A 54,507-nucleotide genomic window follows, 5' to 3' on the forward strand; every position below is an offset into this window, starting at 1 on the left:
TAACGAAAGCGGCGACATTCTGGTCGGTGCCAGCGAACGTCATCTGGGCGACTACTGGCCGGGCAATGATGGCAATCTCGGTAATATCCGTATCCCCGGCAATTCAAATAATTACGAAGAGTGGGCCAATAACTTAAAGCATCAAAAAGTGACCAGCGCAGCTTATACCATGCGCTCGCGACTGGCGAAAATCGGCTGGAATCTGCCAGCTAATCAGCGCTTCCAGCTCAGCTATATGCAAACGCAAACCTCTTCTGAAAATGTCGGGACGTTGTCCAACCTTTCCAATACCGAACTGGGTTGGAAGGCCAGCGGGCACAGCGAGATTATGGCGCGCAGTACCGCGCTGGATTACAGCCTGAAACCGGACAACCAGCGCTGGCTGGATTTTAAGGCCAAGATTTATTACGCCGATACCCATAACGACACCGATAACTATGCTGCTTCCAATACCAGCGCGTATCACGAGAGCACGCGGCTGCGTACCTACGGGGCGCAGGCGCAGAATACCTCAACGCTGTGGCAGCAGGGCGCGCACGATCTGAAAGCTGATTATGGAATGGATTTCTATTACGACAAGATCACCACGGACAGCACCAATAGCACAGCCAGTAACGCAACCCCGGAAGGGAATCGTGCAATGGCCAGCCTGTTCGCGAATCTGAATTACGCGTACGACGAATGGGTAACGCTGCAAGGCGGCCTGCGGTACGATCGCTACCGGTTACGCGGCACCACCAGCATCAGCTATCGGGAAATTCCCTATACTGTAGCCAATCCTTGTCGGGAAAACTCTATCTTACGCTGCCCTGCCGTCACTACCACACAAAACTGGAATGTTGATGACGAACACGGCAAGCTGTCCCCCACCCTGTTTGCGGGCGTCCGTCCCGGCGTTGAATGGCTACAGCTGTACACCAGCTATGGCCTATCCTGGCGGCCGCCGTCAGTCAGCGAAACCTTTGCCAACGGCACCTACAGCGCGGGCAACTACTATCTGTATCCGAATCCCAACCTTAAGCCGGAGCGCTCCCGCGCCTGGGAAGTCGGGTTCAATATTCAGCAGCCCGACCTACTCGTCGATGGCGACAGGCTGGTCAGCAAGGTGTCCTATTTCGACACGCGGATAAACAACTACATCAGCCTGAACGGCGCGCGCAATAAGCCGGGCTATAACGGCTATTCCCTCAGCAATTCCGTGTTCCAAAACAATCTGGCGAAGAGCCGCTTCCGCGGTATGGAATACCAGCTTAATTACGACGCGGGCTTTCTGTATGTCGATGCCACCTACACCCACATGATCGGTAATAACGATTTCTGTGCACCGGTGGCCTGGATGGGCGGCGTCACGACTGTCGGCGGTTCCCGAGGCAACTACTACTCCACGCCTGTCGATACCACGGCCAGCGATGCCTCTTGCCAGAAAACGCTGTTATTCAGTAACGCCGCCTATCTGCCGGGCGACCGTGGTTCCGTCACACTGGGAACACGCGTCTTCGACCGCAAGCTGGATATGGGCGTCACGATGCGTTTTGCTCCCGGCTATCAGGACGCTGCCGCACCGGCCAACTCTGCCTATTTAGCCGACTGGCCCAAGTATGAAGTTTACGATCTGTATGCCAGCTATCGCCTGACCGACAGCCTGACAGTGCGTGGCTCCGTCGAGAATATCGCTAACCGTACTTACATCGTGAGCTATGGCGAATCACTGGGTTACACGCCAAGCCGGGGAAGAACGGTGCAGGCTGGCGTGGAGTATCGATTCTAATTTCTCTGTTTCCCCATGCGGGAAACAGGAAAACAAAGGGGATGGGATGGCTCATCCTCTTTCATGACAGACACGGATGACCGTGCCTGTAGATCGTTAGTTAATGAGGAATCTATTATGAGTTTTGCAATTACCTACGATGCCTACTATGCCAATTACAGCATTGCCAGCTACCTGACTGAATGGTCGGCAGCGTTTGGTGACGTTAACCATACCGCGGGTAATACACAAGTCGGTGGCAATAATACCGGGGGCTTTTACGGCGGCGACACCTTTATAGACGGTACTCAATATGCGATCACGAGTACGCAGAACGATTTCTCCGCGCTCATTGCCGGCGGCGATCTGACCTATAGCCTCTTCACCCCGCCTGCTCACACGCTGTACGGCGATCTGGACACCCTGTCCTTCGGGAACGTCCTGCAAGGCGGCACCACCGCAGGCACCACGTATTCGCTTGCTGAACCAGAAGTCACCTTCAGCGGACTGGGTCTCTCCACGGATATTGCCAACCAGAATGTTGACGATCGCGGCGTGGTACATGACGTGATTTATGGCCTGATGAGCGGACAGGTTCAGCCGCTGCTGACTGCGCTGAGCAATGCGGGTATCGATATTAACGCGAGCCTGGATAGCCTGAGCTTCGCCACCGCGGCCTCTGATGCCGCGCTTTCTGCCGATACCGTGGTTGACGTCGTTGGCGTCGCCGAAACGGCCGATCTGCTGGCGGCATAAGAAAACGGCTAAAAGATGACGCTTTTAGCCGTTTGAGTGAACACCGTCGCGGTACGGAGAGAGTATATACCCTAAATAATTCGAGTTGCATGCAGGCGGCGACCGCACGAATCCCCAGGAGCTTACATCAGTAAGTGACTGGGGTAAGTAAGGGAAGCCAACACACATGCGGCTTGAAGTATGACGGGTAAAGAACCGCGGCGGTCTAGTGAGTGTAATAACCGTTGGCAAACCGCGTCAATAGCGGTACGGCTAACCGCTTTCCCTCTTCCACCTTGTGGGGATACCACGATGGAACGATGGCGACTTTATAGAAGAAGGAACATCCCATGCCCGCATCCCATCCGGCTTCATCAGGCCGGGAGATTATTGACGCGCTGGCCGTCTACCGTCAGGGGTTCTGGGGAATTGGCCTGTTCAGCGCCGTCATCAACCTGCTGATGCTGGCACCGGCGATTTATATGCTCCAGGTTTATGACCGCGTACTGCCTTCCAGCAGCATCATGACGCTGGCGATGCTGACGATCATTATGCTGGGGCTGTTTTTACTGATGGGATTACTGGAATGGATACGCAGTGCCGTGGTGATCCGCCTCGGTACGCAGATGGATATGCGACTGAATCAACGTATCTACAATGCGGCGTTTGAAAGCAATCTCAAGAACGGCACGGCGAGCGCCAGCCAGGCCTTAAACGATCTGACTGCCCTGCGCCAGTTCGCCACCGGAAATGCGCTGTTCGCCTTCTTTGATGCGCCGTGGTTTCCGGTTTATCTGCTGGTGATTTTCTTACTTCATCCCTGGCTGGGCGTAATGGCGCTGGCGGGGGCGATCATACTGATTGTGCTGGCCTGGCTGAATCAAAAACTCACGCGCGAACCTCTGGCCTTAGCCGCACAAAACACCGTTCAGGCAACGCAGCAGGCCAACGCCAATCTGCGCAATGCCGATGCCATCGAAGCGATGGGAATGCTGCCCGCCATGCGTGAACGCTGGCTGACGCAGCATAACGCGTTTCTCTATTATCAGAACGTTGCCAGCGAAAAAAGCGCCAACATTACCTCGCTGACGAAAAGCACCCGACTGGCGCTCCAGTCGTTGATGCTGGGGCTCGGCGCGCTGCTGGCCGTCAATGGCGATATCACGCCCGGTATGATGATTGCCGGTTCCATTCTGGTGAGCCGCGTACTCAGTCCGATCGATCAGATCATTGGCGTCTGGAAACAGTGGATGCAGGCTCGCCTCGCCTGGCAGCGTGTCAATATCTTGCTCGACAACCATCCGGCGCGCCCTGCTGGCATGGCGCTGCCCGCCCCGGAAGGTAAACTTCAGGTGGAACAGCTCAGCGCTAACGCGCCCAACACGCGCACGCCCATACTCGCGAATATCACGTTTGAACTGGCTCCCGGCGATGTGCTTGGCGTCTTAGGCCCGTCGGGTTCTGGTAAATCCACCCTCGCCCGCCTGCTGGTTGCCGCCATGCCCGCCCTCGGCGGCAAAGTCAGGCTGGATGGCGCGGACATGCACCAGTGGGATAAAAGTTATTTAGGTCGCTTCATTGGCTATCTGCCGCAGGACGTCCAGCTTTTCAGCGGGACGATTGCCGAAAACATCGCTCGTTTCACTCAGCCAGATGCAGAAAAAATCGTCGCTGCTGCCGTCACGGCAGGCGTTCACGAGATGATTCTGCGGCTGCCGCAGGGCTACGATACACAACTGGGCGAAGGCGGAGCCGGATTATCCGGCGGTCAGAAACAGCGCGTCGCCCTTGCCAGAGCCATTTACAACCAGCCGCGCCTGATTGTGATGGATGAACCCAATGCCAGTCTGGATGACGATGGCGAGAAAGCCTTATTGGCCGCGATTGCCGCTCAGCAGGAAGCCCAAAGCACGCAGGTGCTGATCACGCATAAGCCTGCTCTGCTGTCCTGTGCCAATAAGCTGTTAGTCCTACGCGCCGGACAGATCCAGTATTTCGGCACAACCGAGCAGGTGCTGAAAGAGTTACAGCGCGCCAAGCCTGCCAATCCTTCTATTGCCAAACCGATGACGAAACCCGCCAGCGCCAAACCAGCACCGGTTAAAACAGCCGACGCCGCCAATGCTTTTACCCCAAAAGAGCCCGGTTCCTCCGGGTTGAGCATGGTGTACAGCGCGCCGACGCCGCGCCGAGCCGCACCGGATAAATGAGGCTCAGCGCATTGATAACGCACACCTGCCATCAGAACAGCATCATGGAAAGAAGAGGATAACCATGTCCGCGTTACGCGAAGTCACATCACAGCCGACAACTCCCGTCCATCCGATGGAGGATAACGTCGCGGCGATGCCGTTACACACCGACGCCGGACGCTATTTGAAGTACGGTCTCTGGCTGGTGCTTATCGGCTTTGGTGGTTTGCTGCTGTGGGCTGGCGTGGCACCATTGGATAAAGGGGTCGCCGTATCCGGTCGGGTCATCGTCGCAGATAACCGCAAAGCCGTGCAGCCTGTCAGTAGCGGACGCATCGCCTCGCTCACCGTGCGGGACGGCGACCATGTGCAGGCTGGGCAAGTCCTTGCTACGTTGGATCAAACGCCCGCTCAGGCGCAACGCGACAATCTCGTCACCCAGCTTCAGGAAGCGTTCGCGGGCGAAGCGCGCCTGCTGGCGGAACGCGACGATCTGAACACGATCGCCTTCCCTGCCCCCACGGAGCAACACAGCACCGTCACGCAACAAATTCAGATTGCCCAGCAACAGCTCTTCATCAGCCGTCGTGCAGCCCTGCAACAGGAACGCGCCGCGATACAGGCCGCGATCATCGGGGCCAAAGCGCAGTCACAAGGTTCACAGGCGCTGCTTGCCAGCAGCCAAACGCAATTCCAGATTATCAGCGAGCAGCTGCGCGGGCTGCGTCCGCTGGCGCAGGAAGGCTACATCGCCCGTAATCGCCTGCTGGACGTCGAGCGGCAGGCAGCCCAACTGGCGGGCGCGATTGCGCAGGAACGGAATAATCAGATACAGCTCCAGCAGCAGGTCGTCGAGCTGGAGCAAAAGATCCAACAGCGCCAGAACGAATACCAGAAAGAGGTGCGCGCCCAGCTCGCCGATACCCAGCGTTCCATTCAGGATCTCACCCAGCGGCTGAAAACGGCGGAGTACGAACTTCAGCACACGCACATTCGCGCTCCCGCCAGCGGCACGGTGGTCGGACTGGCGCTGCACACCGAAGGCGGCGTGGTGAATAGCGGGCAGATGCTGATGGAGATTGTTCCCGAGGGGCAGCCGTTATTGATTGACGCGCAACTGCCTATCGAACTGGTGGACAGAGTCAGCAACGGGCTACCGGTCGAGCTGCTGTTTTCTGCCTTCAACCAAAGCACGACCCCACGTATTTCCGGCGTTGTCGCGCTGATCGGTGCCGACCAACTCGTCGAGCAACAGACCGGAAAACCCTATTACGCACTGCGCATTCACGTCGATGAACGAGGTAAACAGCAGCTCGCCGGGCTGGACGTTCGCCCTGGCATGCCAGTGCAAGCCTTTATTCGTACCGGTGAGCGCTCCCTGCTCAACTACCTGTTTAAACCGCTTTCCGACCGCCTGCATCTGGCGCTGACCGAGGAGTAATCATGCTGCGCCTTTCATCCGTTTATCGCGCGGCGATCCGCTCCAGTTATGCCATCCCGCTTGTTCTCTCACTGATCTACAGCGCACCGAGTCAGGCTCTGGGATTAATGGAAGCCTGGCAGCAGGCGCTGACGCACGATCCAGCCTTTCAGGCCGCCGTGCACGCACGCAATGCCGACAGCGAAGAGAAGAACATCGGCCGCGCCGGGCTGCTGCCCAAAGTCACCTATGACTACAGCCAGTCCCGTAACGATTCCACGGTGACGGCGGGTGGGCAACAGTCGGAGCGGGATTACACCAGTCGCGCTTCCAGCTTTTCTCTGCAACAGCCGCTGATCGACTACGCGGCGTGGTCGCGTTATCAGCAGGGTGAAGCCAGCGCCGTGCTGGCAGATGAGCAGCTGCGCGATGCCAGCCAGCAACTACTGGTACGTCTGTTTCAGGCTTACACCAACGTGCTGTTTAGCCGCGAGCAGATTGCGCTGGTTCAGGCACAGCAGCGCGCTTATCGCGAGCAATATCAGTTGAATCAACGCCTCTTCCAGCAGGGAGAAGGCACCCGTACCGATATGCTGGAAACCGAAGCGCGCGTCAACCTGACCGAGGCGCAGCTCATCGAAGCGCAGGACAATCTGGATATCAGCCTGCGTGAACTGGAAACGCTGCTGGGGATGCCCGTTGGTGTGGATCAGCTTGCGGCGCTCACGCCGCACTTCACGCCGCGGCCGCTTCAACCTGCGGGCTATCAGCACTGGCAATCGCTGGCGCTACGCCACAACGCACAACTATTAGCGCTAAATCAATCGCTGGCCGTGGCGAAATACGGTATTGAACGGAATCGGGCGGGTCACCTGCCGCAGGTCACGCTGGTTGCCAGCACGCGTAATACGCAATCGGATACCGAAAACAGCTACAACCAGAAATACGATACGCGCTCGATTGGTATCCGCGTCAGCGTACCGATTTTTGCGGGCGGCGGCGTCTCTGCCGCGACGCGTCAGGCAAAGGAGCGCTATCAGCAAACCGCGCGGGAAAAGGACGAACAGACGGCGACCATCCAGACGGAACTGCGTCGCCAGTTTAATCTGGTCACCAGCAGTCAGGCGAAAATCCGCGCCTATGAGCTGACAGAAAAGTCGGCGCTGGCGCTGGTCACCGCCACACAGAAGAGCGTTCAGGGCGGAGAGCGCGTGAATCTTGACGTGCTGAATGCCGAACAGCAGCTTTATGGCGCACGGCGCGATCTAACCGAAGCACGTTATACCTGGCTGACGGCCTGGCTACAGTTGCGCTACTACGCCGGTACGCTGGACGAACAGACGCTGCGGCAGTTAGCGACCTATTTCGTACACCTCTAACAATGTGAATTCAGAACACAAACGCTGATGTGCGGCCATACCCTATTTAGAAAGGAAAATAAGCCGCATCCAGATATTCTAAAATATTTATAAAAATTTTATATTAATAACCAATCACACTATAAAAGTGTCTTTCTTCGCATCCGATGTGAAAATAGCAGAAAATCCGTCAGCTATATTCCTGATGTGAATAGCGGTTTCGCGACAGCCGTTTTTATTTTTCGGCTATTCTCAAGTGGCCTGACGTTGACTTCATTATCAAAAAGGGATTCATTTTATCATTTTTAAAGTAATCATTTAAAAACAACACAATATGCAAAAATACCTCATTGGAGGTATCCAAAGTAACATTAAGGTTGGATTTTTTACGGCAATCATTAACGAAAATAAAAAATAGAAGAACACTGAACACAACAAAATAAGAACGAGAATTTAATCACTTTTCAAAAGCCCCACCAAATCATTAACAACCTCACCAACTGACGCTCCGCCTTGCCATTAATAAATTAAAATTACAGTTAAATAACTAAAGAAATCAGAAATACGCCATTATTGCGACCGGGATCTTTTATTTTCCGGAAATAGCGCAAAGGTAAAAATTAATAGATTTAGATCAAGAAAATAAATAACCACCCGTCCATATAGTACCCACAGTAAAAACTCACTTATTTTAATTCTAACTAATCAGTTCATCTTATAAAGCAATGCAATGGGGCTACTATGGACTTCATCATTCAATTAGTCATTGTCCTGATCTGCCTTTTTTATGGGGCAAGAAAAGGCGGGATCGCGCTGGGTTTATTAGGCGGGATTGGACTTGTTATTCTGGTCTTTATTTTTAAACTACAACCGGGTAAACCGCCCGTTGACGTCATGCTGGTCATCATTGCCGTGGTAGCTGCGTCGGCAACGCTTCAGGCATCGGGCGGGCTGGATGTGATGCTGCAAATCGCGGAGCGTATGCTGCGGCGTAACCCGAAATACGTTTCGATTATCGCGCCGTTCGTCACCTGTATTCTGACTATCCTGTGCGGTACCGGCCACGTGGTGTATACCATTCTGCCGATTATTTATGATGTCGCTATCAAGAATAATATCCGTCCTGAAAGACCGATGGCCGCCAGTTCGATCGGTGCTCAGATGGGGATTATCGCCAGTCCGGTCTCTGTTGCGGTGGTGTCGCTGGTTGCCATGCTGGCTAATTTCACCTTCCAGGGCAAACACCTGGGATTCCTCGACCTACTGTCTATTACCATCCCTTCTACCCTGCTGGGTATTCTGGCAATTGGGATTTTCAGCTGGTTCCGCGGCAAGGATCTGGACAAGGATGAAGACTTTCAGGCATTCATCGCCGATCCAGAAAACAAACAATATGTGTATGGCGATACCGCCACGCTGCTCGACAGAAAACTGCCGCGCAGTAACTGGATCGCTATGTGGATCTTTCTGGCGACTATCGCGGCAGTAGCGATTCTGGGTGCCGTTGAAGAGCTGCGTCCGGTCTTTGCCGGTAAGCCGCTGTCGATGGTGCTGGTCATTCAGATGTTTATGCTGCTGTCTGGTGCCATCATCATTATTGCGACCAAAACTAATCCGTCTTCGATCTCGAAGAATGAGGTGTTCCGTTCAGGGATGATCGCCATCGTCGCGGTATACGGTATCGCCTGGATGGCGGAAACCATGTTCGGCGCGCATCTGGAAGAGATCAAAGGCACGCTCGGTTCACTGGTGAAAGTCTACCCTTGGGCTTACGCGATTATCCTGCTGATTGTGTCCAAGTTCGTTAACTCGCAGGCGGCGGCGCTGGCGGCGATTGTCCCCGTTGCGCTGGCAATCGGGGTGGATCCGGCGTATATCGTGGCCTCTGCGCCAGCCTGTTATGGTTACTACATTCTGCCGACCTACCCAAGCGATCTGGCGGCTATCCAGTTTGACCGTTCCGGTACCACCAAAATCGGCCGTTTCGTTATCAACCACAGCTTTATTCTGCCGGGCCTGATCGGCGTGAGCACATCCTGCGTCTTTGGATGGGTGTTTGCCGCGATGTACGGCTTCCTGTAATTCGGTTCGCTATCTCTAAACGCCGCCCAGCAATGGGCGGCGAAGTGACTGACAACCCCGAGCCAACCAGCCCCTCTCCGCTTTTTTCCAAATAAGCCTGCCAGACCGTATTTCGCTGCCATTCTGGTTATGCGAAATCTGCTCATTCATAGCCAGAATTGTTCTTTTGCGGCGTTCTGCATCGCTGCTACAACTGATTTATCTTTTCCCACAGAGATGAGAGATCGCGACCATGATTGCAATACAAGCGCCACAAACCTATCTGAATCGTGATGGCGTCATCCGTTCTGTCGGCGAATATGCAGCGCCCTACGCCAGCACAATATTGATTATTACCAGCCCGCAGGCATGGAAAAGCACATCAGAGGCCGTTGAACGCAGCCTTAATGAATTCGGTTTACGCTATCAGGTCGAATTTTTGCCGGGCGATTGCACCAAACCTGCGATAGAAGCGCTGACCGCACAGGCGCGCGCATTCGGCGCAGAACTGATTTTAGGGATTGGCGGCGGACGCGTGCTGGATGTCGCTAAAGTCGTCGGTGACATTCTGGGACAGATTCCTGTCATCACTGTACCGACGATTGCCGCCACCTGCGCCGCCTGGTCATCCTTCAGCGTGATTTATAGCGATAGCGGTGTGCACAACGGCGCATTTGCGCTAACACGTTTACCGGTGTGGGTGCTGGTAGACAGCGAGATCATCGCCCGCAGCCCTTCACGTTATCTCAAAGCCGGTATCGTGGATGCACTGGCGAAGTGGTATGAATTCCAACCGTATCTGCGTCACGGCGATGACGGACTGGCGTTAGCGCTTAAAGCGCAGGCGGCACGGCTGGCTGTGGAAACATTGAATACCTATGGCGAGCAGGCCATTGCGGATAATGAGCAAGGTCTCGTCACGCCAGCCCTACGCGGCGCGATCGACGCCGTTATCGCACTGGCGGGTCTGGCGAACAGCATGAAAGATGAAGTGCAACGCATCGGCGTCGCCCATGCTATTCACAACAGCATGACGCACCTGCCGGAGCTGCATGACTGGCTGCACGGCGAAAAAGTGGGCTTTGGGCTGGCCGTACAGGCGTTTCTGGAACACGATAGCGACGACAATCGCGAAGAGCTGTTCACCCAGCTGCGCCGCTACGGAAGCCCAATCACGCTGAGTGCCCTCGGCCTGAATGAACGTCCACAGCGGGTTGAAAGCATCGCGCAGCACGTGAAAATCGCACCGAAAATTGCCGCGCGCCTTCCTTTTGCAACGGATGCCGAGCGTATTGAACGGGCACTGTGGCGCACACAAACGCTAGAAACTAGAGTGATAAATAGCCACGCGGCATAGTCAGTATTAGAGTAAGAAAAGAAACGGGCGCCTCGATCACTCGACGCGCCCGTTGTATAGGCTATTTGAAATAGTCCGGGATTATCCCTGCTGGGCAGGCTGCGTGCTTATCCCTTTAAGCTCACGCTCATAGGCCCGCGCTTTCTTCTCATCGAACTGGTTTTCCCACTTGGCAATGACCAGTACCGCCAGTGCATTTCCTACTACGTTCAGCGCCGTACGTGCCATGTCGAGGATACGGTCAACGCCCGCAATAAATGCCAGACCTTCCAACGGAATCCCGACGCTGCCCAGCGTAGCCAGCAGTACGACAAACGACACGCCCGGTACGCCGGCAATGCCTTTAGACGTCAACATCAGCGTCAGCACCAGCACGATTTCCTGCCCAATCGACAGTTCGATGCCGTACAACTGCGCGATGAAGATCGCTGCAATACTCTGGTACAGCGTAGAACCATCGAGGTTAAAGGAGTAACCGGTCGGCACCACAAAGCTGGTAATCGACTTCGGCGCACCATAGGCTTCCATTTTTTCGATGATGCGCGGCAGCACGGTTTCGGAACTGGCGGTGGAATACGCGAGGATCAGCTCATCTTTGAGGATACGAATCAAGATGGTGATACGCAGCTTACACAGCCGTGCGACAATACCGAGCACCACCAGCGCGAAGAAGAAAATCGCGGCATAAACCAGCATAACCAGCTTGGCTAACGGCCACAGCGACGCAAAACCGAAGTTGGCAACCGTGACGGAAATCAGCGCAAACACCCCGACAGGCGCATAACGCATGATCATGTGCGTCACTTTAAACATGGTTTCCGACACGCCGCGGAAGACATTCAGCAGCGGTTCACGGTGATCTTTCGGCAATGAGGATAGCCCCAGACCGAACAGTACCGAGAAGAAGATAATCGGCAGCATGTCACCGTGTGCCATCGCGGCGAAGATATTCGGCGGAATCAGCGACAGCACCGTCCCCACCAGACTGTGCGAACCGCTCTGCACCTGCTCGGTGGTCTTTTGGTACTGCGAGATATCAACGGCGGTCAGCGTCGACATATCGATGCCGTGACCCGGCTGGAAGACATTCGCCAGCGTGATGCCCAGAATAATCGCCACCGTCGTGATGATTTCAAAATAGAGAATGGTTTTGAAGCCGATGCGCCCGAGCTTCTTGGCATCCCCTACGCCCGCAATCCCGACAATCAACGTGGCGATGACAATCGGGACAACGATCATTTTAATCAGGCGGATAAAGATGTCGCCCGCTGGGCTAAGAATATTGCTGATGAGCCACTGACGGCTTTCTTGCTGTTCATGCAGCACGGCACCGAGTGCAATACCCAGAACCAACGCGATAAGGATTTGCCAGGCAAGGCTGATTTTTTGTGTTTTCATCGTCATTTTCCGTTTTAAACTCCCCGCCATCACAAACATGGCGCTAGCGCGACTCCGGCGCAATGCGAACCGAAAAAATCAACGTGGAGGTGACTGACTAGTGAGAAGGATGTCTGATGGATTAACCCATCATACGTCAAGCTGCATACGCACGGTGCAAAACGCACACGTTTTGTCCTGCAACTCGAATTATTTAGGGTAAATGTTCTATTGCGATACCAAAATCGTTAACATAATTATTCAATAAAAACGCACAAGTATTTGTATCGCTTAACAAAAATTCAGACATAAGTTATTGTTATGGCGGGAATGCTACTATTGCAGCACGATCAGATCAAGCAGATTATCGGCACGCTAAACCATATTTATGCTAAATCGAGCCCAGAAAACGGCGGGTATCGCGATACAAAAAATCGCGATGAAATCGACAGGAAAAACCCTGCCCAGTCAGAAAAAACGCTGGCTGGGCATCGGGTTAGGAAATCGCGCTATCAATCAGATTTGGTAATCAATCAGATTTGGTAATCAATCACCGCGTCATCGTTATCCGAGAACACCTTATCTTTAATGTCATCCAGCGACAGTTCTGTATTACACAGCTGAATAAATTTCCAGGCATAGTTACGTTGTAACTGACCCTTTTTTAACCCCAGCCAGACCGTGTTCGCTTCAAACAGATGCTCGGCATTCAACCGCACCAGCCCTTTGTCTCGCACCGGATCGAATGACATATCGGCCACAATCCCCACCCCGAGCCCCAGCTCGACATAGGTTTTAATCACATCCGAATCCTGCGCGCTCAGCGTAATATCCGGCGACATCCCCACCGCCTGAAACGCGCGATCCAGGCGCGAACGACCGGTAATTCCCTGACGATAGGTAATCAGCGGCTCCGCATTGAGCATTTCAAGCGTAATCACCGGCTCCTGCATCAGCGGATGGTGCTCCGGCACAATCACCGAATGGTGCCAGCGATAGTAGGAGAACGCCGCCAGCGAGGGATCGTTAATCAACTGCTCACTGGCAATGCCGATATCGGCCTCGCCGGAATGGAGCATCGCCACGATCTCATCCGGCGTGCCCTGATTCAGCACCAGACGCACCTGAGGATACAGAGAGCGGAAGGCTTTAATCACCGGCGGCAGGCTGTAACGCGCCTGCGTATGCGTGGTCGCGATCACCAACTGGCCGGTGTCGTTATTGGTGAAGACATTCGCCAGCCGCCGGATATTGCTGGCGTCATTCAGAATACGCTCTGCCACCACCAGCAGCTCTTTTCCCGGTTCGGTCATGCCTAACAGGCGTTTGCCGCGACGGATGAAGATTTCAATCCCCAACTCTTCTTCCAGCTCGCGGATGTGGCGGCTCACGCCGGATTGAGAGGTAAACAGCGTATTCGCCACCTCGGTCAGGTTGTAATTGCACCGTGCTGATTCACGAATAATCTTCAGTTGCTGAAAGTTCACCTTTCACTCCCTTGTCCTTTATTACAGATAGCAATATTGATGCAAGTAATGAGAGCCAGAACAAATAAGCAAATGGAGTTGATTATATTTTTTTATACTAACGGTATGTCTGTCGCGCTATCTTATCTAACAAGGAATAGACATAAATAGCAGAATCAAATAGTTAGATAAAATCACTTTTGTCACGCACGCACCGTTAATCAACCATTTCGCTATGATTTATGCCTTTCCGGTCTATTTATCTCGGTGCTTTTATTCCCTTTTTCCCGTATTTCTGCTCAGGCTAAATAGGACGTACGACTTCAAGCTGACGCGCTACACCCCAAATAATTCGAGTTTCAGGAAGGCGGCAAGAGAAGGAATCCCGATGAGCTTACTCAGGTAAGTGATTCGGGTGACTGAACGTAGCCAACGCACATGCAACTTGAAGTATTACGGGTATATCACTGCTATGATGGCGGTCAGAACCAGAGACAAGGTGGCAGCATGCAGGGTGTACCGGAACAGTTTACCGATGAGAGAGACTATGCCCAGTTCCGGCACTTACCGGCGCTGCCCGGCATTGAGCTTTATCACGCGCACATCTGCCGTTATGCCTTTGAGCCGCACACGCATGAGGCGTTTGGCATCGGCACCATTGACGACGGTGCGGAGCGATTCCGCTATCGTGGCGCCAAGCATATTGCGCCTGTCGATTCGTTAGTGTTGATGAACCCTGATGAGCTACATACGGGGGAAGCCGCGACAGAAGACGGCTGGCGCTATCGCATGATCTACATTCCCCCCGATGTGTTGGAGAACGTCTCCGGCGAGAAAGGCTGGTGGTTTACCGACGTCGTGCGTCACGATCCCGCAACCGCACGCCAGCTGGCGATGACGCTGGCCGCGCTGTGGCAGACGACCGATCCCTTGGCGAGTGAAAGCCTGCTGCTGTCGCTGATTGCGCTTTTCCGACCTCACGCGCACATTGCCCAGCGCCAGAGGATTGAACCGCTGCACCGCTTTGATGTGGTGAAAGCCTATCTGCGCGAGAATTTCGCCCACACCATTACCTTAAAAGAACTGGCGGCGCTGGTTTCCCTGAGCCCGTATCATTTCCTGCGCCAGTTCAAAGCGCAGTTCCACGTCACGCCGCACCAGATGCTAATGGCAATCCGACTGTATGAGGCTAAACAGATGCTGACACGCGGTATGGCAGCCGCCCATATCGCCGTCGCCGTGGGACTGACCGATCAGGCACATCTGACCCGCACCTTCGCCCAGCGCTATGGCGTCACGCCCATTCGCTACCAAAAGCAGGTGTATCCGGTTCAGCGCTAACGCTTTCAGCACGCATGCCGTCATCGCTCCCCTGCCGATAATAAACAGCAATATCCTACAATCATTCAACACCGACTCTCCCTAGACTGGCGCGATACACTATTGTGAAAAAATGGGTTTATCATGCTGATAGGGGTTTTATTTGCGCTTGCCGCCGGGCTGATGTGGGGGCTGATTTTTGTTGGGCCATTGATCGTACCGGACTACTCTGCGGCCTTGCAGTCCACCGGACGCTATCTGGCTTTTGGGCTGATTGCCTTGCCGCTGGCGTGGCTCGATCGCCGTCGTTTGCGCCAGTTGACCCGCAGCGACTGGCTGGAGGCCACGAAGCTCACCATCATCGGTAATCTGCTGTACTACTTTCTGCTCGCCAGCGCGATTCAGCGCACGGGCGCGCCGATCTCAACAATGATTATCGGCACCCTGCCCGTGGTCATTTCCGTTACCGCCAATGTGTTGTACAGCAAGCACGATGGCCGCGTAGCCTGGCGTCGGCTGCTGCCCTCGCTGCTGTTGATTGCGGCTGGGTTGGTTTGCGTCAATATTGCGGAACTGAAAGGCACCACCGTCGCATTCGATTTATGGCGTTATGCCAGTGGGATTGCGATGGCCTTTCTCGCCGTGGTTTGCTGGACCTGGTATCCGCTGCGCAACGCCCGCTGGTTGCGCGACCACAAAGGCAATACGCCGACCACCTGGGCCACGGCACAGGGGCTGGTCACGCTACCGCTGGCGCTGTTGGGTTATCTGCTGGTGTGCGGCCATCTGGCGCTAACGGATAGTACCTTTACACAGCCGTTTGGCCCGCGGCCTGAAGTTTTCATCCCGCTGATGCTGGCGATTGGGCTGTTTTGTTCGTGGATTGGTACGCTGTTCTGGAACGAAGCCAGCCAGCGTCTGCCGACGGTGCTGGTAGGGCCGCTGATTGTGTTTGAAACGCTGGCGGGGCTAACTTATGCCTTCATCATCCGGCAATCCTGGCCGCCGCTGCTGACGCTCTGTGGCATCACCTGCCTGATTGTCGGGGTGATCTACGCGATGCGCGTGAAACCGGAACCTGTCGTTGTGAAAAAATCAACGGTGGTAGAAGTTCCGATGCCGGTTTCACGGCCAGAGTAAACGCACGCCTAAGAGGCTGTGAAAATAGCCGGTCTTTATGTCCGGCTTGCCAGCTTCTGAAACAGCGCGGTCAGCTGTGCTTCATCTCTCGCGCCCTGATGCTGATCGGTCACCTTGCCGTTGGCATCAATAATAAATGAGGTTGGCGTGCCGCTGACCTGATAGCGCTCTTTGGTTATGCCCAACTGGTCGCGCACCACCGGATAGGTCACCTTGTGGTGCGCCAGCATCGACGTGATATCCACGCCGTCAGGATCGGTGTTAACCGCCACCACCACGACTTTATCGCCATACTCCTTGCTCAGCTTCTCCAGCGCGCCCATTTCAACCATGCAGCCGCCACAGCCCGACGACCAGAAATTCAGGTACACGCTTTTCCCCTGCCAGCGCGACAGATCCACCTGCTGCCCCGCCAGATCGTAGGCCGCCAGCGCCGGTGCCTGTGCTCCGACGCTCACCTGTTCTTCCTTACAGCCGCTTAGCGCCACTGCACCCAGCAGGCAAAGCGCGGTAATCCCGTTACGCCATTTCATGATGATTCACCTCTTCACCAAAATACTTGCCGTGTTGCAGGCGGATAATACGGTCAGCAAACCGACCTAACTCAGGATTGTGCGTCACCATCACAATGGTACGCCCCTGCCGATGCAGATCTTTCAGCAGATCCAGCACCCGCCGTTCATTCTCTTCATCCAGATTCCCCGTCGGTTCATCGGCGAAAATCACAGGAGGCTCATTCACCAGCGCACGGGCGATACACACGCGCTGCTGCTCACCGCCGGAAAGCTGGCTCGGTAAGTGATCGACGCGATGCGCCAGCCCCACCTGTTCCAGCACGCGCTGCGCCGCCGCTTCATCCACCACGCTGTGGTAATGCTGCGCCAGCATCACGTTTTCCAGCGCGGTCAAAAACGGAATCAGGTGGAACTGCTGGAATACCAGTCCAATCTTATCGGCCCGGAACTGGCGGCGCCCTTCTTCATCCAGCCCAGCGGCATCGACGCCGTCCAGCAATACCTGCCCTTCACTCACCGTATCCAGACAGGTGAGAATATTCATCAACGTCGTTTTACCCGAGCCAGATGCGCCCATGATGGCGACAAACTCGCCGCGCGCGATGCGGATATTAATGTTCTCCAGCGCGGTAACCTGACCAAAGCGTTTATAGAGCTGGCGAGTTTCAATCACCGCCTCCGCGGCCTGCGCCCTTTCCTGCGCGTTCACCTCTACAGACATCGAGCTACTCTCCTTTCAAGACTTTGGCTGGTTCGACGTAGATTGCACGCCGGGTAGGAACCACTGCCGCGACGGCAGCAACCAGCAACGATAGCACCAGCGTGAGCGGGAACACGGGTAAACGCAGCGAGATCGTCGCGTTGAAGACGGCCATCCCCAACACCTGTGCCAGCAAATAGCCCAATAGCAAACCGCATAACACAGCCGCCAGCGCGATGATGCCAGTTTCCGCCAGCATCTGCCGGATGATGTCTCGTCCGCTCGCGCCCAACGCTTTCTGTAGCGCAAACTCGCGGGCGCGTTCGCCGACAATCGCCATCAGCGTGGTGTTCACACACAGGGAAGACAGCACGAGAATCACCGCCGATACCAGCCCCATCAGCCCTTTAATTTTATTCAGCACCTGACCTTCCGACGCCGACACTTTCAGGATCGGGCGGATCTCCAACTGTGGATACTGCTGTTGGAGCTGTGCTGCGAAGCGATCGACCTGCCCCAGATCGTTGCTAACGCTCAACAACGCATTACTGATCGCGCCTTCTTTATCTAGCCACTTTTGCGCCAGCTCCAGATTCACGATCAGCATGTTGTCCGTCGCATCACCGGATTCCACGATGCCTTTGATCTGCAACCGCTGCTTCCCGCCGTCGCCCACCAGCGTGATGCTATCGCCGACTTTGACGTTCAGCCGCTCCGCCAGCTTCACCCCGATCATGGCGTTACGATCATCGAAGCTCACGCCAATCCAGTTACCCGTGACCTGCCAGTACGGTGCCAACTGCCGCAGCGATTCAAACCACACGCCCATCAGCACCACTTTCTCCAGCTCCGTACGCGCCATACCGTACAGATAAGGGCTGGCTGCATTGATCAACCCAGCGGGTGCGTTGTCGATAATCGGCTGAAACGTGCTTTGTGGAATCGTATTGCCCCGCGCCGGGCCGATGTAAAAATTCGCGCCGAAGGTGCGCAATTCCTGACTCATCTTGGCGTTGATATCGAAATAGACCGCAGACATCGCCGTCACAATCGCCGCCCCGACCATCAGCGCCGCGAACACCACGCTGACGCGCTGCATACGCAGCCGCAGCGCGCGGAACACCAGCCGCCAGAACATGCTGTTCATCCAGCCATTAGCGCCCATACAGCACCTCCACCGGATACAGTTTGGCGATCCGGCGTGCCGGGAACCACGTTCCGATGATGGCGATCAGCATCGAGATCACCAGCACACAAGGGATAACAATCCACGCGAAACTCAGCGGTACGCCGAACAGCATCAGGCCAATGGCTTTCGCCAGCCCCCAGCCTGCGACGCAGCCCGCGATGCCGCCAGCCAGCCCGCTCAGCGCCGCTTCGAGATAAAACAGCAGCATGATCTGCCACTGACGCGCCCCCAGCGCTTTCATCAACCCTATCTCTTTGGCCCGTTCCATGATGGTGCTGGTCATCAGCGAGGCAATCCCCATCGCTGCCGCCACCAACGCGGCAAAGGTCACCACCGCCAGAAGCAGTTGGATCTTGTCGATCACCACGCCTTCCGAGGCTGCGACCTGCCAGATAGGGCGGACCACCGAGCCAGAAATCGCTTCTTCCAACTGATGCGCAATCGAAGACACATACGCGGTGCAGTACCAGAGGTCATACTCCTCAGCATTCAGCGCTTCCAGATTTTCCCGCGCCCGCCGCGACAGCTCATTTTCCGGCACGGTCAGCGCCGATACGCGAATCGCCTGAATTTTACCGGCTAGCCCCAGCAGCGATTGCACCGTTGCCAGCGGCATCACCAGTCGGCTTTCTTCATCACCGCCGCTGCTCAGAATACCGCTCACCTCTACCGTTGCGTCGCCTTTTGCGCCGTGCAGCGCGAGTTTATCCCCGACTTTCCAGCCCATCTGCGCCGCCAGCTGTTTTCCCACCAGCGTTTGCGCCACATTTTCCGTCGTCACCGGTTCCTGCGGCCACTGCCCGGCCACCTGCCAGTAAGGACTAACGGTCATTTGTCCCGTGCGATAATCTTCCTCATCCGGTACCGCGACAGGCTGAGAAAAGAAGGTGCCCAGCACGGCAACCGGCTGACCGTTGATCTCGACATCACCGCTCAGCAGCGGCGCAAAGCCGACAATATTATTGCGCCAGAAGATATCTTTGATGTTCGGCAGCTCGGCCTCATCGAGGAAATCCTGTCCTTCCAGCGGGTTACTGCGCTCGCCAAACAGCGCAGGTAGCGCAGCTTGTCCTGCTGGCTCAATCAGAATATTCGCGCCGTAGGATTTCAGCTCGCGCGCCATTTTGTCGCCGATGTCGATGGACACCGCCAGCAGCGCGGAGATCAACCCCGCAGCCAAAAACACGGTCAGCACCGCCAGCGATTTACGCCGAATATTTCTGCGCCAAGACTGACGTAACAGTCGCCACAGCATGATTATTCCTCCTCAGCCTGCTCGCCCGTTGCCGCTTTGGTAGTGGCAAATTTCGCGGGACTTTCGCGGAAGCGGTTGTAGTTGGCTTCCGACGAGAAGAAGTACGTTTTACCGCCGTAGCGATATTTATGTTCCGCACTCACGTTGGTGAGTTTGGAGCCATCAACCGGGTCGATGACTTCCATCGACACCACCGTCGAGAAGTAGTTAGTGCCTGCCGCCAGTGACGCTCGCCCAATCACCAGTTCATTATCGTCGTTGCTCCACCCTTCGATCGGCACGGGATTACAGCCGCCCGCCTTCCCGATAGAAGGAATGAAGATATGCACGCCGCAGGCGACACAAATCACCTGATTGCCTTCCATCACATAGCCCTGATCGCCGCACAGCAAGCAGGCATCAAATACCACGCCCAGACGCAGGCGATCGGGATAGCGGTTAATGATGAAAAAGCGCACGGCCTTGCCGTCATCGGCAATCCACACGAAGCGATGCAGCTTGCCATCACGCACTTGTTCAATCGGAATATGCACTTTGCCATCGGCAGCCAGCGTCACCGGCTGCGCTTCCGACAGACGAGGCGGCTGTGACGCGACCTTGTCCCAATAGAGTTGAGCCAGCACCACCACCAGCAGCGCCGTAAGCGTCGCCAACAGCGTGCGGCGCAGTGTGCGATAGCCTGCAGTCGCTTTACGCTTTTCAATCGCCTCATGCGTGGCCAGCATCTGGCGGCGCGCATGCCGCAGCGGCCAAACCAGCCCAGCAGCCAACGCCGCCATGAACAACGCACTGAGGTAATTCAATAAATGCGCGCTGTTGGTGACGTGCGCCACATAGCTCAGGCGCGGCTTGGTCAGCCCCAGCGCCTGTAATTTCATCAACAGCAGTAACAGATTGCCGCTTATCGGCAACAGCAGAAGTGCGACCAGCAGCGCAAGAAGCGGCCAGCGCAGTAAGCGAAGGCGGCGCACGATCATGCCGCACAGCGCGGCACAGAACACCAGCCAGCCAAACGCCAGCAGCACGGCGCTGAAATTCAGTAGCAGATCGGTATTTACCACATGGGTGGTCGTCAGCGCAGTCAGATTGGGATCGTTGCCCCAATGTACCGCCGCGCCCGCCACCAGCAGCGCCTGCCACAGATAGCCAAGACGCGGGTGGGAAAAACACTGACAGACAAGAAACAGGATCAAGGCCAGCGCCTGAAGCGCCGTAAAGCCCAGCAGAAACGCCTGCCCGTTAGGAAAATGCACGCCAATAAACGTACCGGCGAACAGCGCCAGCAGCGTGGTCCAACCCAGCGCTTTGACTGTCGGCGTGGAACGATGGCTCCAGCTCAGCCCCAGCAATAGCGCTATCGGCAGGAAGGATTGAAGTGTCGTGATAAAGAAATAACTCATATTCTCGTCATACTTCACGTTGCAGGTGCGTCGGCTGAGCGTGATGCCAAATAGCATCAGTACACGAACCGAAAAATCGCCGCCTCTGCGGGCCGCGATAATGACCCACAGAGGCGTGAACATGACCGCGACAGAACATCGCGGACAGAAGACCTTATTCTAAGCCGACGTATTTGAAGTCAAAGCTGACATCAAACGGTTTCCACCAGCGGCCTACGCCCGTTTCACCATCGGTGTGACGGTGCATACCGGCTTTTGATGGCGGATCGATGTGGTAAGTCACTTTATAGTTACCCACGCCCATCATTTTGATGTTCGCGCCGTAGTGCGGGCCATCGCTGGCAACCATCGGCATGAAGGTACCTTCCTGCTTCGCACCGGTATCGGTGTTAGTCAGGGTGTAAGCGATGGTCAGGAACGGCATCCATTCACCGGCACCGAAGCCGTTTTTGTTGCCTTCAGCAGCGTGAATATCGGCTTCCAGATGGATGTCCGCTTTTGCAGCAGGCAGACCCATCCCACGCGGTTCCATATCGATAGGTTGCAGATAAACAGCGGCAATTTCCATTTCGTTCATGGAAACAGGCTCACCCGCTGGATATTCTTTAAACGCCAGCGCGGCAGGCGCAGTGAAAATACCGGCAATAACGGCACCCGCAATCAGACTTTTTTGCATATTCATCAAACCCATCCTCATCTCAGTCGTCCCTCTTCGCTTAATTCGCTAAGCGATTGGGGTTGTTATGGTTATTTGCTGCTCTTATTGCTTTCAGTATTAATTAACGTCGGACGCTTTTTTTATTAGACAGCAGACGCCCTGCGCCGCATCACCCACAGAGCGATTAACGCCGCGACCACCAGCACACCCTGTGGAATCAGCGTTTCCACGTAAGGATAAATCCCCAACCCGCTGATTTCCGGCACGCCGGTCAGCAACGTCGGTTCAAACAGTTTGCCTTCGATCAGTTCCAGCACGCCTTTACCCGCGAACACAAACGCCATCAGGTACATAAAGCAGCCGGTAAACATGAAGAACGGCTTCAGCGGCAGTTTGACGATCGTGTAGCGCATCACAAGATAGGCGATCAGCAGAACCACACAGCCGATAGCAAACCCGGCCAGAATGGAGAGGTGCCCCGCCATGTTGCTGGCATCACCGACCAGCGCGTAATAGAACAGCACCGTCTCCGCGCCTTCGCGGTACACGGCCAGAAAGCTGGTGAGCCATAGGCCAATCATGGAGCCACTGCTTAGCGAATGAGACAGTTTGCCTTCGAGATAGGCCTTCCAGTGCCGCGCTTCCACTTTGGACAACAGCCAGTAGCTCATGAAGAACAGCATCACGACAGCAATCAGCATCGTAATGCCTTCCAGCAGCTCACGGCTGGCACCGGAATTGGTGAACACGAGTTGGAAAATGACAGCGGTAATCACGCTACACAGCAGCGCGACGTAAACCGACTGGCGAATCAACGGCAGCTTGTCCTGCTGATTATTTTTCACCAAATAGGCCACGATCGCCGCCACAATCAGCAAGGCTTCCAGCCCTTCGCGCACAATAATCAGCAGGCTGTAGATCAACAGGCTCCAGTGAGTTTCGCCGCCATCGCCCAGCATAGTGACCGCCTTCGTCAGTTCCTGCTGTAGCGCATCGGCCTGCCCTTGCAGCTGTTCCGCTGGCTGTTTGGCGTTCATCAGGCTCACCAGACGGGTGAAATATCCTTCCAGCGTCGATTTGAACGCCGCATCACGAGAACCAATTTTGTTCTCCATGCCGGTGGCTTCAAACAGATCGAAATAGGTATCCTGCACCGCCATGATGGCGGGTTTGACGTGACCCTGACGGTACTGCGCGATCGCAGCGGCAATGGCCTGATTGATATCGTCGGCGACGTTCGCCCAGTTCGCGTCCGGCACGGCACCCGTATCGGCGTTCGCGGCAGGTGCTGCCGTGGCCTGCTGGCTATCGCGCGTTGTCGGCAATCCCGGCAAGACATCTTCGATATCCTGCAACAGCGTGGTGACCCGATAGGCGACATCCGTCAGTTGATCGGGTTGACTGGCCAGGGTAATCAGCGCGGAGAATTGTTGATTAATGGAAGCCGCCTGCTGCGCTGAGCGATTCTGCCTGACCGACATCTCCATTTCAGAGTTTTTAAACCCCTGATAGTGCGCCTGCTGCACGCTCTGACTGGCCTTTTTGTAATCGCCAGCCTGATATTCAGTCACGGCCTGCGCGAGCTGGTCATCGATGATTTTAAAACTCTGCTGCCAGTACGGCGTGATTTCGGCATTGTCATAGGCACCGTGCTGCTCCTGTGCGACCAGCTTGTGCCCTTCCGACAGCACGGGCAGAACGGCATCCAGTTCGCCCTTCAGCCAGGAGATTTTCGCTTGCACCTCGGCCTGCGGCTTTCCTTCGCCAATCATGCGGCGAATTTCACCGAAGGTCGCTTCCAACTGATAGCTTTTTTGCGCGGAAATGTTGATACGGATAGGGCCTTCAAGGTTTTCAAACACCTCGAAATAGGCCATCTGAACTTCGGTGCGGGCATCATCCGGCTTTTGCTGCTCATAGAGCTGAGCCGTTTTATCCAGCCGGGTTTCGATATCTTGAATAAATGAGGCGTAATCGGTCGCGGCAACTGCCACTGAACAACTCAACAGCCAACACAACAGCAGAAGCGTTTTTTGCCAGATAGACATAAGCGTGTGATGAAGCACAAATGATATTTATTCTTATTATCACTTTGATGCCGCCATCTGTCTTGATTTACGTCACGAAAACATGAGCAACAACCACTTTAGTATGTAACAAATAATTTCTAGTTTAACTTGATGCCAAAAAATTCCGCTTCATTTCTATAACCCTAGAAAAATACGGCTTTTTTATCTCAAAATCGGCAAAAAATTGCCAATAAAATAAAGCAATAAATATGCCAAAACTTTAAATTACCTATTTCAAGACTAGAGACACCCGTCTTAAAATGGTATTTCTTTACATTATCACAGTCAGATTTACAGAGAAAAACACCATTTTTCCTCTGTAATCCAACGCATTACACGCATCACGGTTAACGCGTTTCACCGAACATTTTTAGGCGATTACCCGCGTTCAACAGAACCGGGCAGATGCCTTTCCGCCCGGTTCGTCGCCTGCCTCATGGGTTATCTTGCGTTCAACCTCTGTCCCGTATTTAACCCGCTACGGATCAGAATTTTTCCCATCCCCCACTATTACGGCTATGTGCCGACAACAGCGGCGTGGTGCTCTGCCTAACCGCACGAGGAACAGGGGCAGAGACCGCCGGACGGGAAAAAGACGTTGCCGGATCGCAATCCGACTCCAGATCGAACACATCCACCACGGCGGACAGCTCGCTGGTTTGTTCATCCAGACGAGCTGCCGCTTCTGCCGATTGCATCACCAGCGACGCATTCTGCTGCGTGACGCTGTCCATTTCGTGCACCGCCTGACTAATCTGCGTAATCCCGCGAGTTTGCTCATCCGTTGCCGCTGCAATTTCACCAATCAGATCGTTCACATGCGAAATGGAGGCAATAATTGCCGTCATCGCTTCACCAGACTGTCGAACCTGCCCTGCACCGGTTTCAACCCGTGAAACCGACTCAGCGATCAGCGCCTCAATCTCTTTCGCCGCCTGCGCACTACGCTGTGCCAGCGTGCGAACCTCACCGGCTACCACGGCAAATCCTCGCCCTTGTTCACCGGCCCGCGCGGCTTCAACCGCCGCATTCAGCGCCAGAATATTGGTCTGAAACGCAATGCTGTTAATCACCGAGGTGATATCGGAAATTTGTCGGGAACTGGCGCTAATACCATCCATCGTCGTCATTACGTTGCTGCTGATATTCCCGCCTTTTTGTGCCGTATCCGCCGCATCCTTCGCCAGCTTACGCACCTGATGCACGTGTTCGGTCGTTTGCCGCACCGTGGAGCTAATCTCTTCCATACTGGCCGCCGTCTGCTGTAGTGCAGCAGCCTGCTGTTCCGTGCGGCTGGAAAGGTTATCGTTGCCATCCTTAATGCTCGACGTCCCGTTGTTGATTTCCGTCGTGCTCTGCCGGATGACCGTCACCGTATCGCGCAAACTTTTCTGCAATTTCTTAATATCGGGAATCAATCGTCCCGCACAGTTTTTGCCAAACTCCGCCAGCTCACAGCCTAAACGCCCCGCCGTGAGCTGCGCCAAGTGAGATTTGAGCACTGAAATCGGAATAACCAGATAGTTCCTCAAATAGTATTCCGTGAAAATCAATACGATGAGGCCAATCACCATCACGGCAATTAACGAATTACGATTTTGGTTATTGTGTTCATTCACGGTTGGAATCAACGAGGAGGCGGTAATGCTGTCCGAATAGCGTTTAATGTCTTCGCCAAACGTCAGGCTAATCGGAGGATAAACAGAGCGAAATATCTGTCGGAATCCTTCGTAATCATTGCGTTGCAGTGCCGCATTCATCGGATCGATAGAGGTCGAGATCAGGGTGTTCCAGGTATTTTTTACCGCATCAACCGTTGCCTGATCGACGCCGACATGCTCCGCAGTCTGGAATTTCTCCAGCGAGTCTTTGGTATTTTTTAGCGCGACCTGTGCCATTTCCAACGTCTTTTTGGCGTTTTCTGGCTCGTTACGCTGCAAATAATCCATCGTTCTTTCCATACGAGTTACGGCCCGAAAATATTGATCGGTTCCATAGACCAGATGGGAATACGTTTTTCGCTGAGTCTCACTTTTATCAAGCAAATTCGTGACCTGATAAAGCGAATAAAGACTGAATCCTGATGCCACTCCCCACGCCACTAACAGGGAAGCCACTATGAACAGCACCATTATTTTTATGCTGACATTTCTTAGAAATTCCATAATGCACTCCGCGACGTTAACAAATATTTCCCGCCCGCACGCTCTGTCGGAAAAGTATTTACTTTTTACTCATGACGGTGCCGCCCGTTGTCTCGCGCCCTTATCCCACGCGATCTCACAGGCGTTCTGGAATTCCCTGATTCATGTCCCATTTGATGGGAAATTAAGCTCAAAAAATTAACGAATAGAATGCGTTATCTTCCTTGAGATGCCAATTTCCGTTGTGTTAAACAGCCGACAGGCATGACTACCCCAGCCCAGTCGGTGGCACATAGAGTTAATATCGTCAAAAACAGTATAGGCATTAACGGATAAAGAGGATGAATACGCAGTCACGTTATTTTCCAGACGAATGTCCTATGGAAAAAGGTCGCGGCACTCAACACGTTAGGACGATTTATCATCGCCCTGAGCATGACCACGATCAGTAAATTAATTTTCTTTATCGGTGATTATCGAAGGTTAGATGACTGCATCAACAGCCTGCCGCAGGAATGCAGTTCTTACGATCCAAGACTCGGCTTTGGAGAATAATCATGCAGAAAGTGCTTACCGTCTGCCCGTATTGCGGGTCAGGCTGCAAAATTAACCTGCTGGTAGAGAACGGCAAAGTGGTTGGTGCAGAAGGCGCAAACGGCGTCACCAATGAAGGTGAGCTGTGCCTGAAAGGCTATTACGGCTGGGATTTTCTTAACGACACGAAAATTCTGACACCGCGTTTAAAGCAGCCGCTGATTCGACGTCAGAAAGGCTCGCCCTTTGAAGCCGTATCCTGGGATGAAGCTATCGACTTCGCCAGTTCCCGACTGAAAGCGATTAAAGAGAAGTACGGTGCCGAGTCGATTATGCACACCGGCTCGTCACGCGGTCCCGGCAATGAAACCAATTATGTGATGCAGAAATTTGCCCGGGCGGTCACCGGGAATAATAACGTCGACTGCTGCGCCCGACTCTGCCACGGCCCTTCGGTTGCCGGGCTACAGGTGACGCTGGGCAACGGCGCAATGAGCAACTCTATCTGCGAAATCGAAAAAACCGACTGCATCCTGATTTTTGGCTACAACGCCGCAGACTCACACCCCATCGTGGCGCGTCGGATCCTGAAAGCCAAAGCACGCGGGGCAAAAATCATCGTGTGCGATCCGCGCCATATTGAAACCGCCCGCATCGCCGATCTGTGGCTGCCGTTGAAAAATGGCTCCAACATGGCATTGGTCAACGCGTTCGCTAACGTGCTGATTAATGAAGGCCACTACGATAAAGCGTACGTCGCCCGCCATACCGAAGGCTTCGAGGAATTCAGCAAGACCGTCGCGAAATACACGCCGGAGTACGTCGCTGACATCACCGGACTGTCGCCGAAATTGATTCGCGACGCGATGCGGATCTATGCCGCTGCGCCGTCCGCCACCATTCTATGGGGAATGGGCGTGACGCAGTGGGGTCAAGGCGTTGATGTGGTCAAAGGTCTGTCCGGCCTGGCCCTGCTGACCGGGAATCTGGGGCGTCCGAACGTTGGCGTCGGGCCGGTGCGGGGGCAAAATAATGTGCAGGGTGCCTGCGATATGGGAGCGCTGCCCAATATGTTCCCCGGTTATCAAAACGTCACGGATAAAGCGGTGCTGGCGAAATTTGCCGATGCCTGGGGCGTACCTGAACTCTCCGACAAAATCGGCTACTCACTGACCGATCTCCCGCACAAGATAAAAGAAGGGAAGATCCGAGCCAATTACGTGATGGGCGAAGATCCGCTGCAAACCGAGCCGGATCTGTCGATGCTGCGCGATGCGTTCAACGAGCTGGAGTTGCTGATCGTGCAGGACATCTTCATGACCAAAACCGCTGCGATTGCCGATGTGATTTTACCCGCAACCTCCTGGGGCGAGCACGAAGGGGTCTATACCGCCGCCGACCGAGGATTCCAGCGCTTTTATAAAGCCGTGGAACCGCAGGGCGATGTGAAACCCGACTGGGAAATCATCAGCCTGATGGCTACAGCGCTCGGCTATCCGATGCACTATAACAACACGCAGGAGATCTGGGACGAGCTGCGAGCACTCTGCCCGCTGTATTACGGCGCAACCTACGAGAAAATGGAGGGACTGGGCTATGTGCCGTGGCCGTGTCCAACGGAAGACAGCCCCGGCACGCCATGGCTGTACGCCGGTAATCACTTCGATCGTCCCGGCGGGAAAGGCTTACTGCTCACGGCCGAATGGCGACCGCCGATGGAGCTGGTGGATGAGGATTACCCGCTGGTCTTGTGCACCGTGCGCGAAGTTGGCCATTACTCCTGCCGTTCCATGACGGGCAACTGCACCGCATTACAAACGCTGGCGGATGAACCGGGCTACGTGCAGGTTAGCCCCTATGACGCTGAGCGTTTAGGCATCCACGATCAGCAGCTAGCCTGGATCTCGTCGCGACGCGGCAAAGTGATCTCACGCGTTTCCGTCAGCGAGCGCATCAATAAAGGTGCCGTCTATATGACCTACCAATGGTGGATCGGTGCCTGCAATGAACTAACTCTGGATCATCTCGATCCGGTATCTAAAACGCCGGAATACAAACACTGCGCCGTTAAGCTGGAAGCCATCGACGATCAGCAGGCAGCAGAGAACTATGTACAACAAGAATACAGCCACTTGAAAGATCGGCTGCGCAGCACCGCAGAAAACGTCAGTTAATCACCCTTGCCTAAGCCGCCGCGAACCTCAGCCGTCAGGTAAAAGCCGTGGCGGCTTAGGAAATACAGATGGTTTAGACACCGTTTAATCTTCTTCACCGATAATACCTTTATCCCCCACCTCATCTTGTAAAATTTCATTAATGAATACGGATAAATTTCCGTTAATCGATAATAAACCTCTACGCACACCTTAAATTTTCACATCTCTGTTTATCTTTTAAAATTATGTTGGTTCTCACCGTCCTCCCCTCCGCCCAATTGTTTTTTATTCCAATTTAGCGCAATTTGCGTTTCATTTTACAATGCTTTAATTTGTTTTTAACAAAAAGAGCCCCTTGTAGCGACAGTGATCAAGTCGATTAAAATAATTACTAAACAATCGGTTAGATGGACGCTGGCGGGGATAAAAGGAATATTATTGCTCATATAGAGGTCGTTTATGTTATCGATTACCGTTATCTTATCGCTCCCTCATTATCTGTCCTTTATTATTCGTATCGACCCTGGAAGCTAATCCCCGCCTTTCATTCGTATTCTTCTGAACGTCGCTGACGTCGGGAAATAACCTAATTTCATCCCTTTCGATAGGCAGTTATAAAAAACTGCACGGCTTTTTTGTACCCCAAATTCGCCGAAAGAAAGGCAGTAAGTTATTCAGAATATAATAAAAAACAGGAGATTCACTGTGCTCACTATTCTCGGTTTCTCTATGGTCATCTGCTTTATGTATCTGATCATGACCAAGCGGATGTCTGCGCTGATCGCGCTGATTCTTGTCCCTACGCTGTTCGCACTGGCCGCCGGTTTCTATCAGGGGCTGGGGGCGATGATGCTGGACGGCATCAAAACGCTGGCACCAACCGGCGTTATGCTGACGTTTTCTATTCTCTACTTCGGCATTATGATCGATGCGGGGCTGTTCGATCCGCTGGTGCGCTTCATTCTCCGTCTGGTTAAAGGCGATCCGCTGAAAGTGTTGGTCGGCACCGCCGTGTTAACCTTGATGGTAGCGCTGGACGGTGACAGTACGACGACCTATATGATCGCGATTGCCGCATTCCTGCCGCTCTATCAGCGGTTGGGGATGAGCGTGCTCGGATTGACCTGTCTGGTTAACATCGCCAGCGGCGTGATGAACCTTTCCCCCTGGGGTGGCCCGACAGCGCGTGCCGCCGCCGCATTGCGCGTTGATGCACTGGACGTTTTCCTCCCCATGCTCCCGGCAATTGTTTTAGCCAGCCTGACTCTGGTCGGCGTCGCCGTGTTTCTGGGTCTACAGGAGCGCAAACGGCTGGGGATCATTGATGTCAGCAACTTCCAGAATGCGTCGATCAATCTGGGCAACGGCAGCGACGAAGAAAGCGATGCCAACCGCCGCCCTAAAATGTTCTGGCCTAACTTTATTCTGACCACCCTGCTTCTGGTGTTTCTGGTGATCGGGATTCTGCCTATTCAGGTGTTGTTTATGGTCGGCTTCGCTATCGCCGTCATGCTCAACTATCCCAAGCTGGAGGAGCAAAAAGCGCGGATCGGCTCACACGCCGCTAACGTGCTCGCGGTGACATCGCTTATTTTCGCCGCGGGGATTTTCACCGGAATTTTATCCGGTACGGGCATGGTAGATGCCATGGCGAAGAGTCTGTTGCAGGTGATACCAGAAAGTTTCGGCCCGTATCTTGCGGTGTTCACCGCGCTCATTAGCCTGCCGTTTACTTTTTTGATGTCCAACGACGCGTTCTATTTCGGAATTTTACCGGTTATCGCCCAGACGGCGGTCAACTATGGTATTACCCCAGAGGAGATCGCCCGTGCGTCGATTGTCGGCCAGCCGTTCCACCTGCTCAGCCCGCTGGTGCCGTCGCTCTACCTGCTGGTCAGTTTGGCAAAAGTGGACATCGGCGATCACCAACGCTTTGCAATCAAATGGGCGATTTTTGTCAGCCTGTCGCTGCTGGTCGGTGGTATTGTCTTCGGCGCATTTCCGTTCTATCACCAGTAAAACAGGATTGCTCCGGCCAAGCCGGAGCATGCTCTGCTGGCAGGCGAGCCGTACTGACAAGAACATAAAGATTCCTCGTAACACCCTAAACGACATAGCAGGATAGCCATGGCTTTAACTCCCCTACAGACAAGGATTGTCAGACAGATTGTCGCCTATATTCGCCGCGAGCAGCTGCCGCCCGGCGCTCATCTGATCGAATCGTCGCTGGCGCAGGTATTGAACGCCTCCCGCACGCCGGTCAAGGTCGCGCTGCTGTATCTGACGGAAAAAGGTATGCTGCATTACCACCGCAACCGGGGATTTTATCTTGACCGCCATGCCCATGAATTAGGGCATTTAGTCACTGAATTAGCCGCCAGCAGCGAAGAACCGCTCTACCGAAAGATTGTCGATATGCGCCTCTCTCGTCGGTTGCCAGAGCAGTTTTCAGAAGTGGATCTGATGCGAGAATGTCAGGTGTCCCGCTCCGTACTGCGTAACGTTCTGACGCGTATTCAACAGGAAGGTTGGCTGGAGTTCCGCACGGGTCAAGGCTGGCGAACCACGCCGATTATCGATTCCGTCACGGCCTATGAGGAAAGTTTTACGTTCCGCCTGCTGGTCGAGCCGCTTAGTCTGCTGTCGCCGCAGTTTCGTATCGATCAGCACACGCTCAACGCCTGCCGTAAGCAACAAGAAGACATTCTCAGTGGGGGTTACCTGACGCTCACACCGCATGAAATGTTCGATGCCAATACACACTTTCATGAAACGCTGCTTGCCTGTAGTGGCAACCGTTTCGCCCACCATAGCTTGCAACGAATCAATCAGTTACGGCGTCTGGTGGAATATCGACAAGGGAGTCCAGCCTTCAATCCCAAGCGATTGGAACAGATTGCAGAACATCTGGCGATTCTGGATTTCCTGCAACGGGGAGAGGTCGAAACAGCGGCAGACTGGATGAAAAAGCATCTGGAAAAAGCGTGCCACGATAAAGTCAGCATCGATCTTTTTCGGTGAAATAACCAACAGCGAGGTCTCAAATCATCAGTAACATATGTTTAAAAAATAAAAAACACCATTTTAAACACCCTAAACGCCCAGGCAGTTACAAACAGAAACACATAGGACAATAATTAAACTTCACATCAACAACAAGAAGAATGAAATCTAGGGCAAGAAAACAAAGTCACGGTTTAAATAATTAAAAAATTAATTTTTTTACAAAATGGCGTGTATATAAAGTTTTCGTTAATTGTACTTTTATTTTTACTTAATCTTTAAGTAATTTACCATCTGTTTTATTGATGTATAGCCACCTGTCATTAGTAACACTACTTCAACACCTTATTCCATCTACCTTTACCCGCGAAAAACCAAAATAAGTTACTGTTTAATAATGAATTAATAAAAAAATCACGATTTACGCAATCTGCGTATCACATCCCTATTTATCATTACAAGCGACATGGACATGCATTTTTCGCATGACAAGGATCACAATTACATAACAATCCGCAGAAAAAAAATGTAAAAAGCAAGAATCGTTGTAATATCGGCGGGCAGACACAACACCCCAATAACAGGTTCGGGTGAGGGATTGGTGTATTCAGGGAAAACACCAGCCATCACGCTGGCAATAATATTGTGTTGTCTGAATCAATTCATCAACATGAGGTTTATATGCAAAGGCAGAAGTTACTTGTACAGATAGTCTTGGCTATCGTCCTGGGAATATTAATCGGCTGGGCTTGCCATCAATATCTTGACGGCAGTCGAGCAAAAGAAGTCGCATCTTATTTCAACATGGTTACCGATATCTTCCTGCGCCTGATTAAAATGATCATCGCGCCATTGGTCTTCGCTACGCTGGTTTCCGGCCTGGCAAGCATGGGAGGAAACTCTTCTGCCGTTGGTCGTATCGGTATGAAAGCGATGATCTGGTTTGTCAGCGCTTCGTTCATTTCCCTGCTCATCGGTATGGTCTTCGCCAACCTGTTCCAACCTGGCGCAGGCATGAATCTCGAAATCCCCGCACAGCACGTTGCGACAGGTCTGAACACCGACAGCTTTACGCTTAAGAGCTTCATCAGCCATATCTTCCCGAAAAGTATCGTCGAAGCGATGGCAAACAATGAGATCCTGCAAATTCTGGTGTTCTCTCTGTTCTTCGGCTCCGCGCTTGCCTATGTAAAAGGCAAAAACAAGCACGCGACCACGATCATTTCCATGATCGAAGAACTGACCAAAGTGATGTTCCGCGTGACCGACTACGTGATGGCGCTGGCTCCTATTGCTGTCTTTGCCGCAATCGCTTCCGCGATTACCACACAAGGTCTGGGCCTGCTTTACGACTTCGGTAAACTGATCGGTGAGTTCTACCTTGGTTTAGCCGTACTGTGGGGCGTTCTGTTCCTGGTTGGTTACCTGTTCCTGGGCAAAGCCATCGTTACGCTGGCGAAGCTGATTCGTGAACCAACCATGCTGGCTTTCGCCACGGCGAGCAGTGAATCGGCTTATCCAAAAACCATGGAAGCGCTGACCAAATTCGGCGTGCCGAAAAAAGTCACCAGCTTTGTGCTGCCTCTCGGTTACTCGTTCAACCTCGACGGTTCTATGATGTATCAGTCCTTTGCGATTCTGTTTATCGCACAGGCTTACAACATCGACCTGAGCGTTACTGAGCAAATCCTGATCCTGCTGACGCTGATGATCACCAGTAAAGGGATGGCAGGCGTAGCGCGTGCCTCTATCGTGGTGGTTGCCGCAACGCTGCCGATGTTCAGCCTGCCGGAAGCCGGTATCCTACTGATCATCGGTATCGACCAGTTCCTAGATATGGGCCGTACTGCAACTAACGTCATCGGTAACAGTATCTCTACCGCCGTTGTGGCCAGTCTGGAAAAAGACATCCACGATGATGATGAAAATGAAGAGGCTACCGACGAAGTCGTCGCCTATAAGGAACCTCAGCAGGCTACGCAAAATAGCTAATGCTGAGTGAGTGAATACGTCATCTATAGCGGCCTTCGGCCGCTATTTTTTTATCTCTCGTGACACTGTCAGCGCTGTCACCATGTTTATAGCCCAGATGCTGATGACAGCCCTTTCATGTAGCGCCAGAATTTCTCAGAAGCCACATTCAACCGCGCATCAAGGCGATATAGATAAACGCCCATACGGATCACAGCATTTTCCATGCTCAGGATCGTCAGCTCTTTGTTTTTCAGCTCTTCCTGAATGGAATAGTCCGGCAGCCAGGCGATGCCATAACCTTTCTTCGTCATACGTTTGAGCAAGTCACTCATGGAAGAGACGAAATTGACCGTAAACTTATCGCTGTCGACGCTGGATAAGTAGCGGCTGACCTGACGCCCCATGTAGCTCGTCTCGGTATAGTTGAGTAGCGGCACAGATGACGCGCTGACATCAAACAGCGGTTTCCCTGCACTATCACACGCGCAGACAGGATAAAGCCGGGACTCTAGGATCTTCTCGTGCATGAAGGGCTCCCCCATCAGATCCTCATTGTAGAATGAGAAAATGAAGTCACTGCGCCCTTCTTTGAGATTCAGCACCGCTTCATCGACATCGATCGATTCGACATAGAAGATTTTTTCCTGCGGATCCGGCACGTCTTTTAACAGCTCCGGCATGATGAAGACCGACAGCGAATGCGCCGCGGCGATGGTGATCTTATTCTTGTAATTGTCCCCGCCGTGCAGCTTATTGAGTTGATACTCCAAATCATCCAGCGTATTACGGATATAGGCGTGGAACACACGCCCCTGCTCGGTTAACTGTAGCGGCAACGCGCTACGGTCGAAAATATCAAAGCCAACCGCCGCTTCCAGCGCCTGAATTCGCCGACTGAATGAGGACTGAGAGATATTCCGCTTCTCGGCAGCCAGCGTAAAACTCCGGTGTTCTTCCAGCACGATAAAATCATACAGCCACTTGGTTTCGATATTATTCAGCATCACCCCTCACTCAAAACGCGCAGCGTCATATTTTCGTTCCCTATGCCAACGTTCTATATCTGCCAACGACCTACATCGCCAATAAAGCAGCTGCCCACTATACACCGTTAAAACCAATAAAAGCATAGGGATGCTAATAGTTATGCAAATCCCACATAGGAGATGGGAATTTAGCAATTCACATTGCCAAACAGTATGCGATTATCCTTTTAATTTCATAATGCTACAGGGTAAACAGCATGAACAGTCTCGTGGGAATTCTTGGTGGTATGGGGCCAGGTGCTACCGTTGATGCGATGCAAAAGCTGATCAAAAACACGCCAGCGTATCGGGATCAAGACCATATTCCGATGATTGCGGTGTCTATTCCTGATATCCCTGATAGAACGAAATGCATTCTCCAGCACAGCGCGTCGCCGCTGGATAAAATGCTGCAATATATGAAAATTCTCGAAAACGCGGGCGCTGAATGCATCATTATCCCGTGCAATACCGCGCACTATTGGTTTAATGACTTAAAAAAGCAGTGCCGTGCAGAAATGATCAGCATTATTGATGTGACCTGTCAGGCGATTAAGCATGCCAATACCACACGCGTCGGCCTATTGGCGACGACGGCGACGGTCAAAGCGAGAATTTATCAGGACAACCTGATTACCGATAATATTGAGTGCTACACGCCGGATGATGCAGACCAACACCAGGTAATGGAAAGCATCTACGCGTATAAATCCGGTGATATCGCCAGAGCCTATAGCCTATTGTCACCGGTAAAAGATCGCCTGTTACAGGCTGGCGTTGAGAAAATTATTCTGGGTTGTACCGAGCTTCCCCTGATTCTGGAGCAGGAAGTCAAAACGTCACCGCAGCACTATGTCGATGCAACGGAAGAGTTAATTAAGAAAACAGTCGAGTGGTATTTTACCCACAGTCCGAGAAATGATATTGCCGCTTAATTCTTTGATGAATATATTCTAATAAATATGCCACTCGGCAGCCGAGTGGCATCGTGTAATACGATTAATATCTAATGAATATCAATTCATAATATTGCGTATGCAAGAACGAAGATAAATAACCGTTCCGTGGTTATGATGGGAACTTGAGCGCACTATTTTGTGCGCCTGCATTAGCAACCACCCAGGATTTCGCCGCAGAGGTACTCATCAAACTATATGAATAGTTAGATGACGCCGTCCATTTAGCCGCAGGTGATTTACTTGCCACAGCCGCCGGTGAACTGCCATTATCCGTAAAGGTTGAACCATTGCCTTTATCGTCAACCATCCCTTTCTTTTCCGCACCGGAGCCAAATACGTTGCGTTCAGACAAGACATTGGCATTCTGCGCAACCGTAAAGGCCAAGTTGAATTTATTGACATAGTTATTGAATACGTGGAAATAACCATAACGCATCAGGCCGGGTGCACGTACCTGAATATTTTCATAATAGTTATGACAAATAGTCAAACGCGGATAGCCATTGTAAGCACTGTTATTATCATCTGCCGGATGGCCGAAGATGCAGCCATATTTATGGTTTGAGAATAAGCAGTTACTGATCGTGACGTAATCCGCCTTCTCACCGATATAAATCAGTTTATCGAGGCTACCGTCGTTATCACTCCACGTATGCCCAGGCCATGAACAGTGATCCACCCAATATCCCTTACCGTAGTTCAAATATAGCTGGATATCGTCATTATCTTTGATGCCAACATCATGTTTAAAAACCAGATTCTGGAAAATGACGTTGGATGAGTTGCTATCAGCACGCAGGTGGATATTGGTCAGCACATTAGCACCACCGAAAGAACCGACGATGGTTTTATTGCTGCCAAACACCACTTTGGTCAGTGCTGATGCTTTCAGCGAGGAACCCAGCACCACAATGGTTTTTGCTGAACCGCTCACAGCAGATTTAAAATCGGCCAGAGAGTTTACCGTAACAACTTTACCACCTGTTCCTCCGGTAACATTTGCCGCTTTTGCAAAACCGATAATCCCATTAAGGTTTGTTGTTGGATAAGCCATAAATTTCCCTCTTTACAATTAGTGAATAGTTATGTCACCCGGTGTATTATTTAATAAAATAAATAACACGCCTTCGACAATTACAGAGTGTATAGAAGGGAGTTCATTAAGCTTATTAATCGAGTTTAATAAAAAACAAACCCTGCGAATAATTCATTTTTAATTAATAACCTGCCACCTCTATAATAAAAGAGGTGGCATAATAACAATCTAATAATTATTACTACCAACCTTTCACTGCCCCGCCGTTAAAAATACGATTAGCCGCCTGTTCAACTTCATCAGATTGATAGGCCTGAATAAATTTCTTGACGTTTTCCGCCTCTTTATTATTTTCACGAGTCACAATAATATTCACATACGGTGACTCTTTATCCTCAATAAAAATACCGTCTTTCGTTGGCGTTAAGCCGGTTTGTTGAATATAGGTCGTGCTAATAATCGCGACTGTCACTTGCGGATCGTCCAGCAAACGCGGCAGCTGTGCCCCTTCCACTTCCATAATACGCAGGTTGTGCGTGTTGGTCGTAATATCCAGCACCGTTGGTAATAAGCCCGTATTAGGCTTCAGCGTAATTAATCCGGTTTTTTCCAGTAATAACAGCGCGCGTCCCAGATTCGTAGGATCGAACGGAATCGCGATGGTGTCGCCAGCTTTCAGATCGTTGATACTTTTAATCTTCTTCGAATAACCCGCCATCGGGAAGACGAAGGTATTTCCTACCGCCACCAGCTTATAACCGTGTTCGCGGTTTTGCTGTTCCAGAAAAGGACGATGTTGGAAGACATTCGCGTCCAGATCGCCTTTATCCGTTGCCTCGTTCGGTAATAGCGAACCGCTGAACCCCACCAGTTCGACATCCAGACCATATTTCTCTTTTGCCACTTTCTTCGCGACGTCAGCGACATCCTGTTCCGCACCGTTAATCACGCCGACTTTAATGTGGTTGGCAGAATTGCTTGCGCTATCGCATGCCGTCAACGCCATCGCCGCCGTGACCATTCCCGCCACCAGCGCTATACGCCATTTCGTCATCACTCTGATTCCCTGATATCGTAAATACATTGATGTGTAACTCCATTGGTTTGTAACCACATGGAGTTAAAGAAAAAAACAGTATGTTCCTCGATTAACCGAGTCAAATAACTCCGCGTTCTATCAATATGCTTTTCATCATTAGGTCAATAAAGAGTGGGATATCTGTTAAGCCGATTCCATTTTACTTATCTGCTATTGCTCGCCTCTTGATTCCCCCGCATTATGACGTTTTGATGACCTTGAATTCACACGGCGAAACCATGATTAATGTGGCTTTGGTTGACGATCACATCGTTGTACGGTCTGGCTTTGCACAGCTTCTGACATTAGAAAATGACATTCAGGTTGTTGGACAATATGCTTCGGCGGCGCAGGCCTGGCCTCATCTACTCAAACAGCCGATTGATGTTGCCGTAATTGATATCGCCATGCCGGATGAAAGCGGCCTGTCGCTATTAACCCGTCTGCGTCAACAGCGCCCTAATTTTCGCGCCATTATTCTGAGCATCTATGACACCACCGCATTTGTACAAAGCGCGCTGGATGCGGGTGCAGGCGGCTATCTCACGAAGCGCTGTGGCCCGGAAGAGTTAGTGCAGGCCGTTCGCGTGGTCAGCAGCGGTGGCCTGTACCTGTGTGCTGATGCGCTGCACGCCATTCGCCATCAGCAGCAGCCACCGAAAGAGCTGCTGGCGCTGACCCCGCGCGAGCGGGAAATATTCAGCCTGCTGATCAACGGAATTAGTGTAAAAAGCATCGCTGAACAGCTCGAACTCAGCCATAAGACCGTTCACGTTCACCGTGCCAATATTCTCAGTAAATTACAGTGTGAATCCACGGTAGAACTGGTGCACTTTGCACTGCAACACCAACTGCTGGCTGGGAAGTAAATCATGCGTCGCCTGCACGTCATCGGCATGACGCTGTTTCTGGCCTTTTTTTATAGCCTGATTTGGCTGGCGCTGTGGACCATCAGTTTCTATTTGAGCAACAACGGCCAGCAGGCAGCGCTGCTGTTACCGCAAGGGCTGCGGCTGGCGTTGATGATTTTGCTGCCTAGAAAGTACTGGCCGACCTTACTGCTTGCGGAAATCGCCATCCAGAGCTGGCTTATTAGCGAGCAACTCATAACGCGTTCGCTGCTGCTACTTTCTCCGTTCCTCAGCCTGATTCCGGCCATCATCACGCATAAAATCTGGCATCGCTATACGCTTTATTGGCAGCGACTTCTGCTGCTTCTGGCAGCGCTGACGCTCAATACCGTTCTGCACGGTATCGCTATCGGCCCCTGGTTACACTCGCAGCTGACGCAAACGCTGCTGGCGACGTTTACCGGCGGCGTCCTGCTGATCCCGTTCACCTATCTGCTGTACGAATACATCAAACAGCAGCACTTGCAGACGTTGCTGGCACAGGAGATCCCCGATCCGCCGCTGCGCACCTCACTGCTGATTTGGTGCTCGCTGTTTTTTTCTATCGGCGTTTGCCTGCAAATGACGTTCACACCCGAGATGGAACGCCTGCTGCTGATTTTCGTTTTTCTGCCTAACGTGGTCATGGCGTATAAATTCGGCTGGCAAGGCGGCGTGCTCTCCGCCGTACTCGGCAGTCTTATGATTGCCGTCACACGTCAGGTGAGCGGAGCCTTCGACGATCTGCGCGAACTGGAACTCTTTCTCTCTACACAGGCGCTGCTCGGCATTGGGCTGGGGATCGCGATCAGCCGTCAGCAACAGCTCGCACAGCGGCTCCAGCGCTATCGTCATCAGTTGGAGCAGGAGCTGAAAACCCGGCGGCAACTTATGGAGCGCATCATCCACACCGAAGAGGTCGTACGCAAAGACATCGCGCGCGAGCTGCACGATGACATCGGCCAAAACATCACTGCCATTCAGATTCAGGCCATGCTGGTGAAACACAGCGCGCCAGCCGATGCGGCTCAGCATGCTGCCGGACAAATCAGCGAGCTGTCGCGGCGCATCCACCACACCACCCGCCAGCTTCTGCGCCAGTTGCGTCCACCGGTGCTGGATGAAATGGTGTTGGATAAAGCGCTGCATCATCTGGCGGATGAGTTTGCCTTCTCGGCTCGCGGTATTCAGTTTCAGCTGGATTATCAGCTCCCCACGCCTCCGCATGATGACGTAGTGGTTTTCACCCTTTACCGGCTGGTGCAGGAACTGCTTAACAACATCAACAAGCACGCCAGCGCTACGCAGATTACGGTTCGGCTTTCCCAACAGGATGATCTGATTACGCTCGACGTCATTGATAACGGCGTAGGCATCGCACAAGACCGGTCGCCTCCGACAGGCGGCGGCTTTGGCCTGCGGGGCATCGAGGAACGCGTACAGGCGTTGGGTGGTAACTGGCTGGTAAAAGCCGCCACCATTGGCGACGCTGCCACGCCGCGCGGTACGCACATAATTGTTAACTTGCCCACAAAATTTAAACAAAAAGACGATTAGCTAGGAATTATTCCTAGCCACCTAAAACCTTGTCTCATCCTTTTTAATTCACATCCCCCTACTCTTCTCTCAACGCGACGGAGAACCCCATGCAGGCACCCATGTTTCCAGCGGGACAGCTTTCACCAACACAAATCAGCCAGCGTTATCGCTACTGGCGACCACGGTTGCTGATTTCCATGGTCATCGGGTACGCCACGTTTTACCTGACGCGTAAAAGCATCAACTTCGTCATGCCGGTGATGCAGTTGGAATTAGGGTTAAGCAAAGGCGATATCGGTCTGCTAGGGACGCTGTTTTATCTCTGTTATGGCGCGTCCAAGTTTATTTCCGGCATCGTGTGCGATCGCAGTCAGGTGCGCTGGTTTATGGGTGTCGGGCTGATGATTACCGGCGTGCTGAATATTCTGTTCATGTACAGCCAGTCGCTCACGGGTTTGCTGATTGTTTGGGCGCTGAATGGGTTCTTTCAGGGCTGGGGGTGGCCGCCTTGCGCCAGACTGCTGAGCAGTTGGTATTCGCGCAATGAACGCGGCCTCTGGTGGGGATGCTGGAATACGTCGATCAATATCGGCGGTGCAGCGGTTCCCCTGCTGGCGGGCTATCTGGCCTCCGAATGGGGATGGCAGGCGGCGCTGCTGGTGCCGGGCATCATCGGCATTGTGATTGGTCTGTGGCTGTGTTGGCAGCTGTGCGATAAACCGCAACAGCAGGGCTTGCCCAGCGTTGGCGAGTGGCGGCGCGATGCGCTGGAGCTTCGTCAGGAGCAGCAAAGCCCGCCGATGCCAATGCGCCAGATTCTGCGCGATGCGATTTTGCGTAACCGTACCATCTGGCTACTCGGGTTTTCCTACATTCTGGTGTACCTGATTCGCATCGCACTGAATGACTGGGGGAACATCTGGCTGTCGGAGAGCCACGGTTTCAACCTGCTCAGCGCGAACGCCACGCTGTCGCTGTTTGAACTGGGCGGATTGATGGGGGCGCTGTTTGCCGGTTGGGGTTCGGACCTGCTGTTTCGTGGTCAACGCGCGCCGATGATTTTGCTGTTTGCATTAGGGCTGTTTTTAACCATGACCGCGCTGTGGCTGGCACCGATTCACCACTATTCACTGCTCGCGGCCTGTTTCTTCAGTATCGGTTTTTTTGTTTTTGGACCACAGATGTTGATTGGCCTGGCTGCGACGGAATACAGCCATAAGGATGCCGCAGGCACGGTGACAGGTTTTCTGGCGTTGTTTGCCTATCTGGGGGCAGCGCTGGCGGGCTGGCCGCTGGCACAGGTGCTGCAACACTACGGATGGTCGGGATTTTTTACTCTGCTGGCGTTGGCTTCAGCCTGCATCGGACTGTTATTGATGCCTCTGCTGATGGCAGGTGTCAGCCGCCGGGAACGTTTGATGACATCAAAATAGCAATAACAACAGATAGATACCTATAAGGAAAACATCATGAAACTGAGTACCTTAACTACCCTCATCGCCGCTGGACTGACCGTTGCTGCTGTTACCACCACTACCGCTCGGGCGGAAGGACGTCTGGTCATTTACTGTAGCGCCACCAACGCCTTCTGTGAGGAAGAAGCCAAAGCCTTCGGTGAGAAACACAACGTTAAAACCTCCTTTATCCGCAACGGCTCTGGCAGCACGCTGGCGAAAGTCGATGCAGAGAAGAAAAACCCGCAGGCTGACGTCTGGTACGGCGGTACGCTGGATCCGCAATCTCAAGCGGGCGAAATGGATCTGCTGGAACCTTATCAGTCTAAAAACCTTGAGCAGATCATGCCGCAGTTCCGCGATCCCGCCAAACGTAAAGGCAACTACTCGTCAGCCGTTTACGTCGGTATTCTCGGCTTCGGCGTCAACACCGATCGCCTGAAAGAGAAAAACCTGCCCGTTCCACAGTGCTGGAAAGATCTGACCAACCCAATCTACAAAGGCGAAATCCAGATTGCCGATCCACAAAGTTCCGGTACGGCTTATACCGCACTGGCGACCTTCTCCCAGCTGTGGGGTCAGGATCAGGCCTTTGATTACCTGAAAAAACTGAATACCAACGTGTCGCAGTACACCAAATCCGGTATTGCCCCGGCACGTAACGCTGCACGTGGCGAAACGGCTATCGGCATCGGCTTCCTGCATGACTACTCGCTGGAAAAAGAGAAAGGTGCACCGCTGACGCTGATCTCCCCGTGTGAAGGTACTGGCTATGAAATTGGCGGCGTCAGCATCCTGAAAGGCGCGCGCAATATGGATAACGCCAAGCTGTTCGTTGACTGGGCGCTGTCAAAAGAAGCACAGGAACTCTCCTGGAAGAAAGGTCAGTCCTACCAGATTCTGACCAACACCACCGCCGAAGCTTCTCCGCTGTCTCTGAAGTTGCAGGATCTGAAACTGATCAACTACGACATGGACAAATACGGTGCGGCAGACGTGCGTAAAGAGCTGATTTCCAAGTGGGTTAACGAAGTCAAAATGGGCCAATAATCTCGACTCATTGACCTTGATTCATTGACTTCTATTGATTGAAAAATAATGGGAACACGGCGGCAAGGCTTGCTCGCATTTCGCTTAACGCCGTGTTCTCAGCATCGCTAATTAACCATTACTCAATATTATTCACCACCTAATACCTGTGACGATTCAATCTCATAAAACAATTCTATATACCCTAAATAATTCGAGTTGCGGGAAGGCGGCAACCGAGCGAGTCCCCAGGAGCTTACTCAGGTAAGTGACTGGGGTGAGTAAGGGCAGCCAACGCACAGGCAATTTGAAGTATGACGGGTATAAAACTTGCACGCACCAGGGAACCATCATGTCACACACACTAACTCTTTCACCGACGCCTAAGCGGGATCCCGTTTTCCTGTGGCTGGCGCTGATTGCAGCAACCTTTTTGCTGCTGCCAGCGTGGAGCCTGGATTACGGCCTGCTGGATGCCTCACGCGATGAACTGCTGGCGGCCTACAGTTGGTCGAGCCTGAATATCAGCCTACTGTGGTTCCTGCTCCCAGTAGGGTTGCTCGCACGTCCACTGCTTACGCCCGGTCGTGAACAGCGTGGCCGCCACCGTTTTGATGCAGCTTACGCGTTGTTCTGTGCCCTTTTCGTGGTCATCAGTGCCACGGTGGAAGGTCGCGGAATGGGCTATGGCACTATTGCGCTGTTTGTCGCGCTGAGTGCGATTATTACGCTGGCGCTATCGCGGCTGGACTGGCTGGGTGGCGATCGCTTCGTCATCGGCTCGCTCATCAGCATCATCGCGCTGATTGGCGTCTTTATCCTTTACCCTAGCATCGCTATCTTCATTCCGATGTTCACCAACGACAGTGGTGAATTCGCGCCGCTGGCATTTATGCAGATTTTGGGTCAGACGCACATCTTGCGGGTGATCTGGAACTCATTCCTGCTGTCGGTTGCTGTCGGTATCGGCTGTACTTTCTTCGGTATGGTGCTGGCGATCTACACCTCACGTATTGCCCGCCGCTCCGCGATTATCGGCCGCATTTTCTCCATTCTGCCTATCGTGACGCCGCCGTTTGTTGTCGGGTTAGGCGTGACGCTGATGATGGGCCGCTCCGGTTATATGACCGAGCTGATGGTGGATTGGTTCGGGCTGACGAACACCAACTGGCTGTACGGTTTTACCGGCATCTGGCTGGCGCAGGTGCTCGCCTTCACGCCAATGTCATTTATGATTCTGGAAGGCGCGATGAAGACCATTCATCCGTCGCTGGAAGAAGCGTCGTACACCCTGCGTGCTAACCGTTATCAAACCTTTCAGCGGGTTTTCCTGCCCTTGCTGAAACCAGCGCTCGCCAACTCGTTCCTGATCGTGATCGTCCAGTCGCTGGCCGACTTCAGTAACCCACTGGTGTTGGGCGGTAACTTCGACGTACTCGCAACCCAGATTTACTTCTACATTACTGGGGCACAGCTGGATTACCAGGCAGCCAGTACGCTCGGCGTTGTCCTACTGGTGTTCTCACTAGCCGTGTTCTGCGTGCAATATCTGTGGATCGGTAAACGCTCCTACGTGACGATTTCCGGTAAATCCTCTCGGGGTGATGTGCAGCCGCTACCCGTTTCGCTGGTGTGGATCGTCAGCATCCTGCTCTATGTCTGGATTGCCTTTAACGTTCTGCTGTACGGCAGCATTTTCTACGGCAGCTTTACCGTTAACTGGGGCGTGGATTACACCCTGACGCTGGCAAACTTCAGCAAGCTGTTCGGGCAAGGCTTTAGCGACGGCGCCTGGCCTTCCCTGCTGGATACGCTGTTGTTCGCGGGTATCGCCGCACCGATTACGGCACTGTTCGGGCTACTCATCGCCTACATCGTGGTGCGCCAGCAGTTCTACGGCAAGAAGGCTATCGAGTTCACCACCATGCTGTGCTTTGCGGTACCGGGTACGGTTGCCGGTGTGTCTTACATCCTGGCCTTTAACAGCGCGCCGGTTTACTTAACGGGAACCGCGGTGATCGTCATCATGTCGATGGTCATGCGTAACGTGCCGGTTGGTATCCGTGCGGGTATTGCCGGACTGGGGCAGTTGGATAAATCACTGGACGAAGCGTCACTCAGCCTGCGTGCGGGTTCGATGCGCACGGTGTTTTATATTCTGCTACCGCTGCTGCGTCCGGCCATTTTGTCTGCGCTGATTTACAGCTTCGTACGTGCGATTACCACCGTCAGCGCCATTATCTTCCTGGTTACACCGGATACTCGCGTCGCCACGTCTTACATTCTTAACCGCGTGGAAGACGGTGAATACGGTATGGCGATTGCCTACGGTTCCATCCTGATTGTGGTCATGCTGGCCATTATTTTCCTATTCGATTATCTGGTCGGTGAAGCGCGGATTTCCCGCACGAAAGCCAAGAATAATGCCTAAGCGGAGTGATTACCTTGAATACTGAAAAAAGCTTTGTCGAACTGAAGCACATCACTAAACGCTTCGGCAACAACACCGTCATTGATGATTTGAATCTGGCGATCCCTCAGGGAAAAATGGTCACGCTGCTGGGGCCGTCTGGCTGCGGTAAAACCACGGTACTGCGGGCCGTTGCCGGTCTGGAAAAGCCGACAGAAGGCCAGATTTTCATCGATGGCGAAGACGTCACCGAGCGCTCCATTCAACAGCGCGATATCTGCATGGTGTTCCAGTCTTACGCCCTCTTCCCGCACATGTCGCTGGGGGAAAACATCGGCTACGGGCTGAAAATGCTCGGTCGCCCGAAGGCTGAAATCAATCAACGCGTAAAAGAAGCGCTGGCGCTGGTCGACCTGGCAGGATTTGAAGATCGCTACGTCGACCAGATTTCTGGTGGACAGCAGCAGCGTGTCGCTCTGGCGCGTGCGCTGATCCTCAAACCTAAAGTTCTGCTATTCGATGAGCCGCTGAGTAACCTTGATGCTAACCTGCGCCGCAGCATGCGTGAGAAAATCCGTGAGCTTCAGCAGCAGTTCAACATCACCTCGCTGTATGTTACGCACGATCAGAGCGAAGCCTTCGCAGTATCCGACATGGTTCTCGTGATGAACAAAGGCAAAATCATGCAGTTGGGTGCGCCGCAGGAGCTTTATCGCCAGCCGGCTTCCCGCTTCATGGCCAGCTTTATGGGAGATGCCAACATTTTCCCTGCCACCTTCACGGCAGACAGCGTGAACATCTACGGCTACCTCATTCCGCGTCCGCAGGGCTTTGCCGCCGGCTTAAACGAATCGACCGTCGGTATTCGCCCGGAAGCCATTACGCTCAGCCATCAGGGTGACGAAAGCCAGCGCTGCACCATCACGCAGGTCGCCTACATGGGGCCGCAGTACGAAGTGCAGGTGGACTGGCATGGACAGTCGATGCTGTTGCAGGTTAACGCAACCCAGCTTCAGCCGAATCCAGGCGACAGCTACTATCTGCAAATCCACCCTTACGGCATGTTTGTGTTGTCCGAGCAGTAAACATCAAGTAACCCTCCCTCAAACCGGGCGCGCTTGCTCCCGGTTTTACTTTTTACAAACATCTAAAAACGCCTACGAACGTCAGTTTCTCTTCGGTCTATTTTGATTGTGTCGGAATACATACGCCTGTTACGGATTCCCTGTGCGATTTGTTATGATGATGCTCTTTTACGCATAGAATCACGCACGGAATAGCCGCAATGAAACAGAAACCCATAACCTTAAACGATGTCGCCGAGTACGCTGGGGTTTCCTATCAGACGGTTTCCCGCGTGCTGAATCAAGCACCTCATGTGTCATCCCGTACTCGCAGTAAAGTGGAACAGGCGATGGCGGCGCTTAACTACACGCCAAATCGCGTTGCACAGCAGCTGGCAGGAAAAACCATCACCACACTAGGGCTGGTCACTACCGATCTGTCACTGCACGCGCCTTCGCAAATTGCCGCAGCGATTAAGACCACCGCCAGTCAGCTAGGGATTAACATCGTGATGTCCATGCTGAGCAGTCCGGATGTCAACGCCTGCAATAACGCCGTTAACGACCTGCTTTCTCAGCGTGTCAGCGGCGTTATCGTGAATGTTCCGCTATCCACGAATGAAGTCGCCCACATTAGCCAGACCTGTGCCGACACACCCGTCCTGTTTATGGATGCCGATCCGCATACCGACATACTCAACGTCATGTTCGACCCCGATCACGGCGCACGTTTAGCCATCACGCATCTGGTACAGCTGGGACATCAACACATCGCCCTGTTGACCGGACCAATGACGTCGATCTCCGCCCGTCTGCGTTATGAAGGCTGGCTAGCCGAGCTGGAAAAACAGCAGCTCACCCCCGCTTCAGTGCTACACGGTGACTGGAGCGCCGCATCTGGTTACCACCAGACGCTGGCCCTATTGGGAGAATCCCTGCGTGTCTCCGCCATTGTTGTCGCGAACGATCAAATGGCGCTTGGCGTCCTGCGTGCGCTGCACGAGTATGGCCTGCGCGTCCCAGAGCAGATGTCAGTGATCGGTTTTGACGATACTCAGGACAGCGCCTATTACACGCCGCCACTGACAACCATTCGCCAGGATTTCAGGCTATTAGGTAAAGAAGGCGTCACTCGTTTGCTCGCCACGCTGCGCGATCCTACCCAGAGCACATCACTGCTGTTACCCACCGAACTGATCGTACGCCATAGCACCGCCGTACATTCATCAACCCATGCCTCCCTGCAAGAACTCACCAAAAACCTGTTGGACATTACACGTCAGCTACAAAGGCTGTAACCCTTTATGTTTGTAACCCCTTACACGACTTGTAACCCTTTACACAACAACACCTTTTTCCCCATCGATGTCAAACCCTAACAAAATAAGATGATAAACAATAAGTTATTTATCATCTCTCATTGATTTCTTGCGTAGCGCTTTCCAAGTTCGATGTATCGCCACTCATTTTACAAACGATCTTTGTGATCGCTTCCACTTTATTGTCACGTTCCACTTTACTCACCCTGACGAGTCGATATGTTATGAGCAACAGAAATTGTGAGCGGATAACAATTTAACTATCCAATCACAGAAACAGACTCAAGACGTTCAGGAGCCAAGCCATCATGAGCGATACCGTTTTACCGTATCCAGCACGCCATCGCGCCACATTGCAAGAGATCCTTGCCCGGCGTGATTGGGAAAATCCAGCCTGTACTCACTATCAGCGGCTCCCCGCTCACCCACCGTTCAACAGCTGGCGCAGCGTGGCTGCCGCACAGCAAGATGAGCCTTCTCAGCGGCTTCGCCGCCTGAATGGTGAATGGACGTTTAGTTATTTCACCCGCCCGGAAGCCGTACCGGAAAGCTGGTTACAGCAGGATCTGCCGGATTCTGATACCATTCCGGTGCCTGCCAATTGGCAGCTACAGGGCTATGACACCCCGATTTACACCAACGTAAAATACCCGATCCCCGTCAACCCACCCTATGTGCCAGAAGACAATCCTACAGGTTGTTACTCGCTCACTTTTAAAGTCAATCACGACTGGATCAGTCGCGGACAAACCCGGATTATTTTTGATGGCGTTAACTCCGCGTTTTATCTCTGGTGTAACGGCCACTGGGTGGGATATTCACAGGATAGTCGCCTGCCTGCGGAGTTTGATATCGGCCGCTATCTGACAACCGGCGAGAATCGGCTGGCGGTGATGGTGCTACGCTGGTCTGACGGCAGCTATCTGGAAGATCAGGACATGTGGCGTATGAGCGGTATTTTCCGCGACGTCACCCTTCTGCATAAACCAGCAACTCACCTTAGCGATATCCAGCTCACTACGCCGCTCAGCGCCGATTTCCGCCACGGCACGCTGGATATTCAGGTGAAGGCAATACTCTCTGAAGCTGAGGCCACAAACCATCGCGTCCACGCACAGCTTTGGCGTGGTAGTAAGCTCATCGGTGGTACGCGGCAGGCATTCGGCAGCAATATTGTCGATGAACGCGGTGCCTATCATGACAAATCTTTTCTCCGCATCGACGTGCCACAGCCCGACCTGTGGAGCGCCGAACTACCGCACCTGTATCGCGCTGTTATCGCACTAGAAACGGCAGAAGGCGAGCTAATCGAAGCGGAAGCCTATGATGTCGGTTTCAGAAAAATTGAAATCCGCAGCGGCCTGCTGCTGCTGAACGGTCAACCGCTGCTAATCCGCGGGGTTAACCGTCACGAACACCATCCACAGCACGGTCAGGTCATGGATGAAGATACAATGCGGCGCGATATTATGCTGATGAAGCAGCATAACTTTAACGCCGTACGCTGCTCACATTATCCCAACCATCCGCTGTGGTATCGGCTGTGCGATCGCTACGGCCTATATGTTGTGGATGAAGCGAACATTGAGACGCACGGCATGCAGCCGATGAATCGCCTGTCGGACGATCCCGTCTGGCTGCCAGCCTATAGCGAACGCGTCTCAAGGATGGTGCAGCGCGACCGCAATCATCCCAGCATCATTATCTGGTCATTGGGCAACGAATCCGGCTACGGCGCAAACCATGATGCGCTCTACCAGTGGATCAAACGCCACGATCCGACTCGCCCTGTGCATTACGAAGGCGGCGGCGCGAATAGCCGTGCGACCGACATTGTGTGCCCAATGTACGCTCGCGTTGATGAAGATCAGCCCTTCCCCAGCGTACCCAAATGGTCGATCACCAAATGGGTCAGCATGCCAGACGAGCATCGGCCTCTTATCCTCTGCGAGTATGCTCACGCAATGGGCAACAGTCTGGGGGGATTCGCGCGCTATTGGCAGGCATTCCGCCAATATCCTCGGTTACAGGGCGGATTTATCTGGGACTGGGTCGATCAGGCACTGACCCGCCGCGACGAACAAGGCAATACCTATTGGGCGTACGGCGGAGATTTTGGCGACATGCCTAACGATCGCCAGTTCTGTCTGGACGGCCTGCTTTTTCCCGATCGCACCCCGCATCCCAGCCTGTATGAAGCCCAGCGGGCACAGCAGCACATTCAATTCGCCTGGCAGGCTGAGTCGCCGTGTGAGCTGCGTGTCACCAGCGAATACCTGTTTCGCCATACGGACAATGAGCAGTTGAACTGGCGCATTACGCTGAATGATAAAACGCTCGCAGAAGGTTCGTTACCGCTGACGCTCGCTCCACAGACTACCCAGACACTGACGCTGCTGGAAGCCCTTCCCACAGTCGATCGCGCAGGAGAGCTTTGGCTCAATGTTGAAGTTGTACAGCCTAAAGCCACCGCCTGGTCAGAAGCTAATCACCGCTGTGCCTGGGATCAGTGGCAACTTCCTGCACCGCTTCATCTTCCAGAGGCACCGAGTTCTGGACAGAAGAAACCACCCGTTCTGCAATCGTCCGATGCGTACTTTGACATCATTCAGAGCGAACAGCATTGGCGCTTTAACCGCCAGAGCGGCTGGCTGGAACAGTGGTGGACGGCGGATGCCCCAACGCTGTTAACTCCTTTGCAGGATCAGTTTGTTCGGGCACCGCTGGATAACGACATCGGTATCAGCGAGGTCGATCGCATCGATCCACGCGCCTGGGCCGAACGTTGGAAATCGGCCGGACTTTATCAGTTGCAGACGCAGTGTGTTGCGATTCAGGCCGACCAGCTCACCGATGCCGTGCACATTGTCACCGAGCACGTATTCCGCCATGCCGGACAGATCCTGTTGCGGAGTAAAAAGTGCTGGCAGATTGATGCACATGGCGTGATGACCGTGGATGTCGATGTTGATGTCGCCACGACGTTGCCGTCACTGGCCAGAGTGGGCTTGAGTTGCCAATTAGCTGACGTCGCACCTCAGGTCAGTTGGGTCGGACTTGGGCCTCATGAAAATTACCCAGACCGACAGCTCGCGGCGCAGCATGGGCACTGGAATCTTCCGTTGGATGACCTGCACACGCCTTACATTTTCCCAACGGAAAACGGGCTGCGCTGTAACACGCGTACGCTGACGTATGGCAAATGGACCATCACCGGAAACTTCCACTTTGGGTTAAGCCGCTACGGGCTAACACAATTAATGACGTGCACTCACCACCACTTATTAGAAAAGGAAAAAGGCGTTTGGCTCAATCTGGATGGCTTCCACATGGGAATTGGCGGCGATGATTCCTGGAGCCCTAGCGTTCATCGCGATGATTTACTCACGGCAACGCATTATCACTATCGCGTCGCCATGCAGCATCACCAGCCATATTGATATGAAAAAGCAGTATTAAAAAACAACGAAAGAGAGCGGTTATTACCGCATCTTTCCATCCTGTTTATATCCAGCAAGTATCTATCCGCCGTCAAAATAAACGTTGCGGATATTATGCATATCGGAGAAAGCAACATGTACTACCTACATAATAGGAATTTCTGGATATTCGGCCTGTTTTTCTTTTTCTATTTCTTCATCATGGGGGCTTACTTCCCCTTCTTCCCTATTTGGCTGCATGATATTAACCAAATAAGTAAAAGCGATACGGGAATTATCTTCGCCTGTATTTCTTTTTTCGCTCTGCTATTTCAACCGATATTTGGCTTACTCTCCGATAAATTGGGATTGAGAAAACACCTGCTATGGATTATTACCATAATGCTGGTGTTTTTTGCTCCGTTCTTCATTTATGTTTTCGGCCCATTACTAAAATACAATATCGTTTTAGGTTCTATCGTCGGCGGGATGTACCTGGGGTTCATTAACAACGGCGGTGCACCGGCTATTGAGGCCTATATCGAAAAAGTCAGCCGCCGTAGCCAGTTTGAATTTGGCCGTGCGCGTCTGTTCGGCTGTCTCGGCTGGGCGCTCTGTGCGTCTATCGTCGGTATTATGTTTACCATCAATAACCAGTTTGTTTTCTGGCTGGGTTCCGGTTGTGCCGTCATCCTCGCCATCCTGTTGTTGCTGGCAAAACCAGAGGCCTCCTCCAGCGCTCTCGTTGCCGATCAGGTAGGCTCCAATCAGAAACCGTTCAACCTGAAAATGGCAGCCGAACTGCTAAAAGAACGCAAAATCTGGTTCCTGACGCTCTATGTCGTCGGCGTGTCATGCACCTATGATGTGTTCGATCAGCAGTTTGCCAACTTCTTCACCTCGTTTTTCGAGACCCGGCAGGAAGGGACGCGAGTATTTGGCTACGTCACCACGCTGGGTGAATTGCTCAATGCCAGCATCATGTTTTTCGCGCCGCTGATTGTGAACCGTATCGGCGGTAAAAACGCCCTGCTCATTGCCGGTACGATTATGTCTGTGCGCATTATTGGCTCTGCCTTCGCAAGTTCCGTGCTGGAAGTGATTGTGCTGAAAACGCTGCACATGTTTGAAGTCCCATTCCTGATTGTCGGCTGCTTCAAATACATTACCACGGTCTTTGAAGTCCGCTTCTCCGCGACGATTTATCTGGTGTGTTTCTGCTTCTTTAAACAGGTATCGATCATTTTCATGTCGATCTTTGCTGGCAATATGTATGACAGCATCGGTTTTCATGGCACTTACCTGATTTTAGGCGGCATTGCCCTCTCCTTTACCGCGATATCCCTATTTACGCTGTCAGGAAAAGGGCCGCTGTATGCGTTTTCCGATAAACAGAAAGCGCCACTGAATACCCTCTAGCGATGACAGGACGCAATAAAATGCCGGTATTTGCCAAAAATATCGGCAGATTGCACATTCTCTCACCGAACAGTGCAATTTTGTGGTTTACGCCTTTGACATGCGCGACACACGCCGTTATCATGCGCCCCGTTCACACGATTCCTCTGTAGTTCAGTCGGTAGAACGGCGGACTGTTAATCCGTATGTCACTGGTTCGAGTCCAGTCAGAGGAGCCAATTTAAAGAAAGCAGACGTTCACTGACGTCTGCTTTTTTGCTTTTAATCAATTGGTTATCCCCTTATTCAGGTTCGCCCTCGTTCACCCAAAAACACTCGAAGCCATACCCTTTTGCTGGTAAAAATACTGGTAAAGCTGGTTCGATTTCGTTTTTACCAGCAATCGGAGGGAACCGTCATGTCACTTACTGATACTAAAGTAAAAAATGCCAAGCCGTCAGAAAAGGTGGTTAAGCTCACTGACGGGTTCGGCCTCTACCTGCTGGTACATCCCAACGGTTCCAAATACTGGCAGTTAGGCTATCGCTTCGAAGGGAAACAGAAAGTGTTCTCCATCGGCGTCTACCCTGCCGTATCTCTGGCTGATGCCAGACAACGACGAGATGAAGCAAAAAAGCTGTTAGCGGCGGGAATCGACCCCAGCGCCAAAAAACAGGCTGACAACAAAATCGTTCAAGAGCGACGTAACAACACCCGCGCTTTCAAAACCGTTGCCAAAAGCTGGTTTGCCACCAAAACCACATGGTCAGAAGATTATCAACGTTCTGTTTGGACACGACTCGAAACTTACCTGTTCCCTGATATTGGTGAAAAAGATATTGCTGAACTGGATACAGGCGATCTGCTGGTTCCCATCAAAAAGATAGAGAAGCTGGGTTATCTGGAAATCGCTATGCGGGTAAAACAGTATGCTACTGCCATCATGCGTTATGCCGTCCAGCAAAAGATGATCCGTTTCAATCCGGCCTATGATTTGGAAGGCGCGGTTCAGAAGCCACAAACGGAACACCGTCCCGCTATCGAACTGGAAGAGATACCTACCCTGTTGGAACGTATTGAAGCCTATAAAGGCCGTAGCAGATTGACGCAACTTGCGATCAAACTCAATCTACTGATTTTTGTCCGTTCCAGTGAACTCCGCTTTGCCCGATGGTCAGAGATCGACTTCAAAAGCGCCTTGTGGGTCATCCCTGAACAGCGTGAAACCATTGAAGGGATCAAGCATTCAGGCCGTGGTGCCAAAATGCGCAGAAAGCATTATGTCCCTCTGTGTAGTCAAGCACTGGTAATTTTGGAAGAGCTGAAAGACCTCACCTATGACGTTAACGGTGATGAGGGTTTTATCCTGACAGGCTGTTATGATGCGATGAAACCGATGAGTGAAAACACCATCAACAAGGCACTGCGCAAAATGGGCTATGACACCAAAACCGACCTGTGTGGTCATGGTTTCCGAACGCTGGCGTGTAGTGCCCTAATTGAATCGGGTATTTGGCCTGAAGATGTGGTTGAACTTCAGATGAGCCACATGGAAAAGAACAACGTTCGCGCTGCCTACACTCACAAGGCCAAACACCTTGAGCAACGCCGCCTCATGTTGCAATGGTGGGCTGATTTTCTGGATGCTAACAGCAACGGGATGGTCAGGCCGTTTGAGTTTGCGCAGAAGGGATAAAATTTAGCTAAGGTCATGGATGACTGATACCATCAAGGTGATGATAACTATTAGAACATAAAAATAGTAAAAACATCAGACCACTCAAGACACCTATCGTAAGTCATTATTGATTTTGATAATGAAACTCATTATCATGAAAGTCAGAAATTATAAGATCAAGACATCTAGACACTTTCAATCAGGCAAGGAGTTGCTGTTATGGAGTTTAAGTTTCGCTCATTTTTAAGTAACGAGAGTGGCGCTACTGCAATTGAATATGGCATTTTGGCAGCGTTGATAGCCACAGCAATGAGTTGGTCACGTATTCAACTCGGTGATCGTCAGGTAGAATGTTCATCTGTTTTCCTAAATATTTAGAAGAAGAGCCTGATGGCAACGGTTGAGGTAAAATGCCCGTTTTGTGAGCAAACAGACCCGG

General features: G+C 52.8%; 40 protein-coding genes and 1 tRNA gene (1 of these 41 only partly in view). 27 read left to right on the top strand and 14 right to left on the bottom strand.

The genetic code is table 11. The annotated features are described in order from the left end of the window. Together Q3A88_RS11200 and Q3A88_RS11205 are read left to right on the top strand one after the other, a co-directional pair. On the top strand, positions 1-1,768 hold the 3' portion of the coding sequence (locus Q3A88_RS11200) for a TonB-dependent receptor (protein ID WP_317177917.1). It extends 908 nt beyond the left edge of the window; only the last 1,768 of its 2,676 coding nucleotides appear in the window; its start codon lies off the left edge, out of view; the stop codon is at positions 1,766-1,768. A 117-nt stretch (positions 1,769-1,885) separates the two neighbouring features. Next, a complete protein-coding gene (locus Q3A88_RS11205) occupies positions 1,886-2,503 on the top strand; it encodes a heme acquisition protein HasA (RefSeq protein WP_110162650.1) in 618 nt (205 codons plus the stop codon). 205 nt (positions 2,504-2,708) lie between these two features. On the opposite strand, the gene Q3A88_RS11210 is transcribed toward Q3A88_RS11205, so the two are convergent. Then, positions 2,709-2,834, bottom strand: coding sequence for a hypothetical protein (locus Q3A88_RS11210; RefSeq protein ID WP_256468917.1), 126 nt, complete (start codon positions 2,832-2,834; stop codon positions 2,709-2,711). Between Q3A88_RS11210 and Q3A88_RS11215 the strand changes: the two genes are divergently transcribed. The 5 genes from Q3A88_RS11215 to Q3A88_RS11235 all read left to right on the top strand — a co-directional run bounded on the left by Q3A88_RS11215 (position 2,833) and on the right by Q3A88_RS11235 (position 10,870). After that, complete coding sequence (locus Q3A88_RS11215; RefSeq protein WP_317177918.1) at positions 2,833-4,692, top strand: type I secretion system permease/ATPase; 1,860 nt, start codon at positions 2,833-2,835, stop codon at positions 4,690-4,692. The two genes, Q3A88_RS11210 and Q3A88_RS11215, sit on opposite strands and share 2 nt — an antisense overlap. A gap of 64 nt (positions 4,693-4,756) precedes the next feature. Continuing rightward, positions 4,757-6,115, top strand: coding sequence for an HlyD family type I secretion periplasmic adaptor subunit (locus Q3A88_RS11220; RefSeq protein WP_317177919.1), 1,359 nt, complete (start codon positions 4,757-4,759; stop codon positions 6,113-6,115). Positions 6,116-6,117: 2 nt separating this feature from the next. Continuing rightward, the gene (locus Q3A88_RS11225; RefSeq protein ID WP_317177920.1) at positions 6,118-7,473 is read left to right on the top strand and encodes a TolC family outer membrane protein; all 1,356 of its coding nucleotides are present in this window, start codon (positions 6,118-6,120) and stop codon (positions 7,471-7,473) included. Positions 7,474-8,193: 720 nt separating this feature from the next. Further along, positions 8,194-9,534, top strand: coding sequence for an anaerobic C4-dicarboxylate transporter (locus Q3A88_RS11230; protein ID WP_014914809.1), 1,341 nt, complete (start codon positions 8,194-8,196; stop codon positions 9,532-9,534). Between the two features lie 232 nt (positions 9,535-9,766). Beyond that, a complete protein-coding gene (locus Q3A88_RS11235) occupies positions 9,767-10,870 on the top strand; it encodes an iron-containing alcohol dehydrogenase family protein (protein WP_110162654.1) in 1,104 nt (367 codons plus the stop codon). A gap of 81 nt (positions 10,871-10,951) precedes the next feature. On the opposite strand, the gene gltP is transcribed toward Q3A88_RS11235, so the two are convergent. Further along, positions 10,952-12,268 (bottom strand): glutamate/aspartate:proton symporter GltP, encoded by a 1,317-nt coding sequence (gltP, locus tag Q3A88_RS11240; RefSeq protein ID WP_039313895.1) that lies wholly within the window; start codon positions 12,266-12,268, stop codon positions 10,952-10,954. Between the two features lie 300 nt (positions 12,269-12,568). Between gltP and Q3A88_RS11245 the strand changes: the two genes are divergently transcribed. Then, positions 12,569-12,793 (top strand): hypothetical protein, encoded by a 225-nt coding sequence (locus Q3A88_RS11245; RefSeq protein ID WP_110162655.1) that lies wholly within the window; start codon positions 12,569-12,571, stop codon positions 12,791-12,793. Here Q3A88_RS11245 and cbl read toward each other — a convergent pair. Further along, complete coding sequence (gene cbl, locus Q3A88_RS11250) at positions 12,781-13,734, bottom strand: HTH-type transcriptional regulator Cbl (RefSeq protein ID WP_110162656.1); 954 nt, start codon at positions 13,732-13,734, stop codon at positions 12,781-12,783. The two genes, Q3A88_RS11245 and cbl, sit on opposite strands and share 13 nt — an antisense overlap. Positions 13,735-14,220: 486 nt before the next feature. Here cbl and Q3A88_RS11255 point away from each other — a divergent pair, with 486 nt between their 5' ends. Together Q3A88_RS11255 and Q3A88_RS11260 are read left to right on the top strand one after the other, a co-directional pair. Continuing rightward, positions 14,221-15,054, top strand: a complete 834-nt coding sequence (locus tag Q3A88_RS11255) for an AraC family transcriptional regulator (protein ID WP_110162657.1) — start codon at positions 14,221-14,223, stop codon at positions 15,052-15,054. A gap of 123 nt (positions 15,055-15,177) precedes the next feature. Further along, entirely contained in the window at positions 15,178-16,173 is a 996-nt protein-coding gene (locus Q3A88_RS11260) for a DMT family transporter (protein WP_039518852.1), read from the top strand. Positions 16,174-16,208: 35 nt separating this feature from the next. Here the strand turns inward: Q3A88_RS11260 and Q3A88_RS11265 are convergent, their stop codons facing one another. From Q3A88_RS11265 to Q3A88_RS11300, 8 genes are all read right to left on the bottom strand, one after another. After that, complete coding sequence (locus tag Q3A88_RS11265) at positions 16,209-16,706, bottom strand: TlpA family protein disulfide reductase (protein ID WP_039508922.1); 498 nt, start codon at positions 16,704-16,706, stop codon at positions 16,209-16,211. Then, a complete protein-coding gene (locus Q3A88_RS11270) occupies positions 16,693-17,409 on the bottom strand; it encodes an ABC transporter ATP-binding protein (RefSeq protein ID WP_010285208.1) in 717 nt (238 codons plus the stop codon). Before Q3A88_RS11270 ends, Q3A88_RS11265 begins: the two co-directional genes overlap by 14 nt. Before the next feature lie 4 nt (positions 17,410-17,413). Further along, complete coding sequence (locus tag Q3A88_RS11275; RefSeq protein WP_309098184.1) at positions 17,414-18,553, bottom strand: ABC transporter permease; 1,140 nt, start codon at positions 18,551-18,553, stop codon at positions 17,414-17,416. Then, the gene (locus Q3A88_RS11280) at positions 18,543-19,832 is read right to left on the bottom strand and encodes an ABC transporter permease (RefSeq protein ID WP_317177921.1); all 1,290 of its coding nucleotides are present in this window, start codon (positions 19,830-19,832) and stop codon (positions 18,543-18,545) included. Before Q3A88_RS11280 ends, Q3A88_RS11275 begins: the two co-directional genes overlap by 11 nt. A gap of 2 nt (positions 19,833-19,834) precedes the next feature. Then, entirely contained in the window at positions 19,835-21,232 is a 1,398-nt protein-coding gene (locus Q3A88_RS11285) for a Fe-S-containing protein (protein WP_317177932.1), read from the bottom strand. A gap of 154 nt (positions 21,233-21,386) precedes the next feature. Continuing rightward, entirely contained in the window at positions 21,387-21,914 is a 528-nt protein-coding gene (locus tag Q3A88_RS11290) for an iron transporter (protein ID WP_010285198.1), read from the bottom strand. Between the two features lie 119 nt (positions 21,915-22,033). Further along, positions 22,034-23,938: an FTR1 family protein gene (locus tag Q3A88_RS11295; protein WP_317177922.1), complete on the bottom strand. Its 1,905-nt coding sequence runs from the start codon at positions 23,936-23,938 to the stop codon at positions 22,034-22,036. 506 nt (positions 23,939-24,444) lie between these two features. Beyond that, entirely contained in the window at positions 24,445-26,124 is a 1,680-nt protein-coding gene (locus Q3A88_RS11300; RefSeq protein WP_317177923.1) for a methyl-accepting chemotaxis protein, read from the bottom strand. 536 nt (positions 26,125-26,660) lie between these two features. Here Q3A88_RS11300 and fdhF point away from each other — a divergent pair. The 4 genes from fdhF to Q3A88_RS11320 all read left to right on the top strand — a co-directional run bounded on the left by fdhF (position 26,661) and on the right by Q3A88_RS11320 (position 33,788). Further along, positions 26,661-28,811: a formate dehydrogenase subunit alpha gene (gene fdhF / locus Q3A88_RS11305; protein WP_110162660.1), complete on the top strand. Its 2,151-nt coding sequence runs from the start codon at positions 26,661-26,663 to the stop codon at positions 28,809-28,811. Between the two features lie 687 nt (positions 28,812-29,498). Further along, positions 29,499-30,812: a CitMHS family transporter gene (locus Q3A88_RS11310; protein WP_039311989.1), complete on the top strand. Its 1,314-nt coding sequence runs from the start codon at positions 29,499-29,501 to the stop codon at positions 30,810-30,812. Between the two features lie 108 nt (positions 30,813-30,920). Further along, positions 30,921-31,814: a GntR family transcriptional regulator gene (locus tag Q3A88_RS11315; protein ID WP_317177924.1), complete on the top strand. Its 894-nt coding sequence runs from the start codon at positions 30,921-30,923 to the stop codon at positions 31,812-31,814. Positions 31,815-32,477: 663 nt separating this feature from the next. Next, the gene (locus Q3A88_RS11320; protein ID WP_039273785.1) at positions 32,478-33,788 is read left to right on the top strand and encodes a dicarboxylate/amino acid:cation symporter; all 1,311 of its coding nucleotides are present in this window, start codon (positions 32,478-32,480) and stop codon (positions 33,786-33,788) included. A gap of 86 nt (positions 33,789-33,874) precedes the next feature. On the opposite strand, the gene hypT is transcribed toward Q3A88_RS11320, so the two are convergent. Continuing rightward, entirely contained in the window at positions 33,875-34,774 is a 900-nt protein-coding gene (gene hypT, locus Q3A88_RS11325) for a hypochlorite stress DNA-binding transcriptional regulator HypT (RefSeq protein WP_010285882.1), read from the bottom strand. Between the two features lie 239 nt (positions 34,775-35,013). On the opposite strand from hypT, the gene Q3A88_RS11330 reads away from it, so the two are divergent. Next, positions 35,014-35,730 (top strand): aspartate/glutamate racemase family protein, encoded by a 717-nt coding sequence (locus tag Q3A88_RS11330; protein ID WP_039500310.1) that lies wholly within the window; start codon positions 35,014-35,016, stop codon positions 35,728-35,730. 133 nt (positions 35,731-35,863) lie between these two features. Here the strand turns inward: Q3A88_RS11330 and Q3A88_RS11335 are convergent, their stop codons facing one another. Together Q3A88_RS11335 and Q3A88_RS11340 are read right to left on the bottom strand one after the other, a co-directional pair. Beyond that, positions 35,864-36,808, bottom strand: coding sequence for a pectate lyase (locus Q3A88_RS11335; protein ID WP_110162661.1), 945 nt, complete (start codon positions 36,806-36,808; stop codon positions 35,864-35,866). A 223-nt stretch (positions 36,809-37,031) separates the two neighbouring features. Continuing rightward, the gene (locus Q3A88_RS11340; RefSeq protein ID WP_110162662.1) at positions 37,032-37,844 is read right to left on the bottom strand and encodes a MetQ/NlpA family lipoprotein; all 813 of its coding nucleotides are present in this window, start codon (positions 37,842-37,844) and stop codon (positions 37,032-37,034) included. A gap of 263 nt (positions 37,845-38,107) precedes the next feature. Between Q3A88_RS11340 and Q3A88_RS11345 the strand changes: the two genes are divergently transcribed. From Q3A88_RS11345 to Q3A88_RS11400, 12 genes are all read left to right on the top strand, one after another. Then, positions 38,108-38,737 (top strand): response regulator transcription factor, encoded by a 630-nt coding sequence (locus Q3A88_RS11345; RefSeq protein ID WP_010285873.1) that lies wholly within the window; start codon positions 38,108-38,110, stop codon positions 38,735-38,737. Positions 38,738-38,740: 3 nt separating this feature from the next. Further along, positions 38,741-40,315: an MASE1 domain-containing protein gene (locus tag Q3A88_RS11350; protein WP_317177925.1), complete on the top strand. Its 1,575-nt coding sequence runs from the start codon at positions 38,741-38,743 to the stop codon at positions 40,313-40,315. Positions 40,316-40,404: 89 nt separating this feature from the next. Then, on the top strand, positions 40,405-41,730 hold the full coding sequence (gene uhpC / locus Q3A88_RS11355; RefSeq protein WP_039468315.1) for an MFS transporter family glucose-6-phosphate receptor UhpC: 1,326 nt from the start codon (positions 40,405-40,407) through the stop codon (positions 41,728-41,730). A gap of 36 nt (positions 41,731-41,766) precedes the next feature. Beyond that, entirely contained in the window at positions 41,767-42,801 is a 1,035-nt protein-coding gene (locus Q3A88_RS11360; RefSeq protein ID WP_014914786.1) for an ABC transporter substrate-binding protein, read from the top strand. A gap of 331 nt (positions 42,802-43,132) precedes the next feature. Then, positions 43,133-45,211, top strand: a complete 2,079-nt coding sequence (locus tag Q3A88_RS11365) for an ABC transporter permease (RefSeq protein WP_039498696.1) — start codon at positions 43,133-43,135, stop codon at positions 45,209-45,211. Between the two features lie 5 nt (positions 45,212-45,216). After that, complete coding sequence (gene fbpC, locus Q3A88_RS11370) at positions 45,217-46,275, top strand: ferric ABC transporter ATP-binding protein (protein ID WP_205552704.1); 1,059 nt, start codon at positions 45,217-45,219, stop codon at positions 46,273-46,275. A gap of 200 nt (positions 46,276-46,475) precedes the next feature. Further along, positions 46,476-47,552, top strand: a complete 1,077-nt coding sequence (locus tag Q3A88_RS11375) for a LacI family DNA-binding transcriptional regulator (protein WP_110162665.1) — start codon at positions 46,476-46,478, stop codon at positions 47,550-47,552. A 329-nt stretch (positions 47,553-47,881) separates the two neighbouring features. Continuing rightward, positions 47,882-51,013, top strand: a complete 3,132-nt coding sequence (locus Q3A88_RS11380) for a beta-galactosidase (protein ID WP_317177926.1) — start codon at positions 47,882-47,884, stop codon at positions 51,011-51,013. A gap of 135 nt (positions 51,014-51,148) precedes the next feature. Further along, entirely contained in the window at positions 51,149-52,411 is a 1,263-nt protein-coding gene (locus Q3A88_RS11385) for an MFS transporter (protein ID WP_317177927.1), read from the top strand. A 142-nt stretch (positions 52,412-52,553) separates the two neighbouring features. Continuing rightward, positions 52,554-52,629 (top strand) — tRNA-Asn (locus Q3A88_RS11390). 179 nt (positions 52,630-52,808) lie between these two features. Continuing rightward, a complete protein-coding gene (locus Q3A88_RS11395; protein WP_317177928.1) occupies positions 52,809-54,086 on the top strand; it encodes a tyrosine-type recombinase/integrase in 1,278 nt (425 codons plus the stop codon). Positions 54,087-54,287: 201 nt separating this feature from the next. Next, positions 54,288-54,446 (top strand): Flp family type IVb pilin, encoded by a 159-nt coding sequence (locus Q3A88_RS11400; RefSeq protein WP_317177929.1) that lies wholly within the window; start codon positions 54,288-54,290, stop codon positions 54,444-54,446. Positions 54,447-54,507: the final 61 nt, after the last annotated feature.

It is taken from the genome of Pectobacterium sp. HCp5_1 (assembly GCF_032905925.1).
In the GTDB taxonomy this organism is placed as follows: domain Bacteria; phylum Pseudomonadota; class Gammaproteobacteria; order Enterobacterales; family Enterobacteriaceae; genus Pectobacterium; species Pectobacterium brasiliense_A.

Excerpts from the sequence above, each read along its gene's own strand:
- Q3A88_RS11205 (WP_110162650.1), top strand. The coding sequence starts at position 1,886 with ATGAGTTTTGCAATTACCTACGATGCCTACTATGCCAATTACAGCATT.
- Q3A88_RS11215 (WP_317177918.1), top strand. The coding sequence starts at position 2,833 with ATGCCCGCATCCCATCCGGCTTCATCAGGCCGGGAGATTATTGACGCG.
- Q3A88_RS11210 (WP_256468917.1), bottom strand. The coding sequence starts at position 2,834 with ATGGGATGTTCCTTCTTCTATAAAGTCGCCATCGTTCCATCGTGGTAT.
- Q3A88_RS11220 (WP_317177919.1), top strand. The coding sequence starts at position 4,757 with ATGTCCGCGTTACGCGAAGTCACATCACAGCCGACAACTCCCGTCCAT.
- Q3A88_RS11225 (WP_317177920.1), top strand. The coding sequence starts at position 6,118 with ATGCTGCGCCTTTCATCCGTTTATCGCGCGGCGATCCGCTCCAGTTAT.
- Q3A88_RS11230 (WP_014914809.1), top strand. The coding sequence starts at position 8,194 with ATGGACTTCATCATTCAATTAGTCATTGTCCTGATCTGCCTTTTTTAT.
- Q3A88_RS11235 (WP_110162654.1), top strand. The coding sequence starts at position 9,767 with ATGATTGCAATACAAGCGCCACAAACCTATCTGAATCGTGATGGCGTC.
- gltP (WP_039313895.1), bottom strand. The coding sequence starts at position 12,268 with ATGAAAACACAAAAAATCAGCCTTGCCTGGCAAATCCTTATCGCGTTG.
- Q3A88_RS11245 (WP_110162655.1), top strand. The coding sequence starts at position 12,569 with ATGGCGGGAATGCTACTATTGCAGCACGATCAGATCAAGCAGATTATC.
- Q3A88_RS11255 (WP_110162657.1), top strand. The coding sequence starts at position 14,221 with ATGCAGGGTGTACCGGAACAGTTTACCGATGAGAGAGACTATGCCCAG.
- Q3A88_RS11260 (WP_039518852.1), top strand. The coding sequence starts at position 15,178 with ATGCTGATAGGGGTTTTATTTGCGCTTGCCGCCGGGCTGATGTGGGGG.
- Q3A88_RS11265 (WP_039508922.1), bottom strand. The coding sequence starts at position 16,706 with ATGAAATGGCGTAACGGGATTACCGCGCTTTGCCTGCTGGGTGCAGTG.
- Q3A88_RS11270 (WP_010285208.1), bottom strand. The coding sequence starts at position 17,409 with ATGTCTGTAGAGGTGAACGCGCAGGAAAGGGCGCAGGCCGCGGAGGCG.
- Q3A88_RS11275 (WP_309098184.1), bottom strand. The coding sequence starts at position 18,553 with ATGGGCGCTAATGGCTGGATGAACAGCATGTTCTGGCGGCTGGTGTTC.
- Q3A88_RS11280 (WP_317177921.1), bottom strand. The coding sequence starts at position 19,832 with ATGCTGTGGCGACTGTTACGTCAGTCTTGGCGCAGAAATATTCGGCGT.
- Q3A88_RS11285 (WP_317177932.1), bottom strand. The coding sequence starts at position 21,232 with ATGAGTTATTTCTTTATCACGACACTTCAATCCTTCCTGCCGATAGCG.
- Q3A88_RS11290 (WP_010285198.1), bottom strand. The coding sequence starts at position 21,914 with ATGAATATGCAAAAAAGTCTGATTGCGGGTGCCGTTATTGCCGGTATT.
- Q3A88_RS11295 (WP_317177922.1), bottom strand. The coding sequence starts at position 23,938 with ATGTCTATCTGGCAAAAAACGCTTCTGCTGTTGTGTTGGCTGTTGAGT.
- Q3A88_RS11300 (WP_317177923.1), bottom strand. The coding sequence starts at position 26,124 with ATGGAATTTCTAAGAAATGTCAGCATAAAAATAATGGTGCTGTTCATA.
- fdhF (WP_110162660.1), top strand. The coding sequence starts at position 26,661 with ATGCAGAAAGTGCTTACCGTCTGCCCGTATTGCGGGTCAGGCTGCAAA.
- Q3A88_RS11315 (WP_317177924.1), top strand. The coding sequence starts at position 30,921 with ATGGCTTTAACTCCCCTACAGACAAGGATTGTCAGACAGATTGTCGCC.
- Q3A88_RS11320 (WP_039273785.1), top strand. The coding sequence starts at position 32,478 with ATGCAAAGGCAGAAGTTACTTGTACAGATAGTCTTGGCTATCGTCCTG.
- hypT (WP_010285882.1), bottom strand. The coding sequence starts at position 34,774 with ATGCTGAATAATATCGAAACCAAGTGGCTGTATGATTTTATCGTGCTG.
- Q3A88_RS11330 (WP_039500310.1), top strand. The coding sequence starts at position 35,014 with ATGAACAGTCTCGTGGGAATTCTTGGTGGTATGGGGCCAGGTGCTACC.
- Q3A88_RS11335 (WP_110162661.1), bottom strand. The coding sequence starts at position 36,808 with ATGGCTTATCCAACAACAAACCTTAATGGGATTATCGGTTTTGCAAAA.
- Q3A88_RS11340 (WP_110162662.1), bottom strand. The coding sequence starts at position 37,844 with ATGACGAAATGGCGTATAGCGCTGGTGGCGGGAATGGTCACGGCGGCG.
- Q3A88_RS11345 (WP_010285873.1), top strand. The coding sequence starts at position 38,108 with ATGATTAATGTGGCTTTGGTTGACGATCACATCGTTGTACGGTCTGGC.
- Q3A88_RS11350 (WP_317177925.1), top strand. The coding sequence starts at position 38,741 with ATGCGTCGCCTGCACGTCATCGGCATGACGCTGTTTCTGGCCTTTTTT.
- uhpC (WP_039468315.1), top strand. The coding sequence starts at position 40,405 with ATGCAGGCACCCATGTTTCCAGCGGGACAGCTTTCACCAACACAAATC.
- Q3A88_RS11360 (WP_014914786.1), top strand. The coding sequence starts at position 41,767 with ATGAAACTGAGTACCTTAACTACCCTCATCGCCGCTGGACTGACCGTT.
- Q3A88_RS11365 (WP_039498696.1), top strand. The coding sequence starts at position 43,133 with ATGTCACACACACTAACTCTTTCACCGACGCCTAAGCGGGATCCCGTT.
- Q3A88_RS11375 (WP_110162665.1), top strand. The coding sequence starts at position 46,476 with ATGAAACAGAAACCCATAACCTTAAACGATGTCGCCGAGTACGCTGGG.
- Q3A88_RS11380 (WP_317177926.1), top strand. The coding sequence starts at position 47,882 with ATGAGCGATACCGTTTTACCGTATCCAGCACGCCATCGCGCCACATTG.
- Q3A88_RS11385 (WP_317177927.1), top strand. The coding sequence starts at position 51,149 with ATGTACTACCTACATAATAGGAATTTCTGGATATTCGGCCTGTTTTTC.
- Q3A88_RS11395 (WP_317177928.1), top strand. The coding sequence starts at position 52,809 with ATGTCACTTACTGATACTAAAGTAAAAAATGCCAAGCCGTCAGAAAAG.
- Q3A88_RS11400 (WP_317177929.1), top strand. The coding sequence starts at position 54,288 with ATGGAGTTTAAGTTTCGCTCATTTTTAAGTAACGAGAGTGGCGCTACT.